At 68.3% G+C, this 57,671-nt stretch carries 47 protein-coding genes and 1 pseudogene (1 of these 48 running past the window's edge); 21 read left to right on the top strand and 27 right to left on the bottom strand.

What is annotated here, in order from left to right; all coding sequences use genetic code 11:
* Positions 1-1,998, top strand: partial view of an arabinosyltransferase domain-containing protein gene (locus A5744_RS17465; RefSeq protein WP_076063131.1) — the 3' portion only. The gene continues 1,269 nt to the left of window position 1, outside the view; 1,998 of the gene's 3,267 nt are visible here — the last part of the coding sequence; its start codon lies off the left edge, out of view; its stop codon occupies positions 1,996-1,998.
* Between the two features lie 10 nt (positions 1,999-2,008).
* Here A5744_RS17465 and A5744_RS17460 read toward each other — a convergent pair whose 3' ends face one another.
* A complete protein-coding gene (locus A5744_RS17460; protein WP_076063130.1) occupies positions 2,009-2,359 on the bottom strand; it encodes a hypothetical protein in 351 nt (116 codons plus the stop codon).
* An 84-nt stretch (positions 2,360-2,443) separates the two neighbouring features.
* Here A5744_RS17460 and A5744_RS17455 point away from each other — a divergent pair, with 84 nt between their 5' ends.
* The 7 genes from A5744_RS17455 (at position 2,444) to A5744_RS17425 (ending at position 12,025) form a co-directional block, all read left to right on the top strand.
* A complete protein-coding gene (locus tag A5744_RS17455; protein WP_076063128.1) occupies positions 2,444-2,767 on the top strand; it encodes a metalloregulator ArsR/SmtB family transcription factor in 324 nt (107 codons plus the stop codon).
* A complete protein-coding gene (locus A5744_RS17450) occupies positions 2,764-3,246 on the top strand; it encodes an SRPBCC family protein (RefSeq protein WP_076063126.1) in 483 nt (160 codons plus the stop codon). Before A5744_RS17455 ends, A5744_RS17450 begins: the two co-directional genes overlap by 4 nt.
* Positions 3,243-3,884 (top strand): maleylpyruvate isomerase family mycothiol-dependent enzyme, encoded by a 642-nt coding sequence (locus A5744_RS17445; RefSeq protein ID WP_076063124.1) that lies wholly within the window; start codon positions 3,243-3,245, stop codon positions 3,882-3,884. The genes A5744_RS17450 and A5744_RS17445 overlap by 4 nt, the downstream gene beginning before the upstream one ends.
* Positions 3,885-3,954: 70 nt before the next feature.
* Entirely contained in the window at positions 3,955-7,278 is a 3,324-nt protein-coding gene (locus A5744_RS17440; protein WP_076063122.1) for an arabinosyltransferase domain-containing protein, read from the top strand.
* Positions 7,275-10,481 carry an arabinosyltransferase EmbB gene (embB, locus tag A5744_RS17435; protein WP_076063121.1) on the top strand — a complete coding sequence of 1,069 codons (3,207 nt, stop codon included), beginning with the start codon at positions 7,275-7,277 and terminating at the stop codon, positions 10,479-10,481. Before A5744_RS17440 ends, embB begins: the two co-directional genes overlap by 4 nt.
* A 103-nt stretch (positions 10,482-10,584) precedes the next feature.
* On the top strand, positions 10,585-11,091 hold the full coding sequence (locus A5744_RS17430; protein WP_076063119.1) for a hypothetical protein: 507 nt from the start codon (positions 10,585-10,587) through the stop codon (positions 11,089-11,091).
* Positions 11,092-11,152: 61 nt separating this feature from the next.
* Positions 11,153-12,025 (top strand): SGNH/GDSL hydrolase family protein, encoded by an 873-nt coding sequence (locus A5744_RS17425; RefSeq protein WP_083662651.1) that lies wholly within the window; start codon positions 11,153-11,155, stop codon positions 12,023-12,025.
* Here A5744_RS17425 and A5744_RS17420 read toward each other — a convergent pair.
* On the bottom strand, positions 11,997-12,575 hold the full coding sequence (locus A5744_RS17420) for a dihydrofolate reductase family protein (protein WP_076063117.1): 579 nt from the start codon (positions 12,573-12,575) through the stop codon (positions 11,997-11,999). The two genes, A5744_RS17425 and A5744_RS17420, sit on opposite strands and share 29 nt — an antisense overlap.
* Before the next feature lie 95 nt (positions 12,576-12,670).
* Between A5744_RS17420 and A5744_RS17415 the strand changes: the two genes are divergently transcribed.
* Complete coding sequence (locus tag A5744_RS17415; protein ID WP_076063115.1) at positions 12,671-13,615, top strand: sigma-70 family RNA polymerase sigma factor; 945 nt, start codon at positions 12,671-12,673, stop codon at positions 13,613-13,615.
* Here A5744_RS17415 and A5744_RS17410 read toward each other — a convergent pair.
* The 11 genes from A5744_RS17410 to glf all read right to left on the bottom strand — a co-directional run bounded on the left by A5744_RS17410 (position 13,612) and on the right by glf (position 32,634).
* Positions 13,612-15,177, bottom strand: coding sequence for an acyl-CoA carboxylase subunit beta (locus A5744_RS17410; RefSeq protein ID WP_139331396.1), 1,566 nt, complete (start codon positions 15,175-15,177; stop codon positions 13,612-13,614). The genes A5744_RS17415 and A5744_RS17410 overlap by 4 nt on opposite strands.
* An 8-nt stretch (positions 15,178-15,185) precedes the next feature.
* Positions 15,186-20,489, bottom strand: coding sequence for a polyketide synthase Pks13 (gene pks13 / locus A5744_RS17405; protein WP_076063112.1), 5,304 nt, complete (start codon positions 20,487-20,489; stop codon positions 15,186-15,188).
* Positions 20,490-20,499: 10 nt separating this feature from the next.
* Positions 20,500-22,398, bottom strand: a complete 1,899-nt coding sequence (gene fadD32 / locus A5744_RS17400; protein ID WP_076063110.1) for a long-chain-fatty-acid--AMP ligase FadD32 — start codon at positions 22,396-22,398, stop codon at positions 20,500-20,502.
* Between the two features lie 237 nt (positions 22,399-22,635).
* Entirely contained in the window at positions 22,636-23,643 is a 1,008-nt protein-coding gene (locus A5744_RS17395) for a cutinase family protein (protein WP_076063108.1), read from the bottom strand.
* A 109-nt stretch (positions 23,644-23,752) separates the two neighbouring features.
* On the bottom strand, positions 23,753-24,661 hold the full coding sequence (locus A5744_RS17390; RefSeq protein ID WP_076063106.1) for an alpha/beta hydrolase family protein: 909 nt from the start codon (positions 24,659-24,661) through the stop codon (positions 23,753-23,755).
* A gap of 124 nt (positions 24,662-24,785) precedes the next feature.
* Entirely contained in the window at positions 24,786-25,832 is a 1,047-nt protein-coding gene (gene ag85A / locus A5744_RS17385) for a diacylglycerol acyltransferase/mycolyltransferase Ag85A (protein WP_076063105.1), read from the bottom strand.
* Between the two features lie 325 nt (positions 25,833-26,157).
* Complete coding sequence (gene aftB / locus A5744_RS17380; RefSeq protein ID WP_276206969.1) at positions 26,158-28,128, bottom strand: terminal beta-(1->2)-arabinofuranosyltransferase; 1,971 nt, start codon at positions 28,126-28,128, stop codon at positions 26,158-26,160.
* Entirely contained in the window at positions 28,115-29,023 is a 909-nt protein-coding gene (locus A5744_RS17375) for a decaprenyl-phosphate phosphoribosyltransferase (RefSeq protein ID WP_076063101.1), read from the bottom strand. The genes aftB and A5744_RS17375 overlap by 14 nt, the downstream gene beginning before the upstream one ends.
* Positions 29,020-29,565 carry a phosphatase PAP2 family protein gene (locus A5744_RS17370; protein ID WP_076063100.1) on the bottom strand — a complete coding sequence of 182 codons (546 nt, stop codon included), beginning with the start codon at positions 29,563-29,565 and terminating at the stop codon, positions 29,020-29,022. The genes A5744_RS17375 and A5744_RS17370 overlap by 4 nt, the downstream gene beginning before the upstream one ends.
* Positions 29,558-31,444 carry a glycosyltransferase gene (locus tag A5744_RS17365; protein WP_076063098.1) on the bottom strand — a complete coding sequence of 629 codons (1,887 nt, stop codon included), beginning with the start codon at positions 31,442-31,444 and terminating at the stop codon, positions 29,558-29,560. The genes A5744_RS17370 and A5744_RS17365 overlap by 8 nt, the downstream gene beginning before the upstream one ends.
* Positions 31,444-32,634: a UDP-galactopyranose mutase gene (glf, locus tag A5744_RS17360; protein ID WP_076063096.1), complete on the bottom strand. Its 1,191-nt coding sequence runs from the start codon at positions 32,632-32,634 to the stop codon at positions 31,444-31,446. The genes A5744_RS17365 and glf overlap by 1 nt, the downstream gene beginning before the upstream one ends.
* Before the next feature lie 219 nt (positions 32,635-32,853).
* Between glf and A5744_RS24440 the strand changes: the two genes are divergently transcribed.
* From A5744_RS24440 to A5744_RS25105, 3 genes are all read left to right on the top strand, one after another.
* Positions 32,854-33,930 (top strand): PirG, encoded by a 1,077-nt coding sequence (locus A5744_RS24440; protein ID WP_205866322.1) that lies wholly within the window; start codon positions 32,854-32,856, stop codon positions 33,928-33,930.
* 177 nt (positions 33,931-34,107) lie between these two features.
* A complete protein-coding gene (locus A5744_RS17350; RefSeq protein WP_205866321.1) occupies positions 34,108-35,778 on the top strand; it encodes an LGFP repeat-containing protein in 1,671 nt (556 codons plus the stop codon).
* Positions 35,779-35,821: 43 nt separating this feature from the next.
* The gene (locus A5744_RS25105; RefSeq protein WP_240563082.1) at positions 35,822-37,756 is read left to right on the top strand and encodes an alanine racemase; all 1,935 of its coding nucleotides are present in this window, start codon (positions 35,822-35,824) and stop codon (positions 37,754-37,756) included.
* Positions 37,757-37,758: 2 nt separating this feature from the next.
* Here A5744_RS25105 and A5744_RS17330 read toward each other — a convergent pair whose 3' ends face one another.
* The 7 genes from A5744_RS17330 to A5744_RS17300 form a co-directional block, all read right to left on the bottom strand.
* Positions 37,759-38,226, bottom strand: a complete 468-nt coding sequence (locus A5744_RS17330) for a DUF350 domain-containing protein (protein ID WP_076063090.1) — start codon at positions 38,224-38,226, stop codon at positions 37,759-37,761.
* 16 nt (positions 38,227-38,242) lie between these two features.
* A complete protein-coding gene (locus tag A5744_RS17325) occupies positions 38,243-39,409 on the bottom strand; it encodes a glutathionylspermidine synthase family protein (protein ID WP_076063089.1) in 1,167 nt (388 codons plus the stop codon).
* Positions 39,406-40,041, bottom strand: a complete 636-nt coding sequence (locus tag A5744_RS17320) for a hypothetical protein (RefSeq protein ID WP_240563081.1) — start codon at positions 40,039-40,041, stop codon at positions 39,406-39,408. Before A5744_RS17320 ends, A5744_RS17325 begins: the two co-directional genes overlap by 4 nt.
* A gap of 61 nt (positions 40,042-40,102) precedes the next feature.
* Positions 40,103-40,927 (bottom strand): HAD family hydrolase, encoded by an 825-nt coding sequence (locus tag A5744_RS17315; protein ID WP_170874516.1) that lies wholly within the window; start codon positions 40,925-40,927, stop codon positions 40,103-40,105.
* Positions 40,924-41,709: a lysophospholipid acyltransferase family protein gene (locus tag A5744_RS17310; RefSeq protein ID WP_076063087.1), complete on the bottom strand. Its 786-nt coding sequence runs from the start codon at positions 41,707-41,709 to the stop codon at positions 40,924-40,926. Before A5744_RS17310 ends, A5744_RS17315 begins: the two co-directional genes overlap by 4 nt.
* A gap of 16 nt (positions 41,710-41,725) precedes the next feature.
* Positions 41,726-42,493 (bottom strand): lysophospholipid acyltransferase family protein, encoded by a 768-nt coding sequence (locus tag A5744_RS17305; RefSeq protein ID WP_076063086.1) that lies wholly within the window; start codon positions 42,491-42,493, stop codon positions 41,726-41,728.
* 3 nt (positions 42,494-42,496) lie between these two features.
* Positions 42,497-43,267, bottom strand: coding sequence for a 1-acyl-sn-glycerol-3-phosphate acyltransferase (locus A5744_RS17300; protein WP_139329480.1), 771 nt, complete (start codon positions 43,265-43,267; stop codon positions 42,497-42,499).
* A 96-nt stretch (positions 43,268-43,363) separates the two neighbouring features.
* Between A5744_RS17300 and A5744_RS17295 the strand changes: the two genes are divergently transcribed.
* Together A5744_RS17295 and A5744_RS17290 are read left to right on the top strand one after the other, a co-directional pair.
* On the top strand, positions 43,364-44,914 hold the full coding sequence (locus A5744_RS17295; protein WP_076063083.1) for an MBL fold metallo-hydrolase: 1,551 nt from the start codon (positions 43,364-43,366) through the stop codon (positions 44,912-44,914).
* A complete protein-coding gene (locus A5744_RS17290; RefSeq protein WP_076063081.1) occupies positions 44,911-45,243 on the top strand; it encodes a hypothetical protein in 333 nt (110 codons plus the stop codon). The genes A5744_RS17295 and A5744_RS17290 overlap by 4 nt, the downstream gene beginning before the upstream one ends.
* A 72-nt stretch (positions 45,244-45,315) precedes the next feature.
* Here A5744_RS17290 and A5744_RS17285 read toward each other — a convergent pair whose 3' ends face one another.
* Both A5744_RS17285 and A5744_RS17280 read right to left on the bottom strand, forming a co-directional pair.
* Positions 45,316-46,872 (bottom strand): NAD(P)/FAD-dependent oxidoreductase, encoded by a 1,557-nt coding sequence (locus A5744_RS17285; protein WP_076063079.1) that lies wholly within the window; start codon positions 46,870-46,872, stop codon positions 45,316-45,318.
* A gap of 47 nt (positions 46,873-46,919) precedes the next feature.
* Positions 46,920-47,546, bottom strand: a complete 627-nt coding sequence (locus A5744_RS17280; protein ID WP_076063077.1) for a TetR/AcrR family transcriptional regulator — start codon at positions 47,544-47,546, stop codon at positions 46,920-46,922.
* 69 nt (positions 47,547-47,615) lie between these two features.
* Here A5744_RS17280 and A5744_RS17275 point away from each other — a divergent pair, with 69 nt between their 5' ends.
* Positions 47,616-48,104 (top strand): DUF2834 domain-containing protein, encoded by a 489-nt coding sequence (locus A5744_RS17275; RefSeq protein ID WP_076063076.1) that lies wholly within the window; start codon positions 47,616-47,618, stop codon positions 48,102-48,104.
* A 7-nt stretch (positions 48,105-48,111) separates the two neighbouring features.
* Here A5744_RS17275 and A5744_RS17270 read toward each other — a convergent pair whose 3' ends face one another.
* Positions 48,112-48,687 carry a class I SAM-dependent methyltransferase gene (locus tag A5744_RS17270; RefSeq protein WP_076063074.1) on the bottom strand — a complete coding sequence of 192 codons (576 nt, stop codon included), beginning with the start codon at positions 48,685-48,687 and terminating at the stop codon, positions 48,112-48,114.
* Positions 48,688-48,742: 55 nt separating this feature from the next.
* Between A5744_RS17270 and A5744_RS17265 the strand changes: the two genes are divergently transcribed.
* The gene (locus tag A5744_RS17265) at positions 48,743-49,483 is read left to right on the top strand and encodes a helix-turn-helix transcriptional regulator (RefSeq protein ID WP_076063073.1); all 741 of its coding nucleotides are present in this window, start codon (positions 48,743-48,745) and stop codon (positions 49,481-49,483) included.
* A gap of 20 nt (positions 49,484-49,503) precedes the next feature.
* On the opposite strand, the gene serS is transcribed toward A5744_RS17265, so the two are convergent.
* Positions 49,504-50,763: a serine--tRNA ligase gene (serS, locus tag A5744_RS17260; protein WP_076063152.1), complete on the bottom strand. Its 1,260-nt coding sequence runs from the start codon at positions 50,761-50,763 to the stop codon at positions 49,504-49,506.
* Positions 50,764-50,883: 120 nt separating this feature from the next.
* Between serS and A5744_RS17255 the strand changes: the two genes are divergently transcribed.
* From A5744_RS17255 to A5744_RS17245, 3 genes and pseudogenes are all read left to right on the top strand, one after another.
* On the top strand, positions 50,884-52,197 hold the full coding sequence (locus A5744_RS17255) for a septum formation family protein (RefSeq protein ID WP_170874515.1): 1,314 nt from the start codon (positions 50,884-50,886) through the stop codon (positions 52,195-52,197).
* Positions 52,198-52,200: 3 nt separating this feature from the next.
* Positions 52,201-52,594, top strand: a pseudogene (locus A5744_RS17250) (metallopeptidase family protein); the annotation flags it as partial.
* Positions 52,595-52,600: 6 nt separating this feature from the next.
* Positions 52,601-52,795, top strand: coding sequence for a hypothetical protein (locus tag A5744_RS17245; RefSeq protein ID WP_076063067.1), 195 nt, complete (start codon positions 52,601-52,603; stop codon positions 52,793-52,795).
* Positions 52,796-52,803: 8 nt separating this feature from the next.
* Here the strand turns inward: A5744_RS17245 and A5744_RS17240 are convergent, their stop codons facing one another.
* Positions 52,804-53,490 (bottom strand): histidine phosphatase family protein, encoded by a 687-nt coding sequence (locus A5744_RS17240; RefSeq protein ID WP_076063062.1) that lies wholly within the window; start codon positions 53,488-53,490, stop codon positions 52,804-52,806.
* Positions 53,487-54,446, bottom strand: coding sequence for a prephenate dehydratase (gene pheA, locus A5744_RS17235; protein WP_076063060.1), 960 nt, complete (start codon positions 54,444-54,446; stop codon positions 53,487-53,489). Before pheA ends, A5744_RS17240 begins: the two co-directional genes overlap by 4 nt.
* A gap of 92 nt (positions 54,447-54,538) precedes the next feature.
* Between pheA and A5744_RS17230 the strand changes: the two genes are divergently transcribed.
* Entirely contained in the window at positions 54,539-55,339 is an 801-nt protein-coding gene (locus tag A5744_RS17230) for a DUF2470 domain-containing protein (protein WP_076063059.1), read from the top strand.
* A gap of 9 nt (positions 55,340-55,348) precedes the next feature.
* A complete protein-coding gene (locus tag A5744_RS17225) occupies positions 55,349-56,560 on the top strand; it encodes an LCP family protein (protein ID WP_076063057.1) in 1,212 nt (403 codons plus the stop codon).
* An 18-nt stretch (positions 56,561-56,578) separates the two neighbouring features.
* Here the strand turns inward: A5744_RS17225 and A5744_RS17220 are convergent, their stop codons facing one another.
* Positions 56,579-57,403 carry a glycerophosphodiester phosphodiesterase gene (locus tag A5744_RS17220; RefSeq protein ID WP_076063055.1) on the bottom strand — a complete coding sequence of 275 codons (825 nt, stop codon included), beginning with the start codon at positions 57,401-57,403 and terminating at the stop codon, positions 56,579-56,581.
* Between the last annotated feature and the right edge of the window lie 268 nt (positions 57,404-57,671).

The raw sequence follows: 57,671 nt of genomic DNA, 5'->3' as shown, positions 1-57,671 counted from the left end.
GTGGCGATCGCCTGCATCATCGGTGCCTTGACACTCTTCTCCGGGCCCACCGGCATCGCGTCCATCGGCGCCCTGCTGGTCGCGATCGGACCGTTGCGCACCATCGTGCACCGCCGATCCAAACGCTTCGGCGCGCTGCCATTGCTGGCGCCGATAGTCGCCGCGGTCACCGTCACCGTGATCCTGATCTTCCGCGATCAGACCCTGGCCGGCGAGATGCAGGCCACCGCCCTCAAGCGGGCCCTGGGGCCCAGCCTGAGCTGGTTCGACGAACACATCCGCTACGAGCGGCTGTTCATGGCCAGTCCCGACGGATCGGTCGCGCGCCGCTTCGCCGTGCTGGCGCTGGTCCTCGCGCTCGGCATCACGGTGGCAATGTCGTTGCGCAAGGGGCGAATCCCGGGCACGGCCGCCGGACCGAGCCGGCGCATCGTCGGTATCACCATCATCTCGTTCGTGGCGATCATGTTCACTCCCACCAAGTGGACGCACCACTTCGGGGTGTTCGCCGGGCTGGCCGGGTCCCTCGGGGCGCTGGCCGCGGTCGCGGTGACGTCCGTCGCGATGCGTTCGCGCCGCAACCGAACCGTGTTCGCCTCCGTGGTGCTGTTCTTGGTGGCGTTGTCGTTCGCCAGCGTCAACGGCTGGTGGTATGTGTCCAATTTCGGTGTGCCATGGTCGAATTCGTTCCCGCAATGGCACTACGCCTTCGCCACCACCCTGCTCGGACTGACCCTGCTGGTGCTGCTGCTGGCCGCGTGGTTCCACTTCGTCGCCCCGGACACCTTGAGGACCCAACGGCCCCCCGGCAACCGGGTAGCCGCAATCATTCAGTCCCCCTTGGCAATTGCCGCGTGGGTGCTGGTGGTCTTCGAGGTGGCATCGCTGACCCTGGCGATGACCGCTCAGTATCCGGCCTGGTCGGTGGGGCGGTCCAATCTCGAGGCCCTGACCGGGAAGTCCTGCGGCCTGGCCGAGGACGTACTGGTCGAGCAGGATCCCAACGCCGGCATGCTGGCACCGGTGGCCGCCCCGGTGGCCGACGCCCTGGGGGCCGGATTGTCGGAAGCGTTCACGCCCAACGGCATTCCCGCCGACGTCCGCGCCGACCCGGTGATGGAACGCCAGGCCGACCGCAGTTTCGTCACCGACGAAGAGAAGGGCACCACCAACCAGGCCGGCACCGAGGGCGGCACCAGCGCCGCACCGGGAATCAACGGCTCCCGCGCCCAGCTGCCCTACAACTTGGATCCGGCCCGCACACCGGTGCTGGGCAGCTGGCAGTCCGGCATCCAGGTGCCCGCCCGACTGCGCTCGGCGTGGTACCGACTTCCCGCGCGGGACCAGGCGGGACCGCTGCTGGTGGTGTCGGCGGCGGGCCGGTTCGACGCGCGCGAGGTGCAATTGCAATGGGCCACCGACGACGGGGCGGCGGGCGGACACCCGGGCGGCTCATTCCAGTTCTTCGACGTCGGGGCGTCGCCGGCCTGGCGTAACTTGCGGCTGCCGATGTCGTGGATTCCGCGCAACGCCACCCAGATTCGCCTGGTCGCCGACGACGAGGATCTGGCGCCGCAGCACTGGATCGCGGTCACGCCGCCGCGGATTCCACAGCTGCGCACGCTGCAGGAAGTGGTGGGCTCGCACGACCCGGTGTTCCTGGACTGGCTGGTCGGTCTCGCGTTCCCGTGCCAGCGGCCGTTCGGCCATCAAAACGGTGTCGACGAGACCCCGAAATGGCGGATCCTGCCGGACCGGTTCGGCGCCGAGGCGAACTCACCGGTCATGGACAACAACGGGGGCGGGCCGCTTGGTGTCACCGAGCTGTTGGTCAAGGCGACGACGGTGGGCAGTTATCTGAAGGACGACTGGTCGCGGGACTGGGGCAGTTTGCAGCGGCTGACGCCCTATTACCCCAACGCCCAGGCCGCCCGCCTGCAGTTGGGCACGGCGGCGCGCGGCGGCCTGTGGAGCCCGGCGCCGCTGCGCAGGGGTTAGCCCTCTCGCCTCACAGCCCGGGCAGGCAATTGATGAACGGTATGCACGGCGGCGACGGCGGCCGCGGCGACGGAAACCCTTCGATGATCGTCGAATTGGTTACCGGGCTGTTCTGATCGAAATACCAAGGGTGACAGGCGTTTCTGTCCCAGTCCGGCATGTTCTTCATCACCGGCGAACCTGGGCACCATTGGTAGGTGCAGCTGTTCGTCGGGCTAGGTACCGTGCCGCCGTCCTGGCACACCATCGGGGCGGGCTGGGCGTGGCCGGTTCCCGCCGTCAGGCCCAACCCGACGACGGCGAAGCCACCCGAGAGCAACGCCCCCGCGAGCATGCGGTTCATGTTGTGAGAAATGTTCATGCCGCGAGTGCAAACGGTCAAGGTTGCTACCGATCCCAAATCGGGTATTGATGCCCTGATTCGGTAAGCCTACACTTACGGTTCGTGGTCACTTACCAAGCCGATGGCGATGCCTGGCTGGCCCTCGCGGATCGAACGCGACGGGCCATCGTGGAGCGCCTCGCGCATGGCCCCGCGGCCGTCGGTGAACTCGCCCGCGACCTCCCGGTCAGCAGGCCGGCCGTTTCGCAGCACCTCAAAGTGCTCAAGTGCGCCGGGCTGGTGCGCGACCGCGCAGCGGGAACCCGGCGCGTCTACCAGCTCGACCCGACCGGCCTCGAGGCGTTGCGCGCCGACCTGGACCGGTTCTGGACGCGGGCGCTGGCCAACTACGCGAAGGCCGTTGACATAGAAGGAGATGGATCATGACCCGAACCCCGAGCATCCAGCACCGCGTCGTGGTCAACGCCGGGATCGAACGCGCGTTCGCCGTCTTCACCGAGCGCTTCGGCGACTTCAAGCCGCGCGAGCACAACCTGCTGACCGTCCCGATCGCCGAGACGGTATTCGAGCCCCGCGTCGGCGGACACATCTATGACCGCGGGGTCGACGGCAGCGTCTGCCAATGGGCGCGCGTACTGGTCTACGAGCCTCCCACCCGCCTGGTGTTCAGCTGGGACATCGGTCCGACCTGGCAGATCGAACCCGATCAGTCGAAGACCAGCGAGGTCGAGGTGCGCTTCACCGCAGAGTCCGACGGCCGCACCCGCGTCGACCTCGAGCACCGCCACCTGGACCGGCACGGCGCCGGCTGGCAGTCGCTCGCCGAGGGCGTCGACGGCGACGCCGGCTGGCCGCTGTATCTGGCCCGCTACACCGGCCTCTTCGCCGCCGGGGTCCGGCCATGACCGCACGGGGGACCCAATCGCTGATGAGCATGGCCCGCGCCGAACGGGCCGATCTCGCGGAATTCCTGGCCACCCTGACCCCGTCGGACTGGGAGGCGCCCAGCCTGTGTTCCAAGTGGACCGTCAAAGACGTTGTCGCGCATGTGATCAGCTATGAAGAGCTCGGTACCCTGGGCCTGCTGAAGCGCTTCGCGAAGGGCTGGATCGTGCGGGCCAACCAGGTGGGTGTCGACGAATTCACGGCGCTGAGCCCGCAACAGCTGCTGGAGTTTCTGCGCGATCACCTCGAACCACGTGGATTGACAGCAGGTTTCGGCGGCATGATCGCGCTCGTCGACGGCACGATCCATCATCAAGACATCCGGCGCGCGCTGGGGCGGCCGCGCACCATCCCGGCGGATCGGCTCGAGCGGGTTCTCGGCCTGGTGCCCGGCAATCCCCGACTGGGCGCCGGACGCCGGATCAGGGGATTGCGACTACGCGCCACCGACGTCGACTGGGCACATGGCCGCGGCCCCGAGGTGACCGGCATCGGCGAAGCCTTGCTGATGGCGATGTCGGGCCGCCGCGCGGCCCTGGCGGACCTCGACGGTCCCGGCCGCGCCACGCTGGCCGCTCGACTGCCGGCGCCGGCGTAGCGCTTTTTCAAGCGGCCATCGCCGCGTCCGTCGCCGGGGTCCATAGCGCCGTCCCCTACGATCGAGCCTCGTGCCCCACGACGGTAGTCAGCGATCGCAGCGGACCCCGCGCTTGATCGCCACCGTCGCGGGCCTCGTGGGTCTGCTGTTGTGCGTCATCGTCCCGTTGCTGCCGGTCAAGCAGACGACGGCGACCGTGCTGTGGCCCCAGGGCAGCGCGGACGGGCACGTCACCCAGATCACCGCGCCGCTGGTGTCCGGCGCGCCGCGGGCCCTGGACATATCCATCCCCTGCCCGGCGATCACCACGTTGCCCGCCGACGGCGGCCTGGTGCTGTCGACCCTGCCGGCCGGCGGGGTGGACGCCGGCAAAAACGGGCTCTTCGTGCGGGCCAACAAGGACACCGTCGTCGTCGCCTTCCGGGACACCGTGGCCGCGGTCGCACAGCGGTCGGCGATCGCCGCCGGCGCCTGCAGCGTGCTGCACATCTGGGCCGACGCCGGGGTTGCCGGCGCGGATTTCGTGGGCATCCCCGGCGCCTCGGGACTGCTGCCGTCGGAAAAGAAGCCGCAGGTCGGCGGGATCTTCACCGACATGAAGGTGCCCGCGCAGCCGGGGTTGTCCGCCCGCATCGACATCGACACCCGCTTCATCACCGCGCCCACCCTTACGAAAAAGGTGGCGATGATCGCGGGCGCGCTCGCGGTGCTCGTCGCCATCCTGGCGATGGCGACCCTGGACCGGCGCAGCCGCGGCGACACGCTGATCAACTGGCGCTCGCCGATCGTGTGGCTGTCGCGGTACCGTCCGCGCGCGCACTGGGCGACGTGGTGGCGGGTGGGCGCCGCGACGTGGCTCGCTGACCTCGGGGTCATCGGGACCCTGCTGCTGTGGCATGTCATCGGCGCCACCTCGTCCGACGACGGCTACAACCTGACCATCGCCCGGGTCGCGCCGCAGGCCGGCTACGTCGCCAACTATTACCGCTACTTTGGCACGACGGACGCGCCGTTCGACTGGTATCTCGCGGTGCTGTCCAAACTGGCGTCGGTCAGCACCGCCGGCGTGTGGATGCGGCTGCCGGCCCTGCTGGCCGGGATCGCCTGCTGGCTGATCATCGGTCACTGGGTGCTGCGACGGCTGGGCCCCGCGCGGGGCGGCCTGGCCGCCAACCGGGTGGCGGTGTTGACCGCGGGCGTGGTGTTTCTGGCCGCGTGGCTGCCGTTCAACAACGGCCTGCGGCCCGAGCCGCTGATCGCGCTCGGCGTGCTGGTCACCTGGATGCTGGTGGAGCGCGCCATCGCGCTGGGGCGGCTGGCCCCCGCCGCGGTCGCCATCATCGTCGCGATGCTGACCGTGACGCTGGCGCCGCAGGGACTGATCGCCGTCGCCGCGCTGCTCACCGGGGCCCGGGCCATCGCCCGCACGATCCGTCGCCGCCGGGCGACCGACGGCCTGCTCGCGCCGCTGCTGGTGCTGGGCGCGTCGCTGTCGCTGATCACCTTGGTGGTGTTCCGCAGCGAAACGCTGGCCACCGTCGCCGAGTCGGCTCGCATCAAATACAAGGTCGGTCCGACGATCGCCTGGTATCAGGACTTCCTGCGCTACTACTTCCTGACCGTGGAATCCAATCCCGACGGATCGATGTCGCGGCGATTCGCGGTCCTGGTGATGCTGCTCTGCCTGTTCGGCGGGCTGGTGGTGCTGCTGCGGCGCGGCGGGGTGCCCGGTCTTGCCAGCGGCCCTGCGTGGCGACTGATCGGCACCACCGCGGTCGGCCTGCTGCTGCTGCATTTCACGCCGACGAAGTGGGCCGTGCAGTTCGGTGCGTTCGCCGGGCTGGCTGGCGCGCTCGGCGCGCTCGCCGCGTTCACCTTCATGCGGATCGGCCTGCACAGCCGGCGCAACCTGACGCTGTACGTCACCGCGCTGCTGTTCGTGCTGGCGTGGGCGACATCGGGCATCAACGGCTGGTTCTACGTCGGCAACTACGGGGTGCCGTGGTTCGACATCCAGCCGGTCATCGCGAGCCATCCGGTCACGTCGATGTTCTTGACGTTGTCGATCTTCACCGGGTTGCTGGCCGCTTGGTACCACTTCCGCATGGACTACGCCGGGCACACCGAGGTCAAGGACAACCGGCGAAACCGCGTGCTGGCCTCCACCCCGCTGCTGGTAGTCGCGACGATCATGGTCGTCGGCGAGGTCGCCTCGCTCGCCAAGGGGGCGGCGGTCCGCTACCCGCTCTACACCACCGGCAAGGCCAACCTGGCCGCGATCACCTCGGGCCTGTCGCCGACCAGCTGCGCCATGGCCGACGACGTCCTGACCGAGCCCGACCCCAACGCCGGTCTACTGCAACCGGTTCCGGGACAGAGCTTCGGACCCGACGGTCCGCTCGGGGGCGTCAAACCGGTCGGCTTCAAGCCCGAGGGTGTGGGCGACGACCTGCAGTCCGACCCGGTGGTGAGCAAGCCCGGGGTGGTGAACTCCGACGCGTCGCCCAACAAGCCCAACGTCGCCTACAGCGACTCCGCGGGCACCGCGGGCGGCAAGGGTCCCGTCGGGGTGAACGGCTCGCACGCGGCGCTGCCGTTCGGCCTGGACCCGGCCCGCACCCCGGTGATGGGCAGCTACGGCGAGAACACGCTCGCCGCCACCGCCACGTCGTCGTGGTACCAATTGCCGCCGCGCACCGCGGACCGGCCGCTGGTGGCGGTCTCGGCCGCGGGAGCTATCTGGTCCTACAAAGAGGACGGCACCTTTACCTACGGGCAGTCGCTGAAATTGCAGTGGGGCGTCAGCCGTCCCGACGGCACCACCCAGCCGCTCGGTGAGGTGTATCCGATCGACTTCGGTCCGCAACCGGCGTGGCGCAACCTGCGCTTCCCGTTGACGTGGGCGCCGCCGGAGGCCAACGTGGCGCGCATCGTCGCCTACGACCCGAACCTGAGTTCCGAGCAGTGGTTCGCGTTCACGCCGCCGCGGGTGCCGGTGCTGGAAACCCTGCAGCAGTTGATCGGGTCGCAGACGCCGGTGCTGATGGACATCGCCACCGCCGCCAACTTCCCGTGCCAGCGGCCCTTCTCGGAACACCTTGGGGTTGCGGAACTTCCGCGCTACCGCATCCTGCCCGAGCGCAAGCAGACGGCGGTGTCGTCGAACCTGTGGCAGTCCAGCGAGGCCGGCGGTCCGTTCCTGTTCCTGCAGGCGATGCTGCGCACCTCGACGATCTCGACCTACCTGCGCGGCGACTGGTACCGGGACTGGGGATCGGTCGAGCAGTACTACCCGCTGGTGCCAACGCAGCAGGCGCCGGACGCCGTCGTCGAACAGGGTGTGATCACAGTGCACGGCTGGAGCCGGCAAGGACCGATTAGGGCCCTCCCATGAGCGCGACCGCCGTTGCGGGCAACGTACGGGTGACGCGCTGGGTGGCGACGATCGCCGGGCTGGTCGGATTCATCCTGTCGGTCGCGACACCGCTGCTGCCCGTAGTGCAGACCACCGCGACGCTGAACTGGCCGCAAAACGGCCAGCTGAATAACGTTACGGCGCCGTTGATTTCGCTGAACCCGGTCGATGTGACGGCAACCGCGCCGTGCTCGGTGGTGCGCGACCTGCCGCCCGAGGGCGGGGTCGTGCTGAGCACTGCACCCAAGAAGGGCAAGGACGCCGCGCTCAATGCGTTGTTCGTCGTCGTCAACGGCCAGCGTGTCGACGTCACCGACCGCAACGTGGTGATCGCCAGCGTGTCCCGGGATCAGGCCGCATCGCCGCAATGCCAGCGCATCGAAGTTACCTCCACGCGCGCGGGCACCTTCGCGACCTTTGTCGGGTTGACCGACGCCGCGGGCAAGCCGGCGGGCGGCGGTTTCGCCGATCCGAACCTGCGCCCGCAGATCGTCGGGGTGTTCACCGATCTGAGCGGTCCCGCCCCGCCCGGGCTGCGGCTGTCGGCGACGATCGACACCCGTTTTTCCACCACGCCGACGACGCTCAAGTTGCTTGCGATGGTGCTGGCGATCGTGTCGACGATCGTGGCGCTGATCGCGCTGTGGCGCCTGGACCAGCTGGACGGCCGCCGGATGCAGCGCTGGATCCCGACCCGATGGCGCAAGTTCACGCTCGTGGACGCCGCGGTGATATTCGGGTTCCTGCTGTGGCACATCATCGGCGCGAACTCCTCCGACGACGGCTACATCCTGGGCATGGCCCGGGTCGCCGACCACGCCGGCTACATGTCCAACTACTTCCGTTGGTTCGGCAGCCCGGAGGATCCGTTCGGCTGGTACTACAACCTGCTGGCGTTGATGACCCACGTCAGCGACGGCAGCCTGTGGATGCGCTTGCCGGACCTGATCGCGGGGCTGGTGTGTTGGCTGCTGCTGTCGCGTGAGGTGCTGCCCCGATTGGGGCCGGCGGTGACGTCCAGCACGGCCGCGAACTGGGCGGCGGGCATGGTGCTGCTGACCGCGTGGATGCCGTTCAACAACGGTCTGCGCCCCGAGCCGATCATCGCGCTCGGTTCGCTGCTCACCTGGGTGCTGATCGAGCGGTCGATGTGCGCCTCCCGGTTGACGCCGGCGGCGCTGGCGGTGGTGACCGCCGCGTTCACGCTGGGGGTGCAGCCCACCGGGCTGATCGCGGTGGCCGCGCTGGTCGCCGGTGGCCGCCCGATCCTGCGCATCCTGGTCCACCGCCATCGGGTGGTCGGCACCTGGCCGCTGGTGGCCCCGATGCTCGCGGCCGGGTTCGTGATCCTGACCGTGGTGTTCGCCGACCAAACCCTGGCAACGGTGTTGGAGGCCACCAGAATTCGCACCGCGATCGGCCCGAGCCAGGCCTGGTACACCGAGAACCTGCGCTACTACTACCTCATCCTGCCGACCGTCGACGGTTCGTTGTCGCGCCGCTTCGGTTTTCTGATCACCGCACTGAGCCTGTTCACGGCGGTGTTCATCATGTTGCGGCGCAAGCGGATTCCCGGTGTCGCCCGCGGGCCGGCGTGGCGGCTGATGGGCGTCATCTTCGCCACCATGTTCTTCCTGATGTTCACCCCGACCAAGTGGGTGCACCACTTCGGGCTGTTCGCCGCGGTGGGCGCCGCGATGGCGGCGCTGACCACCGTGCTGGTGTCACCGTCGGTGTTGCGCTGGTCGCGCAACCGGATGGCCTTCCTGGCCGCCGTGCTGTTCCTGATGGCGTTGTGCTTCGCCACCACCAACGGTTGGTGGTACGTCTCCAGCTACGGCGTTCCGTTCAACAGCATCATGCCGAAGATCGCTGGAATCAGCATCAGCACAATCTTTTTCATCCTGTTCGCCGTCGCCGCGCTCTACGCGGTCTGGTTGCACTTCGCGTCCAGGAGCCACGGCGAGGGCCGGCTGGCCCGGGCGTTGACGACCGCGCCGATCCCGATCGCGGCCGGCTTCATGGTGCTGGTGTTCATCGCGTCGATGGTCGCCGGGATCGTGCGTCAATACCCCACTTACTCCAACGGCTGGGACAACCTGCGGGAGTTCGCCGGCGGCTGCGGGCTGGCCGACGATGTGCTCGTCGAGCCGGACAGCAATGCGGGCTTCATGGCGCCCCTGCCGGGCAACTCGGGTTCTTGGGGCCCTTTGGGCCCCTTGGGCGGCGTCAACCCGGTCGGGTTTACGCCCGACGGGGTGCCGGAACACACTGTGGCCGAGGCGATTCGGATGACGCCCAACCAGCCCGGCACGGACTACGACTGGGATGCGCCGACGAAGCTGACCACGCCCGGCGTCAACGGGTCGGTGGTACCGCTGCCCTACGGGCTGGACCCCGCGCGGGTTCCGCTGGCCGGCAGCTACACCACCGGTGCGCAACAGCAGAGCAGGCTGACATCGGCGTGGTACCAGCTGCCCAAGCCGGACGACGGGCATCCGCTGGTCGTGGTGACGGCCGCGGGCAAGATCGCCGGAAACAGTGTCCTGCACGGGCATACCAACGGGCAGACGGTGGTGCTGGAATACGGCATGCCCGGCCCCGGCGGCGACGTGGTGCCCGCCGGCAGGCTGGTTCCGTACGACCTCTACGGCGAGCAGCCGAAGGTGTGGCGCAACCTGCGCTTTGCCCGGTCCCAGATGCCCGCCGGCGCGGTTGCGGTCCGGGTGGTGGCCGAGGACCTGTCGCTGACGCCGGAGGACTGGATCGCGGTGACGCCGCCGCGGGTGCCCGAGTTGCGCTCGCTGCAGGAGTACGTCGGCTCGTCGCAACCGGTGTTGCTCGACTGGGCGGTCGGGCTTGCCTTCCCCTGCCAGCAGCCGATGCTGCACGTCAACGGCGTCACCGAAATCCCGAAATTCCGGATCACCCCGGACTACACGGCCAAGAAGATGGACACCGACACGTGGGAGGACGGCACCAACGGCGGCCTGCTGGGCATCACCGACTTGCTGCTGCGGGCCCACGTGATGTCCACCTATCTGTCCCGTGACTGGGGCCGCGACTGGGGTTCGTTGCGCAAGTTCGACACCATCGCCGACGCGCATCCCGCGCAACTCGACCTGGGCACCGCGACCCGCACGGGATGGTGGTCGCCCGGTGAGATCCGCATCAAGCCCTGATTGACCTTCCGGTAATTGCGGCCGGGGGTTTAATTTCGGCCCGCTCGGGTCAATACTTATTTCCCTTGTGAGCTGGCCAACATATGCGGGAAAAGGTGACCCAATGCACACACTGACTCGTCTGGGCGCATGCGCGGCAACGCTGGGTGTGGTGATCACTCCCGCGGCGACATTTGAAATGGTGAAGGCCGCCGCCGAGAGCGGCACCCGGGTCGGCCTGCTGGCCGATCTCCGCCGGTGCGATTTCAGCCTGGTGGTCAACGGGCCTCCCGTGCAGTTCCCGAGGCTCGGTAGCGGCTCGGTCCTGATAACGAGGGCCGGGTCAACAGCGATCGCCCAGGTGCAGCTGGCGGACCCCGCCCGGCCGGGCACGCATTTCGATGTCGGCCTGATTCAGGAACCCCTGCCGTCGACGGCTACGTGCGGGCCCGGGGATCCCGGCACCGCGTTTACCGGCATGGACACTGACGGAGCCGGCAATGCGACGGTGACGATTCAGGACACCATCCGGCAGGGCACGACTGGAGTCTGGGTGATTATCGAGCGTGGTGACCCGCACTCGCAGAACCCCGCCGAGTACTACACCTCCGAGTACCTAGTACCCGTATAGGCCGACGCAGCGGCCGCGGGGGTGCCGTGGCGGCCCAACGCGGGATGAAACACTGGGGCATATGCTCTCGACGCGCCTGTGCCTCGCATCGCTGGTCGGTGCCGCGGCGGTCGCTTGCGCCGGACCCCATGCAGCCACCCCGCCGCTTGGCCGGCTGAACTATGTGGCGCTGGGCGACTCGATGGCCGCCGCGCCGGGTGTGCCGGACCCGGCGCCCCCCACCGGCTGCCGCAAGTCGACCAACGATTACCCGTCGGTGCTCGCGCGGCGGCTCGGCGCGACCAGGTTCACCGACGTCACCTGCAGCGGCGCGATCACCGAGGACATCACCGATCACGCACAGGAGACGAAGGATGGGATGGTCGGACGTCAGATCGACGCGGTCCGGGCGGCCACCGACCTGATCACCATCACCGTCGGGGCCAATGACGTCGGACTGGCCGCCGACGCAGAGGGGTGCGAGGTCAAATCGCCCAACCCCGCGCCGTGCACCGCGGATTTCGTGTCCGGCGCCGTCGACCGGATTTCGGCGGCGATCGACGGGCACGTCCGCGGGTGGAGCATGCTGATCGACGAGGTTCGGGCGGAGGCGCCGAAGGCGCGGATCGTGTTGGTGGGCTACGGGACCCTGATCCGGCCCGGTGGCTGCTTTCCCGGGCAGCCGGTGCTGCCGCACGACTCCGACTACCTGCAGGCGAAATTCAACGAACTCGACGACCGGCAACGTCAACTGGCCGCCGACAAGGGGATCGAGTACTTCGACACCAGGCCGATGTTCCAGGGCCACGACATCTGCGCCTCGCCCGCCGATCGCTACGTTTCTGGCTACGAGGTGACCGACCCCGCGGTTCCCTTGCACCCCACCGCTTTTGGCGCGACGGCCGTGGGCGACGCGCTGGCCGGGTTCATCGGCCCGGCCGGCGCTCGTAGGTGAGCAGCGCCAGGCCGTCGCCGACCGTGCGGACGTCGACGAGGCGCAGGCGTTTCGTGCCACTGATCTCGCCGAACGGGCGCGCGCCGGGGCCGAGCACGAACGGGAAGACCATCACCCGCAACTCGTCGACGAGGTCGTGTTCCACCAGCGCGTGCACCAGCCGGAAGCTTCCGTAGACGACGATGTCCCCGTCGACGTTTCGGCGCAAAGCGTCGACCTCGCGCAGTGGGTCGCCCGCCAGCACCGTCGTGTTGTTCCACTTCGGGTCGTGCAGGGTCGCCGACACCACGTGCTTGGGCAAGCTGTTCAATCGGTCCGCCCACCGGCCGGTGCGCGACGGCCAGCGCGCGGCGAAGAACTCATACGTCCGCCGGCCCAGCAGCAGGGCCTCGGCGCCGAGCGCCTCGTCGAGCTCGGCCTCGGCCCACGCGTCGTGGTCGCGTTCGTCGATCCGGCCGAACCAGCCGCCGACCCTGAAACCCTCGTCGCCGGTCGGGTCCTGCCCGACTCCGTCGAGCGAGACGTTCTCGCTGACGATGATCTTTCCCATCCTTGCCCTCCCGTCGGTGTTGTCGGCTACCACTAATGGAGACACCGCCCCGTGCGCCGTCGGGTCGGTGTCTGTACGGATGGAGGTGACGCGAGGTGGTGGTCGGCGATCCGTACCGGGAGCTGATCGAGCCGTACCGCCGGGAACTGCAGGTGCACTGCTACCGGATGCTCGGATCCCTGCAGGACGCCGAGGACGCCCTGCAGGACACGCTGCTGGCGGCGTGGCAGGGACTGGCGGGGTTCGAGGGACGCGCCTCGCTGCGCACCTGGCTCTACCGGATCGCCACGAACCGCTGCCTCAACGCCCGTCGTGCGGCGAGCCGGCGCGCGGCCAAGGAGTGGGACGTGCCCGATGTCGAACCACCCGAGCCCACCCGTGTGGGTGAAGTCGTCTGGCTAGAGCCCTTTCCCGACGGGCCGGAGGCTCGCTACGAGCAGACCGAATCCATCTCACTGGCTTTCATTGCCGCCCTTCAGGTTCTGCCGCCTCGTCAGGTCGCGGTGCTGGTGCTGCGCGACGTCCTCGGATTCGACACGAACGAGGTGGCCGACATGCTCGACGCCAGTGTCGAATCGGTCAAGAGCGCACTCAAGCGGGCGCGTGCCGGGCTTCGAGGCAGGTTGACGACCGCCGGCGAACCGCCACCGGCCCGCGGATCGCCCGCCGAGGAGGCGGTCGTGGCGAAGTTTGTCCGCGCGTGGGAGTCTGCCGACCTCGATGCGCTGGTGGCCCTGTTGACCGACGACGTGTTCATGTCGATGCCGCCGATGCCGTTCGAATACGAGGGTCGCGACGTCGTGGCCCGCTTCTGCGCGGCCCTGTTCGATGCCGGCCGCAGGTTCGAGCTTGTGCCGACGCGCGCCAACGGTCAGCCGGCGTTCGGCGCCTACCTCCGCACGCCCACCGGAATCAGCCACGGGGTAGGCCTGTATGTCCTGGGTCTCGCCGGCGAGCGCATCTGCGCGATGACCCGCTTCGACAACAGCGTGCTCGCGAGGTTCGGGCTGCCGCGTTCGATCGTGCGCGAGGAAACCTAGATGGGGATCAGCCCGTGCTTACGTGCGGTTCGGAACCACAGTTGCTTGTCCCGCAACAGATGCAGCGACCGGCGCAGCAACAGCCTGGTCTGGTGCGGGTCGATGACCGCATCGATGAATCCCCGCTCGGCGGCGGTCCACGGGATAGCCATGTTGAGGTTGTAACCCTCGATGAAGTCCTTCTTGATCTGCTGCGCCTCGGGGATGGTCGGGTCCGGGAACCGCTTCATCAGCAGCTGCGCGGCCCCCTCGGCGCCGATCACCGCGATGCGCGCGGTCGGCCAGGCGAAGTTGAAGTCGGCGGTCAGCTGCCGCGATCCCATCACGGCGTAGGCGCCGCCGTAGGACTTGCGGACGGTGATGGTCACCTTCGGCACGTCGGCCTCGACCACCGAGTACAGGAACCGGCCGCCGCGTTTGATGATGCCGTTCTTCTCCTGCTCGGCGCCCGGCAGGAAGCCGGGGGTGTCCACCACGAAGACCAGCGGGATGTTGAACGCGTCGCAGAACCGGATGAATCGCGCGGCCTTGTCGGAGGCTTCGTTGTCGATCGAACCGGACAGGTGCATGGGCTGGTTGGCGATCACGCCCACCGGATGCCCGTCGACCCGCGCGTACCCGGTGATGATGGCCGGGCCGTGTTGCGCGGCGACTTCCAGGAAGTCGCCGTCGTCGAAGATGCGCAGCAGGATCTCGTGCATGTCGTAGGCCATGTTGTCCGAGTCCGGCACGATCGAGTCGAGCTCCAGATCGGTCGGGGTGGTCTCGGGCTCGAGGCCGGGGTTGATGATCGGCGGCTCGCTGACGGCGCTCGACGGCAGGAACGACAGGAAGTCGCGCACGTATTGGAACGCCTCGGCCTCGGAGTCGACCACCTGGTGGATGTTGCCGTAGCGGGCCTGCGCGTCGGAGCCGCCGAGCTCGTCGAGGGTGACCTCCTCGCCGGTGACTTCCTGGATCACGTCGGGCCCGGTGACGAAGAAGTAGCCCTGGTCGCGCACCGAGACCAGCAGGTCGTCCTGGATCGGCGAATACACCGCTCCCCCAGCGCATTTCCCGAAGATCAGGGAGATCTGAGGTACCAGCCCGGACAGCGCCTCGTGCCGGCGGCCCAGTTCGGCGTACCACGCCAACGAGGTGACCGCGTCCTGAATCCGCGCACCACCCGAGTCCTGGATGCCGATGATCGGGCAACCGACCATCGCGCACCATTCCATCAGCCGCGCGACCTTGCGGCCGAACATCTCCCCGACGGTGCCCTGGAACACGGTCTGGTCGTGGGAGAACACCCCGACCGGCCGGCCGTCGATCAGGGCGTGCCCGGTGACGCACCCGTCGCCGTAGAGCGCGTTCGGGTCGTTCGGCGTTTTGGCCAGCGCCCCGGTCTCCAGGAAGGTGCCCGGATCGACCAGCGCGTGCACGCGGGCGCGGGCGCTGGGGATGCCCTTTTTGTCGCGCTTGGCGACGGCCTTCTCACCGCCGGGCTCTTTGGCCAATTCCAGGCGACGGTGGAGCTCGGCCAGCTTCTCCGCGGTGGTGTGCTGGATGGGAGCTGGCGCCATCTCCGTCACTACTTGCCTACCTCACTTGTCTGACCGGCTTGCGCCTCCACCTTATTCAGCGCGTCGGTGAGGTGGGCACCGACCTTGCCGATGATCGGTTCGTCGATGGCCTGGATGTGCTCGCCGCCGATCGGGACCACTTCCAGGTCCGCCACGTACTCGCCCCAGCCGCCGTCGGGCTGACGGATCGCGTACCGCGGCTCGAATTCGATGACGTCATCGTGGTAGCGATCGGCCATGTAGAGGGTCACGTGGCCGTCGTACGGCTCGATCTCGACGGTCTCGAGCGCCCGGTTGTCCAGATAGGACGTCCGCTGGTGCTCGACGATGCCACCCGGAATCTGCACACCGCTCTGCTGGACGATGTCCAACACGAACTTGACCTGACCCTCGTCGTCGAGTTCCTCGAGCTGCTCGTAGGGGATCTCCGGAATTTCGACGTTGAAGGTGCGTTCGGCGAACTTCGCGTACCGGTCCCAGCGCTTGCGGGTTTCCTCCCGGGTCTGCGGGATCTCCTCGCCGGCGCGCACCGTGTCGATCAATCCGACGAACGCGACGTTGGCGCCCATCCGCTTGAGTCCGATGGCGCAGGCGTACGCCAATGCGCCGCCCAGCGACCAACCGACCAGGACGAACGGCTTGTCCCCGTTGAGTTCCAGGAGTTTAGGCACGTACTGGGCGGCCCTTTCCTGCACGGAACCTTCGACCCGCTCGAACCCGTACATCGGGGTACCCGCGGGCAGGCGGTTGAGCAGTGGCTCGTAGACCACGGTCGAACCGCCGGCCGGGTGGAACACGAACACCGGTATTTGCGAATCGTCCTGCGGCGCCCTGATGGTGCGGACGAAGCCGTCGATCTGCCCGGCCTCGAAGTAGCCGCGGATCTTCTCGGCCAGCGCCTCGATGGTCTCCGACGTCAACACGTCCTCGGCGGTGATCGGACCCTCGGCGCGCTCCGAAAGCCGCTGCGCCATCTTGGCGGCGGTGTCTTCGTCGAGCTTGGGCAGCGGGTTGAAGATGCCGCCCGCCGACTTGCCCGTGACGATCGCCCAGGTGGCGAACGTGACCCGCTCTGCGGCGTCGCGCGGGGGCACGTCGGAGTTCAGCGCCTTGGCCACCGCCTCCTGGCTGAGCGCTGCCGCCAGGTTCGGCTGCGCGCCGTTGCTCGAGGGCCCCGACGGATCCGTCGGCGGCGGGGGAATCGGCGTGTCCGACGACGGCGGTGCCGGCTGGGTCTCGGGCTCGGCCTGCGGGTCCGGATCCGGCGCGGCGACCGATGCCGGCGTTGCCCCGCTGAGCAGCTGGGCCTGCTCCTTGGCGATCTCCTCGGGCGTCAGCGTCTTCTGGTGCTCGTGTAGCTGCTCGACCTCGTCGCGGTGCTCGATCGCGTACTCGATGAGCTTCTCGACTGCGTAGAGATTGGCGTCCCGCACCGCCGTCAATTGGATTGGGGGAAGGTCGAAGTCGTATTCGACGCGGTTCTTGATCCGCACCGCCATCAGCGAATCCAGGCCGAGCTCGATCAGCGGCACCTCCCAGGGCAGGTCCTCGGGCTCGTAGCCCATGGCCGCCGAGACGATCAGGCCGAGCCGCTCCGCGATGGTCTCACCGGAATCCGGTGACCACCGACCCACGTTGGACGGCAGGTAGCGGTTGGTCAGGCTGTCCGACAGCGTTTCGGCGTCGGACTCCTCGACGGGCGCCGCGGGCGCCTCGGGCGCGGCGACCGTGCTGGGGGCGGCGGCGATCGTCGCTCCGGCGCCCACCGCGGTCGGCAACGCGGCGACACCCGAACCCGCCCGGGACACCAGCGCGTCGTAAACCAGAGTGAACGATTCGTCGATGCGGGCATGCACCTGGACCGAGGCCCCGCCCGGGTGCCGGGTCATCGTTGTCACCAGCCGGGCACCCGCGCCGGGCACCGCGCGCTGCTCCGACGCCACCAACTGCGCATCCGGAAGCACTTGTGTCGCAGCGGATTTCACCAGTGCGGCCAGGTCCGTATCGCCGTTGCGCGGCGCGTATTCCCAGACGTGCCGGCCGTCCGGCAACGCGACATGGGTTCCCGGCATGATCACCGAGCCGTCGCCGGAGAAGTGCACGTCCAGCCAGTGCTCTTTGCGCTTGAACCTCGTCGGCGGGATGTTCGCGTAATCCTCGGGACCCTGCGCCCGGCTGAACAGGGTGCGGATGTCCAAGTCGTGGCCGTGGACATAGAGCTGGGCCATGGCCGAGATCATCGACTCGACATCGTCCTGCTTTTTGGCCAGCGTCGGAATCAGTTGGGCGTCATGAAGACCCGCGGCAGCGGTGGTGAGGCCGATCTGCATCAGCGCCACCGGGTTGGGTGCGAGCTCCAGGAACGTGGTGTGGCCGGCGTCGACGGCGTTGCGGATGCCGTGGGTGAAGTAGACGGAGTGCCGCATGCCCTTGACCCAGTAGGCGACGTCGTGGATCGGCTCGCCGCCGGGCTTGATGTAGTTGCCCTCGTGCACAGTCGAGAAGATCCCGACGGTTGGGCTCATGGGCGCGATGCCCTGCAGCTCCGCGGAGAACTCGCCGAGCAGCGGGTCCATTTGCGAGGTGTGGCCGGCGCCCTTGGTCTGCAGCTTGCGGGCGAAGCGGCCCTCCGCCTCGGCCCGGGCGACGATCGCGTCGATCTGCTCGGGCGGCCCACCGATCACGGTCTGGCTGGGTGCGGCGTAGACGCACACCTCCAGGCCGGGGAAATCGCCGAACACGGTCTTCAACTCGTCGGCGGAGTACTCGACGAGGGCCATCAGCCGGATGTATTCGCCGAACAGCATCGCCTCGCCCTCGCCCATCAGGTGCGAGCGTGAGCAGATGACGCGGGTCGCGTCGGCCAATGACAGTCCGCCGGAGAAGTAGGCCGATGCGGGCTCACCGAGCGACTGGCCAACCACCGCAGCGGGTTTGGCGCCATGGTGCTTGAGCAGCTCACCCAGTGCGATCTGGATCGCGAAGATGACGACGTTGGAAGTCTCGATGCCGTATTCGTGCGAGTCGTCGAGGATCAGCTCGAGCACCGAGTAACCCCGCTCGTCCTGGATCAGCGCGTCGACCTTCTCGATCCATTCGGCAAAGACCTCGTTGCGCAGGTACAGGCTCTTGCCCATCTTGCGGTGCTGCGCACCGAAACCGGCCATCGCCCACACCGGGCCGCTGGTTACCGGGCCGTCGGTGCTGAACACGTTCGGCTTCTGTTTGCCCTCGGCGATCGCCCGCAGGCCCTTGATCGCCTCTTCGTGGTCGTGGGCCAGCACCACGGCGCGGGAGCGGCCGTGGTTGCGACGCGACAGCGCCCGGCCGATCGACTCCAGCGACGACGCCTGCCCTTCCGGGCTTTCCATCCAGTCGGCGAGCTCGGCGGCCGCGGCCCTCTTGCGCGACGTCAGAAACGCGGACACCGCGAGCGGGATCAGCGGCTTGGTCGGCTCCGACTCCTCTTGTGCGGCAAGCTCTTCCAGTGCGATCTCTTTGAGGCGCAGCGCCTCGTCGGTGACCCCGGGAAGCTCGTATTCTTCCTCCTGCGTCTCCGACGCGTCGGGAATGATGTTGCCGAAATCGTCGAACCGCAGCGAGTGGCTTTCCAGCGTGGGGGCTTCGGCCGTTTCGGTTTCGGGGCCCGACGCGACCTCGGGCTCCCGCTCGATGACGTCGCGGGGCAGCACCTCCCGCACCACCAGGTGCGCGTTGGCCCCGCCGAAGCCGAAGCTGGACACCCCGGCCAGCGCGTAACCCCCGTAGCGCGGCCAATCGGCCGGGGAGTCGATCACCTTCAAGCGCATGCCGTCGAAGTCGATGTAGGGGCTCGGCCCGGCGAAGTTGATCGACGGCGGCAGCTTGTCGTGCTGCAAGGCCAGCACCACCTTGGCCAGGCTCGCCGCGCCGGCGGCCGACTCCAGGTGTCCCACATTGGTTTTCACCGCGCCCAGCAATGCCGGGCGGTCCGCGGGTCGACCCCGCCCGACGACACGACCCAGCGCCTCGGCCTCGATCGGGTCACCCAGCACGGTGCCGGTACCGTGCGCCTCGATGTAGTCCACGGTGCGCGGATCGATGCCGGCGTCCTTGTAGGCGCGGCGCAGCACCTCGGCCTGCGCGTCCTGGTTGGGGGCGATCAGGCCGTTGGACCGGCCGTCGTGGTTGACCGCGCTGCCGGCGATCACGGCCAGGATCTGGTCGCCGTCGCGGCGCGCGTCGTCGACCCGCTTGAGCACGAACATGCCGCCGCCCTCGGAGCGGGTGTAGCCGTCGGCGTCCGACGAGAACGATTTGATCCGGCCGTCGGGAGAAAGCACCTGACCGATCTCGTCGAAACCGAGCGTCACCAACGGGGTGAGCAGCGCGTTGACACCGCCGGCGACCGCCACGTCGCACTCACCGTTGCGCAGCGCCTGCACCGCCTGATGCGTCGCCACCAGCGAGCTCGAGCACGCGGTGTCCAGCGCGACCGAGGGGCCGCGGAAGTCGTAGAAGTAGGACACCCGGTTGGCGATGATCGAGCTGGCGGTGCCGGTGATCGCGTACGGGTGCGCGACGGTGGGGTCGGAGACCGCCAGGAATTGGTAGTCGTTGTTGGAGAAGCCGACGTACACGCCGACGGCCTCGCCGCGCAGGCTCGATGCCGGGATCCGCGCGTGCTCGAGCGCCTCCCAGGTGAGCTCCAGCGCCATCCGCTGCTGCGGGTCGATGTTGTCGGCCTCGGTCTTGGCGACGGCGAAGAACTCCGAGTCGAAGCCCTTGATGTCCTTCAGGTAGCCGCCCCGGGTGCGGGCGGTGCCGACGCGCTGGGCGATGCGCGGTTCTTCGAGAAATTCCGACCAGCGGCCCTCGGGCAGATCGGTGATGGCGTCGCGGCCCTCCAGCAGGGCCTGCCAGGTTTCGTCGGGGCTGTTCATGTCGCCGGGCAGCCGGGTGGACAGGCCCACCACCGCGATGTCGACGCGCTCGGCCGGGCCGGGGCGCGACCAATCGGCGTCGTCCAGCTCGTCGGCCACCTCGGGCTCACCCTCGATGATGCGGGTCGCCAGCGATTCGATGGTCGGGTGCTGGAAGGCCACCGCGACGGACAGCGTGACACCGGTCATGTCCTCGATGTCGGCGGCCATCGCCACGGCGTCCCGCGACGCCAAACCCAGCTCGACCATCGGCACCGACTCGTCGATGTCGTCGGGCGATTTCCCGACGGCCCGGCCCACCCAGTTGCGCAGCCACTCGCGCATCTCGGGGACCGTCATGTCGGTCTTGTTGGCGGGCGGGTTCTCCTGAGGTTCGTCTGTGTCAGCCATGGTTCCTGATTCAGTCGTTGGCGCCGGCGAAGGCGGTCGGGGACCCGACGCCGCTGCGCAGACTGCCGTCGAGGTAGGCGGCGCGGCAGGCGCGGTGCCCGATCTTGCCGCTGGAGGTACGCGGGATCGTTCCCGACTGCACCAGCAGCAAGTCGCGGACCGTGACGCCGTGGCGCACGGCGATGGCCGCGCGGATGTCGTCGGCGATCGGCTGGTAGTCCAGCTTGTGCGAGCCGGCGGCGCGCTCGGCGACGATCACCAGCTGCTCGGAGCTGTCGTCGGGGTCGTACTTGATACCGGCGTGCGGGTTGTCGAAGACTTCCTGCGGCAGTTGGTTCGCCGGCACCGAGAAGGCCGCCACGTAACCGGTCCGCAGCGCCTTGCTGGCTTCCTGCGCCGAGTACTCGAGGTCCTGCGGGTAATGGTTGCGGCCGTCGATGATGACCAGGTCCTTGATGCGGCCCGCTATATAGAGGTGCCCCTTGTAGTAGGTGCCGTAGTCGCCGGTGCGCACCCACATGCCGTCGTCGGGGGCGCCCTCGGCGTGCGACTCGCTGATCCGCGACTTGAGGATGTTGCGGAAGATCTCGGTGGTTTCGGCTTCCTTGCCCCAGTAGCCGCTGCCCATGTTGTTGCCGTGCAGCCAGATCTCGCCGATCTGGCCGTCGGGCAGCTCGCTGGCCGTGTCGGGGTCGACGATGACGGCCCACTCGTCGACGCCGATGACGCCCGCGGAAACCTGCGCCACCGCGCTCGGCGAATCCGCGGATACCTCGACGAAGCGCTGGTTGTTCAGCTCGGCACGGTCGACGTGGATGACCCTGGGCGCCTCGTCCATCGGTGTGGTGGAAACGAACAGCGTCGCCTCGGCCAGACCGTAGGACGGCTTGATCGCCGTCTCGCGCAGACCGTAGGGCGCAAAGGCCTCGTAGAACTTGCGCATCGACGCGGGGGACACCGGCTCGCTGCCGTTGAGGATCGCTTTGACGTTGCTCAGGTCCAGCGGCGGTTCGCCTTCCTTGGGCACACCGCGCAACGCGGCATGCTCGAACGCGAAGTTCGGCGCGACGGTGATGACCTCGCAGTCCGGTGCGTCGTCGGGCTTGCGCGCCATCTCCCGGATCCACCGGCCGGGCCGGCGCACGAACGCGGCGGGCGTCATGAAGGTGAAGTTGTGACCGATCACCGGCGACAACAGCGCCGTGATCAGGCCCATGTCGTGGAAGAACGGCAGCCAGGACAGGCCGCGGTCAACTTCCTTACCTTCGAGCCCCTCCAGCACCTGCAGCACGTTGGTGGGCAGGTTCAGGTGGGTGATCTGCACGCCGGTCGGGGTGCGGGTGGAGCCCGAGGTGTACTGCAAGTAGGCGATGGTGTTCTCGTCGGCCACCGGCTCCTCCCAGGTGGATGCCACCTCGTTGGGCACCGCGTCGACGGCGACGACGCGGGGGCGCTCCTTGGCCGCGCGGGCGCGGATGAACTTGCGCACACCCTCGGCGGCCTCGGTGGTGGTCAGGATCGTCGATGGCGTGCAGTCATCGAGCACGGCGTGCAAACGCCCGACGTGCCCCGGCTCGGAGGGGTCGAACAACGGCACCGCGATCCTGCCGGCGTACAGCGCGCCGAACAACGCGACGAGATAGTCCAGGTTCTGCGGGCACAGGATCGCGATGCGGTCACCGGGCTGGGTGACCTGCTGCAGCCGGGCGGCCACCGCACGGTTGCGGGCGCTGAACTCCGCCCACGAGATGTCCTTGTATTCACCGTCGCGTTCGGTGGAGAAGTCGACGAACCGGTAGGCCAGCTTGTCGCCACGCACCCGCGCCCACTTCTCAACGTGCTTGACCAGGTTGGTGTTGTCCGGGAACCTGATCTTTCCGTTGACGATGAACGGGTTGTGGTACGCCATTCCGGTTTCTCCTGTCACAACACAATTTGGTCGGCTGCTCCGACGTTATAACCGCGCGCAAGCCGGCCCTGTCACGGCGCATGCTGAGGCGCGCGTCGATTGGGTGCCAGCTTCGACCCAAACGGGTCACGATCCAAATGCTCTTACTTTTCTCTTAATGTTAAGGGGCGGCACGCGGCAGACCAAATCACAAGGTACCGCCGATTCCGTCACGTATCGGCCTCACGCGCGGCCATATCAGCCGTGTTTGGGATGCGGCGCGTTGTCGAGGAGCCCGTGGGCCCAGTTCAACGTCCAATCCGTCGCAGGGACCCCGTCTAAGTTCCAGAACTGGGTGGTCGCGTACAGCGCGTGCACCGGCTGGCCGGCGCCGCCGGCGAGCGTGTTCAGCGTGGCCGGCAGGTTGGCGACGCTGAACGCCTCGTTCGGGGCTGCGCAGATGAGATCGCCCGGCGCGCAGATCTCGTTCGTCCTGTCGTTGAGCGCACCGAGGCCGCCCGGTCGTGCCCCGGTCATGGTCAACCCGAGGCCGGACAACATCGGCACCTCGGCCAAGGTGACCTCGGCGCCCTCCCCCGGCGGGTTGGGCCCGATGTCGTTGCCCACCCCCTGCTGGCGACGGCCGTCGGCGATCAATGTCACACCGAGCACCAGGTCGTCGTCGACGGGGCCGCGGCCGTTGCCGATGTCGCTGGCGATATCCCCCGCGATTACCGCACCCTGCGAAAAACCCATCAGCACGTAACTGGTCAAGGGGCACTTGTTGTTCATGTCGGTCATCGCCTGGACGGTGGCGCGGGTGCCCTCGGCGCGGCTGTCGTTGTAGGACATCTGCGTGTCCCCGCTCAGTGGGTTGTGGAACTGCGCCGTGTACGGGGTGGTGTACGACAGCACCCGGGCGGCCGGAAACTGCTGGCCGAGCTGGGCAGTCACTTTGTGCAGCAACGCATTCGGGAACTGCATCGGATTGCCCGGATCGTCCTGCACCGAGGACTCCCACGTGCCCGGGACGTTGACCAACTGCACGTCGGGACACGAGGCGTCCTGCGAGGCGGGTCGCGGTTTGTGGGGGTGGCTCGTCGTCGACGACGGCGGCAGGACGCCGGGCGGCACCGCGCTGGGCGGCGACGAGGGGCTGCGCAGCAGCATCACCACGCCCACGATCACCAGCAATACGACGGCGGCCATCGAAAGAGCGGCAACCCAGGCGAGGATTCGGCGTCTACGCCGGGCGGTGGTGGCCATGTTCTCCTGCTAGCAGAGTCGGAAGTCGCAGCTCATATAGAGATAGGCGGCCGTCCCGCCCTCTGCTGCACCCACCACCGTACCGGCTCGGCGCACCGGCACCGTCTGGCTAGCGAATGGCGCCGACGATGTCTCCCGACATCGCACCCAGCTGCCCCGACCACGAACCCCAGTCGTTGCCACCGCCGCCCAAGTCAAAGTGGCCGTTGTGCCCGCCGTTGCTGCGGTACTGCTGGTAGAACTCCCGGGCGCTGCCCATCGCCGCGCCCGCCTGGCCGGCCATCGCGGCGTCGTCACCGCCCATGTTCGTCGGGCTGTAAACCCATACCCGGGTGTTGTTCTGCGCCAGCAGCGTGGAGTGCACGTACGGGTCGTGCCACTTCCACCGGCCCAGCTGCGGGGCGCCCCACATGCCGTTGCCGTCCACGCCGCCGTACTGCTGCAGGCCGGCCAGGATCGCGCCGTTGGAGTTGGTGCTCGACGGGTAGAGGAAGCCGGACAGCGAACCCGCCATGCCGAAGCGGTCGGGGTGGAAGCAGGCCAGCGCCATCGCGGCATAGCCCCCCTGCGAGGCGCCCACCGCGGCGTGGCCGCCGGGGGCCAGGCCCTTGTTGGCGGCCAGCCAGTTGGGCAGTTCGCTGGACAGGAACGTGTCCCACTGCTTGCTGCCGTCGTTCTCCCAGTTGGTGTACATGCTCCAGGCGCCACCCGCGGGCGCTACCACCGAGATCCCCTTGCCGGCCAAGGTGTTCATCGCGTTACCCGCGGTCACCCAGTTGCTGACGTCCGGGGCGGCATTGAAGGCGTCGAGGAGGTAGACCGCGTGCGGCCCGCCGCCCAGGAAGGCCACGGGGATGTCGCGGCCCATGGCCGCCGACGGCACCATCAGGCTTTCGTAGCCCGCGGCCTTGGCTTTGCCGACGGTTCCGGGAGCCCCTAGCCCCAGAGCCGCCCCGCCGAACCCGACCGATAGTGCGGCAACGCAGAACACCCGCAGCAGCGCTGACAGACCCCTCATGTCCACCCTCCATCGTCTAGTCGCTGTGAGCACACTATCCACACCCGATGGGCGGCGTAAATCACTAAATGGCGGCGACCCCGAGGGATCGCCGCCATTTAGTGGTGTTGCTTTCGGCTGGCTGCTACGTGCCGGTGGTGCTGCTGCCGGCGTTGGTGGCGGCAGCGGTCGCGGGGCCGGCGCCGGGCGTGGCGCCGAGCACCTGCTGCAGGTCAGGCTTCATGGCCTGCAGCTGCGCTCCCCAGTACGGCCAGTCGTGGGTGCCGTTGGCGTCGAAGTTCCACACGGCGTTGTGACCGCCGGCGGCGTTGTACGCCTGCTGGAATTTCAGGTTGCTGGTCCGCACGAAGCCCTCCAGGAACTTCGCGGGCAGGTTGTCGCCACCGAGGTCCGACGGCTTGCCGTTACCGCAGTAGAGCCAGATGCGGGTGTTGTTGGCGACGAGCTTGCCGACCTGCAGCGACGGGTCGTTGCGCTGCCACGCCGGGTCACTGGACGGGCCCCACATGTCGTCTTTCTTGTAGCCGCCGGCGTCACCCATCGCCAGGCCGATCAGCGACGGGCCCATGCTCTGCGACGGGTCCAGCAGCGCCGAGAGCGAACCGGCGTAGACGAACTGGTCGGGGTGGTAGGCCGCCAGGATCAACGCCGACGATCCGGCCATCGACAGGCCGACCGCGGCGCTGCCGGTGGGCTTGACCTGCTTTTGCGCCGCCAGGTACTGCGGCAGCTCGCTGGTCAGGAAGGTTTCCCACTTGTAGGTGGTGCAGCCGGCCTTACCGCAGGCGGGCTTGTACCAGTCGGAGTAAAAGCTGGACTGACCGCCGACCGGCATGGCCACGGCAATGCCCGACTGGTTGTACCACTCGAAGGCGGGAGTGTTGATGTCCCAGCCGTTGAAGTCGTCCTGCGCGCGCATACCGTCCAGCAGGTACAGCGCCGGCGCGTTGGCGCCACCGCTCTGGAACTGAACCTTGATGTCGCGGCCCATCGCCGCGGAAGGAACCTGCAGGTACTCCACCGGCAGGCCCGGCCGAGAGAACGCCCCGGCGGTCGCCGGGCCCCCCACGACGCCGATCAGGCCCGACAGCAGGGCTGCCCCAACAGCACCCACCACGAGCCGGCGCGGCATAGCCGCTACGGCACCGCGAACTCTGTCAACAAGCTTCATCCTTGCTTCCTCATCCTTTCGGGCGCATCTTTCGTCCCCGCGCATGATCGATTGGGTCCGACTGCATGCGATTAGGCGCAGCAGTGCCCGTGTAGTCAATCACAACATCGGGCATCGGGTCGCATCGAGGAGCTCCCGCAAACGCTCCTCCGGCCGTCATTTCCGCTGATTTTCGCGCCGAACGAGGCGGCCGAGAAGGGCGTTTCCGCATGTGCCCACCCGGTGCCGCACGCTGGTGGCGCGATAGATGTGATTTTGCTGTCAATCCGCCGCGCCGGCGCGACGCGAGCGGTTTGAGACGCGGCGAAAAAATCTGCTCGGGAACTCACTCGCGGGGCGGCGGCGGGCCCGGCTCGGGCACCGGCAGCCCGCACCTGGCGAGCTCGTAGAGCGGCACGCGGTCGATCTGATACTGGGTGAATTTGAAGGAATGCAAGAAGTTTGAGACGAAGCGGTGTGGCGTCATCGGGGCGCGCACCGAGCTCAGCACCGCCTGGGTTTCGGGGCATTGCAGCGCCGCCGCCGCCTGGGCGACCCAATTCGCGTCCAGGTAGCCCGGAACGCCCGGATAGACCTTCACCCAGGGGCCGTCGGCGATAACCCAGTCGGGGAAGAGGTTCTTGTCATGCCCGATCCGGCCGTGCTGCAGTCGCCCCGTGTGTTGCGCGATGGGGTTGGCCAGCCCGATTTGGTCGATCACCCGCACGTCGAGCCCGACGTTCATGCCGACCATGCCCAGGTTGGTGAAAAACACCGTGTGTTGCGGCTTTTGGGGCGGCTTGCCGGCTGGTGGCTGACCCATCGGCACCAGGTCCCACTGCGTGTAGTTGCCCGACGGCAGCAGCAACGCCCCGTCCGGGGTGTTGTTGAGGGCGGTCAGAATGGCAGCCATCCGCGGGTAGTCCAGGTAGTCCGCGGCGGTCAGCGGATGGGCGCGCCCGGTGGCCTGCGCATAGAAGCGCCGCTCGTCGACGATGCCCGAATAGGTGACGTGAGTGGCGTCGTCACCCATCCCGGGTGAGTTTGCTGCCCATAGCGACCAGCCCGCGATTCCCAGCCACAGCACCCCGGCCGCACCGGCCAGCCACAGGCCGCTCTCGCGTAGGTACACCTTGCCGTCGGGGATGATCACCGGGATGACGGCGACCGGAGCCAGCAAACAAAAAAGCGGCGCCAGCAACACTCGGGCGTGCATGAAGTCGCCGCCCTGCCGGATCCAATACAGCGCCTGCAGCAGACCGCTCACCAGGACGAAAACCACCACCGCGGCCGGGCTTTGCACGGCGCGCGCGAACCGTCCGTAGTTGGGTGCCAGGGCGGGCCGCAGGAACGACGGCCGCCGCCGCGCGGCCATCAACAGCAGGCCCAGCGGCACCAGCAGCACGACGGGCGCCCATATTGCGTAGGGCGCGTTGAAGTTCGAGAGATATGTCATGCCCTGCGACCACTTGTCGCCGGCTGCGTCCTTCGCCAGGGCGGTGCCGGGCACCAGCAGGCCGTAGTAGCCCATCCGGAAGATCTCGTAGGCGACCGGCAGGAATCCGCCCGCCACCACGATCAGCACCCGACGCTGCCAGGTGCGGGCCGCGATCAGCATCATGATCAGGGCGAGGCCGCCCATGAGTGCGAAGTCGGGCCGCACCAGTACGCTGAATCCCGCGACGAAGGCCAGCGCGGCGAGGAAGAACCGGTTGTCCGGGCGGGTCCGCAGCGGCTGCCCCCAGCGGACCATCATCCACCACAGCAATCCCAAATAGGCCAGCGCCAAACCACTTTCGAGACCGGAGGTGGCGAAGTCACGCGCCGGCGGCAGCGCGATGTAGACCAACGCGCCGGCGGGCAGCATGATCGCCCGCGCGCCCCGCAGGCTGGGGGCGTAGAGGCGCCCGGTGCCCAGCATGAGCAGCGCCACGCCCAGCACGGACAGCCCGAGGGCCAGCGCGAGTGCCACGTATTCCATGCGCATCGGGCCGCCGACCCAGCTGCCCACGTACATCAGGTAGGTCCAGGCGGTGGAGGTGTTCGCCTCGACGCGCTCGCCCTGATTGAACACCGGTCCGTTGCCGGCCAGCAGGTTGCGCACCGTGCGCAGCACGATCAGCCCGTCGTCGGCGATCCAACGCCGCTGCCAGCTGCCCCAGCCGAACAGCACCGCGACCACCGCCACGCTGATCCACAGGCTGACCCGGACCATGGTGGCGTACGCGAACACCGGCCGGCCGACCCGCCTGACCGCCGCCCGGCGGCGCATCACTTCACGCTTGATGGCCTCCAGACCGGGGCTAGCCGAAGGCAACCGCGGCTCCGACCGTCGCGATCCAGGCCAGGGCCAACAGCTGCAGCACCCGGTCACGCAGCGCGATGTCTTCCGGCTCCCCGGCCAGCCCGCCGTCGACGTCGACCGCGTAGCGCAGGATCGCGATGGTGAACGGGACCATGGACACCGTGAACCAGCGCGCGGACCCGTGGTCGCGCTCGAACGCCCACAGCCCGTAGCACATCACCACCGCGGTGGCCGACATCGTCCAGACGAACCGCAGGTAGGTGCTGGTGTAGCTTTCCAGCGCCTTGCGGATCGACGCGCCGGTGCGCTCGGCCAGTTGCAGCTCGGCGTACCGCTTGCCGGCCACCATGAACAGCGACGCGAAGGCCGCCACCAGCAAGAACCATTGCGACAGCCGGGTGTCGGTGGCCGCCCCGCCCGCAATGGCCCGCAGCAGATACGCCGACGACACGATGCAAATGTCCATCACCGCTTGGTGTTTGAGGCCGAAGCAGTAGCCCAGCTGCATGGCGATGTACACCGCCATCACCACCGCGAGGTTCGGCGTCAGCCACCACGCAATAGCCAGGGAGGCCACACCCAGGAACGCGGCCAGGACGTAGGCCAGCCATTCGGGCACCACGCCGGCGGCGATCGGACGGAACCGCTTGGTGGGGTGTTCGCGGTCGGCCTCGACGTCGCGGACGTCGTTGATCAGGTATATCGACGAGGCCGCCAGACTGAACACCACGAAGGCCACCGCCACCTGGATGCCCAGCTGGCCGTACTCGTACCGGTGGCCGCGGCCGGCCGCGCTCAGCGGAGCGGCCAGCACCAGCACGTTCTTCACCCATTGCCGCGGGCGGATCGCCTTGACCACGCCGACGATCAGGTTTGCCGGCGGCCCGACCACCACGTCTTCACTCATTTGGCGACCCTCTTTCGCAACCTCTCGCCGCTGCTGCGTGCGATCTCCGCGACGCCGGCGCCGAGCGCGATGCCGAAGGCCACGTCGCTGGGATAGTGCACCCCCAGCAGTATCCGCGACAGGGCCATCGGCGGGACGAGCAACACGGGCAGGGGCAGCCCGGTCGTGCGGGCCATCAGGATCGCGGCGGCGGTGGTGGAGGTGGCGTGCGCCGACGGGAAGCTCAGCCGGCTCGGCGTGCCGACGTTCACCGCGACGGCCGGATGGTTCGGTCGCTGCCGCCGCACCACGCGCTTGATCAACACCGCGGCCGCGTGCGCGACGAACGCGCCGGCCCCGGCCACCAGCCAGTCTCGGCGCTGCCGCGGCACCAGCAGCGCACCGAGCAGCGACACGGCCACCCAGCCGATGCTGTGCTCGCCGAAGTGCGACAGCCCGCGCGCCGTGGTCAGCACCCCCGGGCGGTCGGCCAGCGCCGCCTGGACGGCGACCATCGCGGCGACTTCGCCGCGCGGCGGCCCCGGAAGAGGGATTTCAGCCATTGTCCGCTGCTGGCAGCAACGCCGTCTCCCACTTCTGCTTGCTGGACAGAACCGGAAGCGCGCCGCGGTACACCCGGCGCATCTCGTCGAACCGGCTCAACAGCAGCCGCTGGCGGCGCAGCGATTTGAACAGCAACGAAAACATCTTGCGTCGGTTGCGCTGTCGATAGACGACACCGCACCCGTCAGCCGTCGTGACGGTCACCCCGTCGACCGTGCACAGCCGGAACCAGCGCGCGTCCTGCGTTGGCACGTTGTACTCCGGACGCTGATGGGCCGCCGGGTCGGCCTTGGTCGCGTTGTGCAGGATCCCGCGGGCCAACCGGTAACCGATCGACAGCGGGTTCACCGGCGGATTCATCGCCTTGCTCTGGTGCATCGGCTGCGGCAGCTCGCTGGCCGCCGGCAGGACGACGGCATCCGGGAACTCCTTGCGCATCCGATGCACCTCGGGCAGCGCCGATTCCAGGATCGAGAAGATGTGCTCGGGGCCGGCCAGGAAGTCGTCGATCGCCTTGTTCTGGATTGCGACCGTCGAATATTCAAGGCAGGCAAGGTGTTTCAGCGTTGCCTTCAGGTGGCTGCGCACCAGGCCGGTGACGTCGCCGTCCCAGTGCATCGCCGCGACGACGAGCCGGTTGCGCAGATGGAAGTAGGCCTGCCAGTCGATGGCGTCGTCCTTGTCGCTCCAGGCCATGTGCCAGATCGCCGCCCCGGGCAGCGTCACCGTCGGGTATCCGTGCTCGGCGGCCCGCAGGCCGTAGTCGGCGTCGTCCCACTTGATGAACAGCGGCAGCGGCTGGCCCAGCTCCTCGGCGACCTGCCGCGGGATCATGCACGTCCACCAGCCGTTGTAGTCCACGTCGATGCGACGGTGCAGCAGCTTGCTGCGAGGGTTGTTGTCGTTCAACGGATTTTCGGCGAAATCGTGGTCGTATTCGGTGTGCGGCGCCGCGGTCCACATGAAGTTCGACGGGTCCACCACCTCGCCCATGATGTGCAGATGCGACGGCTCCTGCAGGTTGAGCATCTGGCCGCCCACCAGCATCGGGCTCTTGGCGAATCGGTGCATGGCCAACACTCGCAGGATCGAGTCTGGCTCGATGCGGATGTCGTCGTCCATGAACAGAATCTGTTGGCAGTCGGTGTTTTTCAGTGCCTCGTACATCACCCGGCTGTATCCACCGGACCCGCCGAGGTTGGGCTGGTCGTGGATCGACAGCCGATCGCCCAGCCGGGCGGCCGCGGCGGGGAAGTCCGGGTGATCTCGGACCTTGCGCACACCCTGATCCGGCACGATCACCGCGCCAATCACCTCGTCCACCAACGGATCCGCGGTGAGCGCGGCCAGCGCATTGGTGCAGTCGGCGGGGCGGTTGAACGTCGGGATGCCGACGGCGACGTTGGCCGTGCCCGGCGCGGGCTCGGTGGCATACCAGCCACCGCTGAGCAGGGTGACGTTGGTGTCGGTGGTGATGTCAAACCAGATCCAGCCGCCGTCCTCGAACGGCTTGAGCGGCACCTCGATCTCGACGACGGCGGGCTGCTCGGCGGTGCCGGCGAACTGGCGACCCTCCACCGAGATTCGCACGCCGGTGGCCTTCGTCCGGTACACGTCGACGCGCCCGGTTCCGGCCAGCTCGACGCGCAGCACCACCGACGTGCAGATCGACCAGCGGCGCCAGTAGCTGGCCGGGAACGCGTTGAAATACGTCGCGAACGACACCTCGGACTCTTTGGCGATCTCCAGCGAGGTGCGGCTCGTGGCGTGCGCGCGCCGCGAGTTGGTCTTCGACTCCTCCAGGTAGAGCTTCCGCACGTCGAGGGGCTCACCCGGACGCGGCAGGATGATTCGGGACAGCAGGCTCACGGCGGTCATCAGGCGCTCTCCCCCACTAGAGCTTTGCCATCTCGCAGGTGCGGCGCGAGGACGTTGTCGTACATGTTCAGTGCGCTGGCAATGGCCATGTGCATATCCAGATACTGATAGGTGCCCAGCCGGCCGCCGAACAACACCTTCGACGACGCGGTTTCGGATTTCGCCCGCTCCCGATAGGCGGCCAGCAAGGCGCGGTCGGACTCGGTATTGATCGGATAGTAGGGCTCGTCGTCGTCCTCGGCGAACCGGGAGTACTCCCGCATGATCACGGTCTTGTCGGACGGGTAGTCCCGCTCGGGGTGGAAGTGCCGGAACTCGTGGATGCGGGTGTACGGCACGTCGAGATCGTTGTAGTTCATCACCGACGTCCCCTGGAAATCGCCCGTGGGTAACACTTCCACTTCGAAGTCCAGTGTGCGCCAACCCAGCCGGCCTTCGGAGTAGTCGAAGTAGCGGTCCAGCGGGCCGGTGTAGACGACCGGGGCCGACGGGGATTCCCGGCGCAGTTGATCCCGGACGTCGAACCAGTCGGTGTCCAGCCTGACCTCGATGCGGTCGTCGGCGGCCATGTTCTGCAACCAGGCGGTGTAGCCGTCGACCGGCAGCCCCTCGTAGGTGTCGCTGAAGTAGCGGTTGTCGAAGGTGTAGCGGACCGGCAGCCGGGTGATGTTGGCCGCGGGCAACTCCTTGGGGTCGGTCTGCCACTGCTTGGCCGTGTATCCCTTGACGAACGCCTCGTAGAGGGGCCGGCCGATCAGCGAGATCGCCTTCTCCTCCAGGTTCTGCGCGTCCGCGGTGTCGATCTCGGCGGCTTGTTCGGCGATGAGCTGCCGCGCCTCGGCGGGCGTGAAGTACTTGCCGAAGAACTGCGACACCAGGCCCAGCCCCATCGGGAACTGGTATGCCTGCCCGTTGTGCATCGCGAACACGCGATGCCGGTAGTCGGTGAAGTCGGTGAACTGGCGCACGTAGTCCCAGACCCTCTTATTAGAGGTGTGGAACAGGTGCGCACCGTACTTGTGGACCTCGATACCCGTCTGGGGCTCGGCCTCGGAATACGCGTTGCCGCCGATGTGCGGACGCCGTTCTACGACCAGCACGCGCTTGCCGAGTTGGGTAGCCACGCGCTCGGCAACGGTCAGGCCGAAGAATCCAGAGCCGACGACGAAGAGGTCAAAGCGAGCTGTCATCGGTTGCCTAGGGTATCTGACCCCGCCGCGTATCCCGATTCGGCGACGCCCTGAAATCGCGGCGGGAGGTTACGGCCGAGGTCGCAATTGCCTCACGATTCAATATCACCACTCTAGTCACAGCAATCTCACTCGTACCATCGACTCTGTGTGGTTCATGCCGGATAGGACAGGCAGCACACGCCGAGGAAATACATAGTCCAGATTGAGGAGACTTCCGTGCCGAACCGACGCCGACGCAAGCTCTCGACAGCCATGAGCGCGGTCGCCGCCCTGGCAGTCGCGAGTCCTTGCGCATACTTCCTGGTTTACGAATCGACGGCGGGCAGCAAACCCGAACACCGCGAATTCAAGCAAGCGGCGGTCATGAGCGACCTGCCCAGCGAGCTGATGGGCGCGCTGTCGCAGGGCCTGTCGCAGTTCGGGATCAACCTGCCGCCGGTGCCCGCGTTGAGCGGTAACAGCGGCACCACCACCGGCCTGACCAGCCCGGGCCTCACCAGCCCTGGGCTGGGAACTCCGGGCCTGACCAGTCCCGGCCTGACCAGTCCTGGGCTGACCAGTCCTGCGCTGACCAGCCCGGGCGTTGGTACCCCGGGCCTGGGTACCCCGAGCCCGACCACGCCGGGCCTGGGCGCGCCGGGTTTTGGCACGCCGGGGCTGGCCAACCCGGGCACGACGCCGGGGACGCCTGGGACACCCGGGCTGACCGGGCCGGGCGCGCTGCCGACCACGCCGGGCGCGGGGATGAACCCCGCGCTGTCTAACCCCGGTCTGACCAGCCCGACTGGAGTCGCGCCGGGCCTGGGCGGCACCGGGACCACACCCAGCGAGGTGCCGATCGGCGCCGCGCCGGCCGGATTGGACCCGGGCGCCGACGGCACCTACCCGATCCTTGGTGACCCGTCGACACTGGGCGGCGCCTCGCCGATCGGGACGGGCGGCCTCGGTGGTGCCGGCACCAGCGGCGGCAGCAGCAGCGGCGGTGGCGGGCTCGTCAACGACGTGATGCAGGCCGCCAACCAGCTGGGCGCCGGCCAGGCCATCGACCTGCTCAAGGGCCTGGTGATGCCCGCGATCATGCAGGGTGTCCACGGTGGCGCGGGCGCGCCAGCGGCCGCCGCCGGCGCCCTGCCGGGTGCGGCCAGTGCCCTGCCGGGTGCGGCGGGTGCCCTGCCGGGAGCGGCGAGCGCCCTGCCGGGTGCCGCGGGTGCCCTGCCGGGTGCCGCGGCCGGTGCCCTGCCGGCGGCCGCCGGTGCCTTGCCGGCCGCCGCGCCGGCGTTGCCTCCGGTCTAGAGCTTCGGGGGACCTGTCACCTGACGGCACCGCAGAGTCACGCACGGATTCGGGAGCTAGCCACCCGCCCGGCGACAACACCTCTGCGGTGCCGTCGAACAGGTTTTCGTGAGGTTTCACACGCATACACTCGTGTCGCCTCACAAATAACAATAGACACACACGTAACATCAGCTGGTGTCGTCTCGTAGTCGCGCGCCAACGATGCTGCTCACCGCCATCGCGGCGACGGTCGTCATCGTCTCGGCGGTGGCGGACGCGACCCACGATCGCGGCGTCCACGCCACGCCCCCGCCCCACGATACCCAGCTGAGCGAGCAGCCACTGATCGGGCTCGGGGCCGGTGTCACGGTCCGCGAAGTCAGCCAGGACCAGCCCTTCTCGTTGGTCGCGCTGACCGGCGACCTGGCCGGCACCTCGACGCGGGTGCGGGCAAAGCGACCCGACGGGTCGTGGGGGCCTTGGTATCAGACCGAGTACGAGACCGCCGCGCCCGACGACGGCGGTGCCGCGGGATCCGCCGGGTCGCCGCCGCCGGCCGGCCCGACCGAAGGCCCCCGCAGCACGGATCCGGTGTTCGTCGGCACCACCACCACGGTGCAGATCGCGGTCACCCGCCCCCTCGATGCGGCGGTGACCCGGCCGCCGCCGCCGAACGACCCGCCGGCGTCAAACGACCTCGGATACAAGCCGGCGTCCAGGGAACAGCCGTTCGGCCAGAACATCTCCGCGATCCTCATCTCTCCGCCGCAGGCGCCGGCCCACACGCAGTGGACGCCGCCGTCCGGGGTCGTGATGCCGGGGCAGGCACCCCCCATCATCAGCCGGGCCGACTGGGGCGCAGACGAATCGCTGCGGTGCGGTAGTCCCCAGTACGACAACGGGATTCGCGCCGCTGTCATCCACCACACCGCGGGCAGCAACGACTACTCGCCGCTGGAATCGGCCGGGATCGTCAAGGCCATCTACACCTACCACAGCAAGACGCTGGGGTGGTGCGACATTGCCTACAACGCGTTGGTGGACAAATACGGCCAGGTGTTCGAGGGCAGCGCCGGCGGACTGACCAAGGCCGTCGAGGCCTTCCACACCGGCGGATTCAACCGCAACACCTGGGGTGTGGCCATGATCGGCAACTTCGACGACGTACCGCCGACGCCGGTGCAGCTGCGGACCGTGGGGCGGCTCCTGGGCTGGCGGCTGGGTCTGGACGACGTCGACCCCAAAGGCACCGTGGCGCTCGAGTCGGCGGGCAGCCACTACACCACCTATCCGGCCGGGGCCGTCGCGACGCTGCCCACCATCTTCACCCACCGCGACGTCGGCAACACCGACTGCCCGGGCAACGCCGCCTACGCGCTGATGGACGAAATCCGGGACATCGCATCGCATTTCAACGATCCGCCCGAGGAGTTGATCAAGGCGCTGCAGGGTGGCGCCATCTACGAGCACTGGCAGGCCATCGGCGGCATGAACAGCGTTCTCGGCGCGCCGACGTCGCCGGAAGACAGCGCCGAGGGTGACGCCCGCTACGCCACCTTCGCCAGGGGCGCAATGTACTGGTCACCCGAGACGGGTGCGCAGCCGGTCACCGGCGCGATCTACGAGGCGTGGGCCTCGCTGAGCTTCGAGCGCGGCCCGCTGGGATTGCCGACGAGCGCGGAAATCCAAGAGCCCCTGCGGGTTACACAGAACTTCCAGCATGGCACCTTGAACTTCGACCGCCTCACCGGAGACATCACCGAGGTCGCGGACGGCATCACCACGCCGCTGTCGACCGAGCCGCCGAGCGGCCCGACGGTGCCGCCGGAACACTTCTCGCTGCCGGCGCACCCGGCGTCCGCCTAGGCCAGGTTTTCCCCCGCGTGCGCGGAGCATTAGTCTGCGAGCTGTGCCCGAGACGCCGTATTTGACGATCGATCTCGACCGGGTGCGCAGGAACTTCCGGACGCTGCGGACGTTGTTGCCCGACGCGCGGATCCGCTACGCGGTGAAGGCGAACCCCGCCGAGCCGATCCTGCTTCTGCTCGCCGGCGAGGGCGCCGCGTTCGACGTCGCCTCCATCGGCGAGGTCGACGCGTGCGTCGACGCCGGCATCGACGGGAGCCTACTGAGCTTCGGCAACACCATCCAAAAACCCGCGGAGCTGGCTCGGGCCCACGCGCGCGGGGTTCGGCGGTTTGCGTTCGACACCGAGCACGGTCTGGCGACGATCGCCGCCCACGCCCCCGGGGCGGCGGTGGAATGCCGCATTGGGCCGGGCTTCCCGTCGTCGGTGACGCCGTTCGGCCACAAGTTCGGCTGCACACCCGCGCAGGCCGCGGAGTTGCTCGGTGGCGCCCGCCGCCTCGGGCTGCGCCCCGACGGCGTATCGTTCCACGTCGGCTCGCAACAGCTCGACCCGGCCGCATGGGAACTCGGAATACGCGCCGCCGCAACGGTATTCGATGCGGTGGGCGATCTCACGACGGTCAACGTGGGGGGCGGGTTCCCCCTCGCGTATGCCGCTGACGCGCCGCCCCTCGAGACGTTCGCCGAGGCCTTGATGTCGGCCCTGGCACGCCTCTTCGGCGCCGATCCGCCGCGGCTTGTGGTCGAACCGGGACGGGCGCTGGTGGGTTCCGCCGGCACGATCCGGTGCGAGGTGGCAACGGTCCGGACCGGTACCGACGACCGGCGCTGGGTCTACCTCGACGTCGGCCGTTACGGGGGTCTGGCCGAAACCGAGAACGAGTACATCCGGTATCGCCTGCGGACCGGCCGCGACGGCGATCCGCTCGATGACGCCGTGGTCGCGGGACCGACGTGCGACGGCGACGACGTGCTCTACCGGCACTACCCGCTTCCCGTCACGCTGCGGCCCGGCGACCGGGTCGAGATCGACGACGCCGGCGCGTATACCGCGAGCTACGCGTCGGTTGCCTTCAACGGATTCCCGCCGCTGCCAACCTATTTCGTGAATGCGCCCGAGGAAGGTTTACCCGGCCGCGAAATCATCGAGCCGCTGGCCCCGGGGCTCACCCGAAACTGGCGCCTGTCGGATGTCCGCTGCGACGTGCGCACCGAGTTTCAGCATCTGGTGATCGGACGCACGGAACAGGGCGTCACCCTATTCACCGACGGCGAGCGTCAGAGCACCGAGCTCAGTCAGCTCGTCTACCACGAGGCGCTGCTGGTGCCGGCGCTGCTGCTGGCGGCCCGCATCGAGCGGGTACTCGTCATCGGCTCCGGCGAGGGGGTGGTGAGCCAGCTGGCCGTCGCCGCCGGGGCGACGCACGTCGACCACGTCGACATCGATCGCGAAGCGGTCCGGCTATGCGCGGCGCATCTGCCCTACGGCTACACGGTGGACGAACTGCGCAGGGCGGAAAGCGGACTCGGCCCGGTCGCGATGCATTACGGCGACGGCTGGGACTTCGTCGCCCGGTGCGGTACGCCGTACGACATCGTGGTCGTCGACCTTCCCGACGAGCGAACGGCGCCCGCGCAGCACAACCGGCTGTATGACGCGGACTTCCTGGCACGATGCCGCAAGATCGGCCGCGTCGTCATCGGCCAGGCCGGCTGCCCGACGCTGTGGCGGAACCAATCGCTGCACGCGTCGTGGCGGCGCTTTCACGAAACATTCGACACCGTCGTCTATTTCGGTAGCGACGAGCACGAGTGGGCATTCCTATCGGGGCTGGACCACGTCTGCGAGGATCCCGTCGCCGTGATGTCTGCGAGATTGCCGTCGCTGGCCTACCGACCCCGCACCATCGACGCCGACGCGCTCGTCGGAGCCACGATCCCGCCGAAGTCGCTGCGCGACAAGCCAGCCCGCTAGCGTTAGAGAATCGCGACGGCAACCACGATGCCCAGGGCGAACTGAGCCGCGGCCACCATCAGCGCCTCGTAGTTGAACTCCTCGGAGGCGAACAATGCGTCCATGTCGATCCCGATCACCATCGCCGCGATCCGCATCATCACCACCTGCGCCACGATCCCCACGATCCCGAAGACCGCCGAGCCCACCAGCCCCTCGAGCAGCTTTCCCGACGACGAGTAGATGGCCAGCACGACGATGAGCGCCATGCTGACCATTCCGGCCGCCGCGACGATGATGGCGTTCGGTTTTCCCCCGTCCACCATCTTGCGCAGCGGTCCCGGTGTGGTGAGGTCGATCGCATAGAACCCGATCATCATCAGCACCAAGCCGACGATCGCGTACAAGAAGATCGCCCCGGCACCGCGGCCGAGCACGCTCATGTAGCCCGCATCCCAGTAGCTCGAATTCAGCGCGGCGATTGTTGTCATCGATGATCAACTCCGTTCATTTCTGCAGGATTCGATGCGGGACGAAGGCTGCGCCGTCGTCGGTGATCAGTCCGCCGGTCTCGCGGATGCCCAGTCCGGCCGCCGAGTCGCCGACGATCCAGGCACCCAGCGCGGGCCGCATGTCGTCGAACTCCGGCAGTGGGTCCAGCAGTTGGTAAACGAACCCCTCTTCGCCATAGACCCCGCCGGTGGCGGTCTCCAATCCCGCGCCTACGACGGTGACGTTCGCTCCCTCGCGGCCGAGCTTGGGCTTGCGGACGTACTCGGTGAGCTCATGCGGGTCGTCGATGTATGCGGGTAAAAGGTTCGGGTGGCCCGGATACATCTCCCACAGCATCGCCAGGATCGCCTTGTTCGACAGCAGCGTCTTCCACAGCGGCTCGATCCACATCGTCTGCGGCAGACTCGACACGACGTTGTGGCCAAACTCGTCGTCGAGCACCCATTCCCACGGGTAGAGCTTGAAGATCGCGTGGATCGGATCCTCTTCCAGGTCGACGAAACGCTGCAGGGCGGAGTCCCAACCCAGGTCCTCGATCATCAAGCCGACGGTCGAAAAGCCCGCCTCGGCCGCGGTTTCCTGCATGTAGGTGGTCGTGATCTGGTCTTCGCCGGTGGCCTCCACCCCGGACCAACTCAAGTGCAGCTCGTTGTTGGGTAGCAGGTCCCGCAACTGCTTCCAGCGGGCGACCAGCTGTTCGTGCAGCGAGTTCCACTGGTCGTCGCCGGGGAATTTGTCCTTGAGCCAATACCACTGCAGGATGGCGGCTTCCAGCAGCGTCGTGGGTGTATCGGCGTTGTACTCGAGCAGCACCGCCGGGCGTCTCCCGTCGTAGCGCAGGTCGAAGCGCCCGTACACATGGGGGTCGGAACGGCGCCACGATTCGGCGATCGGCTGCCAACTCCATTCCGGCAGGCCGAAATCCGCGTACCGCTCCATCAGCACCACCTGCTCGACGGCGTTCAGGCACATCGAGTGCAGCAGCTCGACGTCGGCTTCCAGCGCCAGGATCTCGTCCATGTCGAATTCGTAGTACACCGACTCGTCCCAATACGGGCGGTCCGCGCCGCGGGCGTCACGTGCCGGCGTTCCGTACACCAGCCCCTGCGATTCGACGATCGACCGCCAGTTCGGCCGCGGCTTTTCCCTGCCGCGCTTCACGAACCGCTGCCCTTGCCGCCGCCGAGCTTGCCGCCCAGCCCGCCACGGGAAATGGTGGAGCCCGACTTGGTCTTGATCGTTGCGCCCTTGGGCGCGCTCGTCGTCCCGCCGATCGGGCGCGAGCCCACCGGTCCCGAGCTGCCGTAGTAGTAGCGGTACTGGTGTCCGCCGTAGAAGAAGAATCCGTTGAGGCCCGCCGTGTGATCGGTGCAGTAACTGTCCGGCACGATCACCGGCTGGCCGTTCGGGTCGTCCCGGACGCATTGGGCGGTCACGGTGGGCGCCGACAACGCCCAATACCCCAGAGCCGCAACGACTCCCACCACGCCCACGGCGGCCGCGGAACCCATCAGCACCCGGCGCTGCCGGCGCCGCTTGGCTTCCGCTTCGAGTCGCGCCTCCTCGGCCTCCTGCTGTTTTTTGGCGAACTTCTCCCGCGCGCGCAGCTCGGCCGGCGTTGCGGGCCGCGGCTTGGTCGTGGCCGCGTCCTGGAACTCCATGCTGCCGCCGGACGGGAACTGCTCGGAGTCGTCTACCTCCGAGCCGGCGTCGTCGCCCTCGGGTGGCTCGACCGGCGCGGGCTTATCGCCGTCAGGCTCGCCGCCGTTCGGCGGCTTTTGATCCGCGGGCACGCGGGCAGTCTGCCACATTTGCTACCCGTGCGGGCAGTGAACTTCCCTGGCCCATCGGTCGCTAGTGCCACCAGCGTTCCAGCACCCGCGCAACCCCGTCGTCGTCGTTAGTCGCGGTGACCTCATCGGCGGCGGCTCGCACGTCCGGATGCGCATTCCCCATCGCCACGCCGCGGCCCGCCCACCGCAGCAGCGGCACGTCGTTGGGCATGTCGCCGAAGGCCACCACCTCGTGATCGGCGATGCCCAGCGGTTTGGCGACCTCCTCGACGCCGGTGGCCTTGCTGATCCCCAGCGGGACGACCTCCACCAGCCCGTTGTTGGTGGAGAAGGTGATGTCGCCCTCTATCCCGACGTGCTTGGTCAGTTCGGCGGCCATGTCCTCGCTGCGGGCACCGGCCTTGCGGATCAGCAGCTTGATCGCCGGTGCGCTGAGCAGGTCCTGGATCGACACCTCGGTGTTGTCCGGGTTCAGCCACGCATGCTCGTAGCCCGGCGAGCTGATGAACTGAGGCGTTGCGGTGTCATGCGCACGTTCGCCGATCCGCTCGACGGCCAGGCCCGCGCCCGGGATCGAGCGGGTCGCGATTTCGGCCAACTCGGCCAGGGTGTCGACCGACAGCGTGCGTGCGGACACCACCCGGTCGGACTCGGGGTCGTAGACGACGGCGCCGTTGGCACACACCGCCATTGGCGCGAACCCGAGGGCGTCGACGACCGGGCGTATCCAGCGCGGGGGGCGGCCGGTCGCGACGACGAACTGAGCGCCCGCGGCCACCGCGGCGCGGATCGCAGCGCGGGTGCGCGGGGAGATGGTTTCGTTTCCGTCGAACAAGGTGCCGTCGACGTCGCATGCGATGAGCGCCGGCAATATCGGGTCGGTCAATGCAATCCGCTTTGGGATTGCCCCGGACGGGTCACGCCATCAGTTCCGTGCCGCTTGATCCGCTCCTGCAATTCGGACAGCCGGATGGCCTGGGAATCTTCCCGGCTGGGCGCGCTGCCGCCGAGGCGCCGCGGAACCCAGTACTCGCCCTCGGGGTGCGGATACTCCTCCTGCACTTGATAGAGCAACTCGTTCATTGCGGTGCGCAGCGCGACGTTGATTTGCTCCGGGGTGCCGCGGGGCGGTAACGGCCGGCCGATCGCCACGGTGATCGGAACCTTGTTGCGCCACACCTTCTTTGGATGGTCCTTGGGCCAAATCCGATGCGCGCCCCAGACGACCACGGGAAGGATTGGCGCCTGGGCGTCCAGCGCCATCCGCGCGGCACCGGTCTTGAATTCCCTGAGCTCGAAGCTGCGGCTGATGGTCGCCTCGGGGTGCATACCGATGAGTTCGCCCTCGCGCAGCCGCTGCACGGCGACGTCGAAAGCGCCGTGTCCGCTCCGGCGGTCCACCGGGATGAGGCGGGCGTGCTTGATCACGTAGTTGACCGACTTCACCTCGCCCATCTCGGCCTTGATCATGAAGTACATGCGACGGCCGCGTTCCTTTACGGCCAGCATCGTCGGAAGCCAGTCCAGATAGCTGGTGTGGTTCTGGGCGAGTATCGCGCCGCCGCGCTGCGGAATGTTCTCCAGGCCGCGGTAGGTGAATTTGGTTCCCTGCATTGCGACCACCGGTGGGACGATCAACTCGCCGAACCGGTAAAAGGCGTTTGCCATGTCCTTCTCCTTCGCCCTACCGCGATCGATGCGGGGTATGGTTTGCGGCCTTGTCGGCCAGTCGGGCCGCGGCCTCGTCGGCTTCGATCTGAGCAGCCTCGGCCAACGTCGGTGCGCCGCCGCCCAGCCGGCGCGGCACCCAATAGGCACCCGGCGGACGCGGATATCCCGCCTGGGCCCGCTCCAGCAGCGCGCTCATCGACTCGCGTAGCGCGGCGTTGGTTCGCGCCATGTCGTCGGCGGCTCGCAGCGGCGGGCCCACCTGCACGATGACCGGCACCTTGTGACGGCCGATGTGTCGTGGGTGGTCCTTGGTCCAGATCCGCTGCGCGCCCCAGACGATCACGGGAACGATCGGGACATCGGCTTCGAGGGCCATGCGGGCGGCGCCGGTCTTGAATTCCTTGAGCTCGAAGCTTCGGCTGATGGTGGCCTCGGGGTAGACCCCGACCAGCTCCCCCTCACGGAGTCGCTGTACGGCCACCGCATAGGCGGCGGCGCCGGCGTCTCGATCCACCGGGATGGTCTTCGTGTGCTTGATCAGGAAGTTGACGACCTTCACCCGTTGCATTTCCGCCTTGATCATGAACCGCAGTCGACGGCCGCGGCGGTGCATGGCCAGCGCGGCCGGCAGAAAGTCGACGTAGCTGGTGTGATTGATGGCCACCACCGCGCCGCCGCGGGCGGGAATGTTCTCCTCGCCGCGGTAGGTGATCTGCGTGCCGGTCGCCATCACGACCAGCTGCGCCATGATCTCGAGCGTGCGGAAGGTCGGCTCCACCATCGATTACGACTCCGACGCTCCTGCGGCCTGGGCGCGACGGGCCGCGCGCGCGGCCGCCTCCTCGGCCTCGATGCGGGACGCCTCGGCCAACGACGGAGCGCCACCGCCCAGCCGGTGCGGCACCCAGAACTCCCCGGCGGGATGCGGCCCATATTGTTCCTGCGCCCGTTCCAGCAGGTGTTGCATGCGCGAGTGCAGCAGGCCCTTCAGGTCCTCGATCGCCAGTGTCGGTGCGATCGGCTCGCCGACCAGCACCGTGATCGGCACCTTCGGGCGAAGCAGTTTCTTGGGATGGCCCTTGGTCCAGATCCGTTGCGCACCCCAGACGATGTGCGGAACGATCGGCACGCCCGCCTCGACCGCCATCCGGGTGGCACCCGACTTGAACTCCTTGATCTCGAAACTGCGGCTGATCGTGGCCTCGGGGTACACCCCGACCAGCTCGCCGTCCTTCAGCATCCGGACGGCGGCTTCGTACGACGCTGCCCCGTCCAGCCGGTCCACCGAGATGTGCCGCAGGCTGCGCATGATCGGCCCGGTGATCTTGTGGTCGAAGACCTCCTGCTTGGCCATGAACCGCACTTTGCGGCCCAGGCCCTGCTTGTAGGCGGGCAAACCGGCGAAGGTGAAGTCGAGGTAGCCGGTGTGGTTGATCGCGACGACCGCCCCGCCGCTGGTCGGCAGATTCTCGACCCCGGACACGGTGATCTTCAGGCCCTGGATGCGCCAGACCAACCGGGCAAGCTGGATGACAGTCCCGTATACCGGTTCCACAGCCATTCAGCGTAATGCTCCCTGCTGTGCGCCGGGCTGCGGCAGCCGCCCCACGCTAAACTTGGGACGATCCCAAGAACCCTAAGAAAGGCATTTGTGCAGGTCACGAGCGTAGGTCACGCCGGATTTCTGATCCAGACCCATGCGGGCAGCATCCTGTGTGACCCCTGGGTGAATCCGGCCTACTTCGCATCCTGGTTCCCCTTCCCGGACAACAGCGCACTGGACTGGGACACGCTCGGCGACTGCGACTACCTCTACGTGTCACACCTGCACAAGGACCACTTCGACGCGAAACACCTCAGCGCACACGTCAACAAAGACGCCATGGTGCTGTTGCCCGACTACCCGGTGCCCGACCTTCGGAATGCGCTGCAGGAGTTGGGCTTTCACCGGTTCTTCGAGACCACCGACTCGGTCAAACATCGGATCAGCGGCCCCAAGGGTGACCTCGACGTCATGGTCATCGCCCTGCGCGCACCCGCGGACGGCCCGATCGGCGATTCGGCGCTGGTGGTTTCCGACGGCGCCACAACGGTTTTCAACATGAACGATGCGCGGCCGGTGGATTTGGATGTGCTGACCTCCGAGTTCGGCCACGTCGACGTGCACCTGCTGCAGTACTCGGGGGCGATCTGGTACCCGATGGTCTACGACATGCCGGCCCGCGCCAAGGAGTCGTTCGGCACCCAGAAACGGCAGCGCCAAATGGACCGCGCCCGCCAATACATCGCCCAGGTGGGGGCGACCTGGGTGGTGCCGTCGGCGGGGCCGCCGTGCTTTCTGGACCCCGAGCTGCGCCACCTCAACGACGATCACGGCGATCCGGCCAACATCTTCCCCGATCAAATGGTGTTCCTCGACCAGCTGCGCAGCCACGGGCACGAGGGCGGCCTGCTGATGATTCCCGGATCGACCGCGGACTTCACCGGCACGGAACTGAATTCGCTGCGCCACCCGCTACCCACCGCCGACGTGGAGGCCATCTTCACCACCGGCAAGGCGGCCTACATCGCCGACTACGCCGACCGGATGGCGCCGGTCCTGGCAGCCGAGCGGGCGAGCTGGGCCCCCGCCACCGGCGAGCCACTGCTGGAAGGGTTGCGCGCGCTGTTCGAGCCGATCATGCTGCAAAGCGACGAAATCTGCGACGGCATCGGCTACCCCGTCGAACTGGTGATAGGCCCGGAGACCGTGATCCTCGACTTTCCGAAACGAGCCGTGCGCGAACGGATTCCCGACGAAAAGGTCCGCTATGGTTTCGCGATCGCGCCCGAGCTGGTGCGCACCGTGCTGCGCGACCGCGAGCCGGACTGGGTCAACACGATCTTCCTGTCGACCCGTTTCACCGCGTGGCGGGTCGGCGGTTACAACGAATACCTGTACACGTTCTTCAAGTGCCTTACCGACGAACGGATCGCCTACGCCGACGGCTGGTTCGCCGAGACCCACGACGACTCCGCCTCGGTCACGCTGGACGGTTGGGAGATTCAGCGCCGCTGCCCGCACCTGAAGGCCGACCTATCGAAATTCGGTGTGGTGGAAGGCAACACGCTGACCTGCAACCTGCACGGATGGCAGTGGCGACTGGACGACGGCCGGTGCCTGACCTCGCGGGGTCATCAGCTGCGGAGCTCCCGGGCATGAGCGAAACGTACGACGACGGCTTGGTCCAGCTGGACCGCAGGGCGATCACGTTGCGCCGCTACCACTTTCCCTCCGGCACCTCCAAGGTGATCGCGTTGGACACGATCCGCGGATACAAAGCCGAATCGCTGGGTATGTTCATGCAGCGTTTCCGCATCTGGGGCAGCTCGGACTTTCGTCGCTGGCTGCCGCTGGACGTGCATCGGCCACTCAAGTCGACGTTGATCACCCTGGACGTCCCGGGGACCTGGCCGGCCCCCGCGTTCACCCCGGCGCGCCCGGACGAGTTCACCACCCTGCTCGACGTGTTGCTTGCCGACTTCGATTAGTCCCGCGCCGAGCGTGCACTCACGGCGAGATTTCCACGATTTTTTCGCACTGAGTACACGCTCGCCGAGCGTCTAGCGGTCGGCGAGCGCAGCGAGAGCGGCGTTGTAGCCGGGGATGAACGTGATTCCCGGTCCCCCATGGCAACCCGCGCTGCCCAGGTACAGTCCCTCGATCGGAATCGGCTGACCGAGAAAGCCTTTCGGGCCGGGCCGGTTCGGGCCGATCTGATTGGGATTCAGCAGCCCGTGGCAGAAGTCGCCGCCCGGGGCGCCGAACATCACGCCCATGTGCCTGGGCGTGAACGTGGTGTGCCGGATGATGCTGCGTTCGAAATTCGGTGCGAGCCGGGTGATCTTGTCTATCACCCGCTGACCCATTTCGACCTTTGCCTTGCCATAGTCGGCGCCGCCCTCGATGGGGAACCACATCGCGAACGCCGATGCAGCGTGCTTGCCCTCGGGCGCGAGGTCCGGATCGTTCTGCGACGGGATCTGCAACACCACCGTCGGGTCGGCCGGAACGATCCCGCGCCGGGCGTCCTCCCACTGCCGCTGGACTTCCTCCGGCGTGCAGAACAGACCGAGCGAGGCCTGCATGGCCGGGTCGTTGAGGGCGTCGTACGGCGCGCTGAACGCCGGGGCTTCGTCGAGCGCGAAGTGCATCTGCAGATAGCTGCCGCGGTGATCGATGCGCGCATAGCGTTCCCGGATGTCGGCCGGCAGCGCGGCCGGATCGATCAGTTCGTTGATCGTGACGTCGGGCGCGATGCCGGAGACGACGATCGGAGCCGTGAGCGTCTCCCCGGCCTCGGTTCGCACCCCGCTCACGCGGCCGTCGGCGACGACGATCTCGGTCACCTTGGTGCGCAGCCGGACTTCGCCGCCGTGGCTCTCGAGCAGTGTGCACAGGTGCGCGGTGAGCGCACCGATGCCGCCGCGGAGCTTCTTCATCTGCATCGTGTTCCCGTCGGGAACGCCCAGCCCGAAGGCCAGCGCGGCCGCGCTGCCCGGTGTCGACGGCCCCCGGTAGAGGGTGTTGACGGCCAGCACCGTCATCGAGCCGCGCAGGGCGCCGTGCTTCTCGCGATCGGGGAGATAGCGGTCCAAGATGTCGGTAACCGAACCGAACAGCATGTCATCGATCGCCGAACGTTCGAATTCGTTTGTGGCGCAGGCATACATCTCGTCGAGGGTCTTGGGCGGCGCACCCGCGTCGAAGCGGCCCAGTGCCCGCGTCGGCGCCTGGCTCCAGGCCATCAGCCCCGCCATGCCGTTGACCGCGTCGGCCCCGTGCACCTCGTTGAGGTGAGTGAACAGCTTGACCGGGTCGCTGTACTGGACCAGCGGGTCGTCGCCCACTCCGCGCACCGCCACCGACATCACGTCCAGGTCGATGGTCGGCAGGGTGTCCAGGCCGAGTTCCTCGACGACCACCGAAGCCGTCGGGAATTGCACCGAGCCCGCGATCTCGAACTGATACCCGTCGAACAGCTCCACCGTCGAGGCCATCCCACCGGCGTACAGCTTGGGGTCCACGCACACGGTCCGCAGGCCCGCCTTCTGCAGCAACACCGCCGCGGCCAGGCCGTTGTGCCCCGCGCCGATAACTATCGCGTCATATCCAGTCATGTCCGTCCCTCCGCACGCAGGCTGGCACGGACGCAATGTTTTGTCAATTATGACGAAACTTTGTCGGGCGCCCAGGCGTCGGTGATGCCGGCGCGCAGCGACTCCAGCGCCGCGTGGGAGACCCGCGCCAGTTCCCCCAGGGACCGGTCGTCGCCGAGCATCCAGACCTCCATCGCACCGAAGACGGCGGCCGCGATGCAGCGCGCGGTCACCGCGATGCGCAGCCGCTCGTCCGTCGTCCCGCGCCCCGTCCGGCCACGGCGCTGCAGCTGCGCCTGGATGGCGTCGGCGAAATCGGCCTGGACTTCCTGGATGTGCCGGACGATGCGGCCCGGGTCCAGCTCGCCGCCCCGCAGCGCGGCGATTTTGGTAACCGCTTCAACGTCATACGGGAACGCGAAGATAGCGGCCTGCACCGAATCGATGATCGGTTCGCCGGCCGGCCTGTCGTTGAGCGCGGCGCGAAACCAGTGCAGCCCGGTGAAGTCGGCAAACAGCAGATCGTGCTTGGAGCGGAAGTGGCGATAGAACGTCCGCAGCGACACCCCGGCATCCGCCGCGATCTGTTCGGCCGACGTTTCCTCGACCCCCTGGGCCAGGAATCTGACCACGGCGGCCTGGCGCAGCGCTTCGCGCGTGCGCTCGCTGCGCGCCGTCTGAGCGGGCCGGACCATGCCAGTAAGGTACCCCTTCACGTTGTGTCAATATTGACAAAACTTCGGAACACGAGCGAGACTTCGCCCATGGTCTCGCTACTCTCGCACGCGGTACTTGGACTGGCGGTCATCGTCTGGATCGTCAGGGCCAACTCAAAGGTTTTCGCCCGCCCCGCCACCGGCCCGGTCTTTTCGCCGATGGAAATCGTGTACTACGTCGTCGGCATCGCGTCGGTCGGGCTCGGTTGGTATTTCAACATCACCTACGTGGAGGAATACTCGCACGGGGGATCGACCAATCCGCTGTGGGGCGAACACGGCAGTTGGGTCGAATACATGAAGTTGATGTTCACCAACCCCGCCGCCAGCTCGGCCAGCCAGGACTACACGATCGCGAATGTCATTCTGCTGCCGCTTTTTACCATTGTCGACGGCTATCGCCGGGGCCTGCGGCACCCGTGGCTGTACTTCGTGTCCAGCCTGTTCACCAGCTTCGCGTTCGCGTTCGCCTTCTACTTCGCGACCATCGAGCGCCAGCGCCGCCATGAGCAGGCGCGCGAGCCGGTGAGCGCTTAGGCCCCCGTTACACGGCGAGCGGTTTGATCGCCCGCCATCTCTGTCGGCCACCCTTGGCGTCGACCCGGATGTCGGTGAATCCCGCCGCTCGAAGCCGCCGGCGGAGATCTGGCGGCGCGATCGGGTTGTAGGTGTCGGCGATGTGGATCAGCCGGAAGGTCAGTGACGGCACGCCGTCGCTGCCGGCGAAGATGCCCCCGGGTTGCAGCACCCGGAACGCCTCGGCGAACAGCTGATCTTGCAGCTTTGCGCTGGGCACGTGGTGCAGCATCGTGAAGCACACCACCGACGAGAAGTGGTCATCGGGCAGCCCGGTGCTGCTGCCGTCGCCGTGGATGATGCGTGCCCGTTCGCCATAGCGGCGGTTCAGGTCATCGGCCATCGAACCGTCGACTTCGACGGCGGTCAGCGAGTCGGTCCGGTCCAGGAGGGCGCGTGTCGTCGCGCCGTAGCCTGGGCCGATTTCCAGTGTGCGCGAGCCTAATTCGACGTCGCCGAGCGACCAGGGCAGCAACTTGTCGGCCACCATCTTCGCCCAGTCCGCCGAGCTACACCGGCGCCGGTGAAGGAGATTCATTGCCATACACAGAACGCTAGGCGGACGCCGGGGTTGCGGGCTTCCGATATTCTGTCGAGTTATGTCGGAAAACCGCCATCACGGGAGGGCCACGTCGTCGCAGTCGCTCGCGCCCGGCGCGCGAATCGAGCGCCACCGTCATCCCCTGCACCAGATCGTCTACCCGTCCTCCGGTGCGGTCTCGGTAACCACCCCCGCGGGAACGTGGATCACGCCGGTGAATCGCGCCATCTGGATACCGGCGGGCTGCTGGCACGAGCACAAGTTTCATGGCCAGACGCAATTCCACGGCGTCGCCCTCGACCCGCAGCGCTACCGCGGCGGTCCGGCAACACCGACCGTGCTCGCCGTCAACCCGTTGATGCGAGAACTCATCATCGCGTGTTCGCAGACCGACGGCACCGACACCGATGCGCACCACCGGATGTTGGCTGTGCTGCACGATCAAGTGCAGGACTCGAACATCTATGAGCCACTGTGGATTCCGACAACGGTCGACGGCCGCCTGCGCCAAGCGTGCGCGCTGATCACCGCCAACCTGACCGAGCCGCTGACGTTGCAGCAAATCGGCCGTCGGATCGGCGTCAGTCAGCGCACGCTGAGCCGCCTGTTCAGGGACGAGCTGGGCATGACGTTCCCGCAGTGGCGCACGCAACTACGCCTGCAACACGCGCTGATGCTGCTCGCCGACCGCCACGACGTGACCTCGGTGGCCCTGCGATGCGGCTGGGCCACACCGAGCGCCTTCATCGACACCTACCGGCGCGCCTTCGGACACACCCCGGGCGCGCGCCGCGCTTGATCAGTGGTGGCGACCCGCCACTAGCCGACGGGCTCCAACACCTCGGTGCCGACGAAGGGAACCAGCGCGTCGGGGACGCGGACGCTGCCGTCGGGCTGCTGGTGGTTCTCCAGGATCGCGACCAGCCACCGGGTGGTGCCCAGCGTGCCGTTGAGGGTCGCCGCGATCTGCGGCTTGCCGTTGTCGTCGCGGTAGCGGGTGGCCAGCCGGCGCGCCTGAAACGTGGTGCAGTTCGACGTCGACGTCAGCTCGCGGTAGGTCCCCTGCGTGGGAACCCACGCCTCGCAGTCGAATTTGCGCGCGGCCGACGAGCCGAGATCGCCCGCGGCGACATCGATTACCCGATACGGCACGTCGATGAGCGCCAGCAGCTCGCGCTGCCAGCCCAGCAGCCGTTCATGCTCCGCCTCGGCGTCGGCGGGTGCGCAGTAGACGAAGCCCTCCACCTTGTCGAACTGATGCACCCGGATGATGCCGCGGGTGTCCTTGCCGTAGCTGCCGGCCTCGCGGCGGAAGCACGACGACCAGCCCGCGTAGCGCAGCGGCCCGCCGGACAGATCCAGGATCTCGTCGGCGTGGTAGCCGGCCAGCGGCACCTCGGAGGTGCCGACCAGGTAGAGGTCGTCGGCCTCCACCCGATACACCTCCTCGGCATGGGCGCCCAGAAATCCGGTGCCTGCCATCACTTCTGGGCGCACCAGCACCGGAGGGATCATCGGGATGAACCCGTTGTCGACGGCCAGCCGCAGCGCCAGCTGCAGCACGCCCAGCTGTAACAGCGCCCCCCGACCGGTCAGGAAGTAGAACCGCGAGCCGGACACCTTGGCGCCGCGTTGCATGTCGATGAGGCCCAGTGCCTCACCGAGTTCCAGGTGGTCCCTGGGGTTTTCGATCGCCCGGGGTTCGCCGACGACGTCGAGGGTCGCGAAGTCGTCCTCCCCGCCCGCCGGGACGCCATCGATGATGACGTTGGAGATCGCCATGTGTGCCGCCGTGAACTCCGCCTCGGCTTCGCTCTGGGCGGTTTCGGCGGCCTTCACCTGTTCGGCGAGTTCTTTCGCGCGCGCGAGCTTGGCCGGCCGCTCCTCGGCCGACGCCCTGCCCACCTCCTTGCTGACGGCCTTCTGGTCGGCGCGCAGGGCGTCGCCCTTCGAAATCGCGGCCCGGCGATTCGCGTCGGCCGTCAGCAGGGCATCCACCAGCGCCGGGTCTTCGCCACGGCTGAGTTGGGAACGGCGTACGGCGTCGGGGTCTTCGCGAAGCAGCTTCAGGTCGATCACGGCCTGAAGACTACTTTTGGCCCGCGCGGCAGCGTCGCGCAGCACCGCCGCAGGCGATAACACGACGCACATGCGCCACATCCGTCACGCGGCTCCGCGGCTCCTGTCAGAATGGAGCCGATGTTGGATACCCCCGAAGCGGAAGTTTCCCCGCCCGGCCCCGCAGCCGGGGAGGCGGGACGGCCGCCGGCCGCGTTCCCGTGGCCGCGCGGCTTGCAGGCGACCGCGACCAGGCGGGCATTGCTCCTCTTCGCCCTCGGCGGCCTGCTGATCGCCGGGCTGGTGACCGCGATCCCGGTCGGCGGCGGACAGGGGCGGCTGGCCGGCTACCTCGACAGCGGTCCGGTGCCAAGCACCGGGGCCAAGAGCGACGCCGCCTTCAACCGCGCCAAGAGCGGCGACTGCCTGATGTGGCCCGACATCACGCCGGAGTCGGCGAGCATCGTCAACTGCGCGGACGACCACAAGTTCGAGGTCGCCGAGTCCGTCGACATGCGGACGTTCCCGGGCTCGGAGTACGGGCCCAACGCGGCCCCGCCGTCGCCCGCGCGTATTCAGCAGATCAGCCAGGAACAGTGCGAGGCCGCCGCGCGTCGCTACCTCGGGCCCAAGTTCGATCCCAACGGCAAGTTCATCGTCAGCATGCTGTGGTCGGGTGACCGGGCGTGGCGTCAGGCCGGCGAGCGCCGCATGCTGTGCGGTCTGCAGCTGCCCGGGCTGAACAACCAACAGGCCGCGTTCAAGGGCAAGGTCGCCGACATCGACCAGTCCAAGGTCTGGCCCGCCGGCACCTGCCTGAGCATCGACCCGGCGACCAACCAACCCATCGACGTTCCCGTCGACTGCGCGGCGCCGCACGCGATGGAGATCACCGGCACGGTCAACCTCGGTGAGCGGTTCCGCGGTCCCCTGCCCGCCGAGCCCGAGCAGGACGGCTTCATCAAAGACTCCTGCACCAAGATGACCGACGCCTTCCTCGCGCCCGTCAAGTTGCGCACCACCACCCTCACGCTGATCTACCCCACTGTGTCGCTGCCCAGCTGGCAGGCGGGCAGCCGTGAGGTCGCCTGCAGCATCGGCGCCAGCCTGGGCAACGGGGGCTGGGCCACGCTGGTGAACCACGCCAAGGGGCAGCTGCTGATCAACGGTCAGCCCCCGATCCCACCGCCGGACATCCCCGAGGAGCGGCTCACGATGCCGCCGATTCCGGTTCAAGCCCCGGAGCCCAGCTCGCCGCCGGACGCCATCCCGCCGAACAATCAGCACCTTCCGCAGCAACAGCCGGTCGTGACCCCACCCCGCGAGCCGGCGTCACAGGCTCCGGCCACGCAACCGCCTCCAGAAGGGCCGCCGCCCCCAGCGGACGGCGGAGCACCGCCACCGGCGCCCGCACCGGAACCGCCGCCCGCGCCGGCCGCACCACCCGCGGGGTAACCGGTGGCCGTGCGGATGGATCCGCAGCGGTTCGACGAGTTGGTCTCCGACGCGCTCGACCTCATCCCGCCCGAGTTGACGGCAGCGATGGACAACGTCGTCGTGCTCGTCGAAGACCGCCATCCCGAAGACACCGAACTGCTCGGCCTCTACGAAGGCGTGGCGTTGACCGAGCGGGACTCCGACTACGGCGGAGCGCTGCCGGACGCCATCACGATCTACCGCGATGCGTTGCTGGACGTCTGCGAATCCGACGAGGAGGTCGTCGAGGAGGTGGCGATCACGGTCATCCACGAAATCGCCCACCACTTCGGCATCGACGACGACCGATTGCACGAACTGGGCTGGGCCTGACGGGCGCGGCATCCCGGATTTGTCCGCGCCGGGTGCTATGAACTCACTCATGAACACGGACTGCCGCGACTGCCGGGCAGGACTAGATCACTGCCACGGCACCATCATTCGCCATTGGCTGCACCGGTCGGAGTGCACCGAGCCGGACTGCGCCAGTCCCGAGCTGTTGCCGCACGCGTTCGTCATCGACTGCGACGCCGTGGGCTGCGGCTGCACCGCCGACTCGGTCGCGCTGGCCGTTTGATCGCCCCGTCAGCCCATCGGGTCGGTGCCTGACCGCACCGCGTCCGCAACGGGCGTGGCAGCGGGTTGTGGGTAGAACGGCGGCGTCAGCGTTCCCCACCGCAAACAACTCCACCGCCCATCGGTGATCGGGGCCAACACCACCGACTCGGCGTTGCCCAGGTGGTTGTCCAGCGCGAAGTTTCCGTCCACTCCCGCCAGTACCGCGGAGGCCAGCCGGATCGCCGCGCCGTGGCTGACGACGACGATGTCGCCGTCCCACTCGTCGTCGTCGAGGTAGCGCATCCGCAGGTCGGTGAGCACCGGCACGTAGCGGTCCAACACCTCGTTGCCGGACTCGCCGCCGGGCAGGGGTATGTCGAGCTCGCCGTGGTGCCACCGGTCGTAGATGGCGTTGAATTCCGCGACGGCGTCGTCATCGCTGCGGTCTTCCAGTTCCCCCACCTGCACCTCGTGAATGCCGACGACCTCGTGGGCGGCGACGTCGAGCGCGGCACCGATCACCGCGGCCGTCTGCGACGCCCGGGTGGCGATCGAGTGCGTGAGCATCGCCGGCCGGCCGGAGCCGCGGGCGAACGCCCGGGCCTGGTCACGACCCTTCGGCGTCAGCTCGGCGCCGGGCGGCCGGGTGTCCAGCCGGCGCTCGACGTTGCCGTAGGACTGGCCGTGCCGCACCAGCACCAGACGACCGCTCATTGCGCAAACCCCGACGCCGCATCCTGGGCCGGCTCCGATTTGCCCGCCCGCAGCCGCGCCAGCCAGCGTGACGCCTCGTCCGCCGGCGGCGGCAGCACCCCGGCGGCCACGCCCGTCGGCCACGAACCCAGGTATCGCACGTTGGCACAACGACGGTGCAGCGCCTTGAGTGCCTCGGCGACGGCGTCGTCGTCGACGTGGCCGACGCAGTCGGCGAAGAACAGGTAGGTGCCCAACTCGGTGCGGGTCGGCCGGGATTCGATCCGGGTGAGGTCGATGCCGCGGATGCCGAATTCGGCGAGCGCGCCCAACAGCGCCCCGGGTTGGTTGTCGACGCGCAGCACCACCGACGTCCGGTCGGCGCCGGTGCGGGCCGGCGGCGGCCCCGGCAGTCCGGCCAGCACGAAGCGGGTGCGGGCGTTGGGCTCGTCGACCACACCATCGGCCAGGGCCGCGAGCCCCCAATGCGCGGCGGCCAGCGGCGAGGTCACCCCGGCGTCGGCGTTGCCCTCGGCCACCTGCCGCGCGGCATCGGCGTTGGAGTAGGCGGGTCGCAGTTCGGTGTTGGGCAGGTGCGCGGTGAGCCATTGCCGCACCTGGGCCGCGGCCACCGGGAACGCGGCCACCGTCCGCACGTCGGCGGCGCTGCGCCCGGGTTTGACGACGATGCTGAACGCGACGTCCAGCGTGGTCTCGGCGAAAATCTGCAGCGGCGAACCGATGGCGAGGCTGTCCAGGGTGGCCATCACCGACCCGTCGATCGAGTTCTCGATCGGCACGCACGCGTAGTCGGCGTCGCCGTTGCGGACGGCGTCCAGCGCCGTCGGCGTGCTCTCGATCGGCAACCGGCGCAAGGCATCCGGCCCCTGGTCGGGAACCAGCCCCGCCGACGTCATCTGGAGCAGCGCCGCCTCGGTGAAGGTCCCTTCGGGACCCAGATAGGCAATGCGGACCACGCTCCAACCCTAACGGCGGCCACCGCCAAACAAGGCTTGCGGCGCCCCGTGATCTAAGTTAACTTAGGCTTGCCTAATTCGATTGGAGAACGATGTTACCGCTGACCAGCGCCGCGCCGACGACTGCCGAACGCATCCGCAGCGCCTGCACCCGCGCCGGCGGCGCGCTCCTGGCCATCGAAAACGAGAACGCGCGCGAGGAACCGGTCGCCACGCCGGTGCACCACCTCATGCACGACGGGTCCTTCGCCGTGGCGCTGCCGGCGGACCGAGACGGCGGGGCCGCCGGCGTCGATGGTGCGCAGGCGCTGCTCGAGCTGACCGACTACGCGCCGCTACCGCTGCGCGAACCCGTCCGCTCCCTGGTGTGGGTCCGCGGCCGCCTGCAGCAGGTCCCGCCGGGCGCGGTGACGAAGACGCTCGATCTGATCGCCACCGAGTGTCCGGATCCGGCGTTGCTGCAAATCGACACCCCCCGGTCGATGCCTTCGGATGGCACGGAGCAGCGATACGCGCTGCTGCGACTCGAGATCGCGTCCGTGGTGGTGACCGACGCGACCGGCGCCGAGGCCATCAGCGTGGCGGACCTGCTGGCTGCTCGCCCCGACCCCTTCTGCGAGGTCGAGTCGAGCTTGCTGTGGCACCTGGACAAGGCCCACGGCGACGTGGTCGCGCGGCTGGTATCCCGGCTGCCGGCGCCGCTGCGCCGCGGCCGCGTCCGGCCGCTCGGGCTGGACCGCTACGGCATGCGGTTTCGCATCGAAGGCAACGACGGCGACCATGACGTCCGGCTGCCCTTCCACAAACCGGTGGACGACATGGTCGGGCTGAGACAGGCGATCCGGGTGCTGATGGGCTGCCCGTTCATCAACGGGCTGCGCGCCCGCCGGTAAGTTATTTGGGTGATCGGCGACCGCTCCCCGAAACGTCGACGGCCTGAAAACCCGGTCCCGCCGCGCCCGCCGCGTCCCGAGCCACCGCAGCTAATCCACCGCGGTCCGCCGCTCGCGAGCGCCGAGACGGTGCCACAGCGCCGGGTATCGGCGCCGGTCTCCCGTGTCAATGTCCCCGTACCGCAACGCGTCTCGCCGCACCCATCCCAGCCCCCACCGCGTCCCGTCGCGCCGCGGACCCGCCGCAAGCGCGGCAAGCGCCGCTGGGGCCGGAGGGTGGCACTGGGTCTGCTGATCGCCGCGCTGATGGCCGGCGCGGGCCTCGTCGGCGGGGCCATCTGGTTCGACAAAACTCTGCACCGCGCGGCGGTGCTCGCGGACTACACCGACCGGCCCGCGGCCGGGCGCGGGACGAACTGGCTGCTCGTCGGCTCGGACAGCCGCGAGGGCCTTACCGCCGATCAGCAACAGGACCTGTCCACCGGCGGCGACGTCGGCGCCGGTCGCACCGACACCATCCTGCTGGTGCATGTGCCGTCGTTCGGCTCGAGCACCCCGCCGACGATGGTCTCGATACCGCGCGATTCGTATGTGCCGATCCCCGGCCACGGCAAGGACAAAATCAACTCCGCGTTCGCGACGGGCGGGGCGGCCCTGCTGACTCAAACCGTGGAGCAAGCCACCGGCCTGCGCCTGAACCACTACGTCGAGATCGGGTTCGGCGGCTTCGCCGCGCTGGTCGACGCGCTCGGCGGCATCACCGTGTGCCCCGTCGCGCCGATCACCGACCCGCTGTCCGGCATCGACCTGCCGGCCGGCTGTCAGAAGCTGGAGGGTCGCAACGCGCTGGGGTACGTCAGGTCGCGCGCCACACCGCGGGCGGACCTGGACCGGATGGTCAACCAACGGCAGTTCATGTCGGCGCTGTTGCGCCGCGCGTCCAGCCCCGCGGTGTGGCTGAATCCGGTGCGCTGGTACTCGGTGCCGCGCGCGGCCGCCGACGCCCTGACCGTTGATCAGGGGGATCAAGTGTGGGACCTTGCCCGGCTCGGGTGGGCGCTGCACGGGACCATCACCTCGGTGACCGTCCCGATCGGTCAGTTCAGCAGCGGCGACGCCGGGGCGGTGGTGGTGTGGAACCACGACGTGGCCGCCAAGTTGTTCGACGCGCTGGCCGCCGACCGTCCGGTGCCCGACGAGGCGCTGCAGGGACAGCAGTAGCGACCGTCGCCGGTCGGACTAGTCGCCGACTCGGTCGGTGCGGGCGTTCTGCAACCAGGCCTTCGTGCGGCCCGGGTGGTGCGTGGCCAGCCACGCCACCCCGACCTCCCGGCAGAAGTCGATGTCCTCGTAGTCGTCGACATTCCAGCAGTAGACCGCGCGGCCCTGGGCGATGGAGCGGTCGACGAGTTGCGGATACTCCTTCAACGCCGCCAGCGACGGGCCGACGGCGGTGGCCCCGACCGCGGTGGCCGCGCTGCTGGCGAGGTACCGGGCGGTCTTTCCCAACAGCACCGTGGGCAGCATCGGCGCGGCCCGCCGGATCCGCCAGACCGCAGCCGCCGAAAACGACATCACCACCGCGCGGGACCGGTCGGCCGAGGCGGGTGCGGCGATGCCGAAGCGGTGCAGCAGCGCCAACAACTTGCTTTCCACCAGCGAGCCATAACGAACCGGATGCTTGGTCTCGACGAACAACTTCACCGGCCGGTGCCAGTCCAGAACCAAGCCGACGAGCGTGTCCAACGTCAGCAGGCTGGTGTCGCCGTGCGTGCCGTCCGGACGCCAGCTGTCGTGCCACGCACCGTATTCGAGCTCGCGTAACTGGGCCAGGGTCATCGTGCTGACCAGACCCGCTCCGGTCGAGGTCCGATCCAGCCGACGGTCGTGCACGCAAACAAGATGCCCGTCGCGGGTCAGCCGCACATCGCATTCGACGCCGTCGGCGCCTTCCTTGAGCGCGAGATCGTATGCGGCCAGCGTGTGTTCGGGACGAGCGGCCGACGCCCCCCTATGGGCTACGACAAAGGGATGCCCGTCGAGCACCTCGTCGGCCCACGTCATACCCCTATGCTGCCGGTTCCTGCCCCTGCAACTCAACCTGACCGGACGACCCGGCGCCCGCGGGCCGATCGGGCTCCACCACGACCCAGCGATGCGCGGGCCGCTCGACCGGTTTGCGGACGAAGCCCTCGAAGACCCGGCCGGGGGGGGGGGGGGGGGGGGGGGCGCCCCCCGGCCCCCCCCCCCCCCCCACCCCCGGGGGGGGGGGGGCGGCGGGGGCGCGGGCGGCGGGGGCGAAAAAAAAAAAAAAGAAAAAAAAGAGGAGATA

It is taken from the genome of Mycobacterium sp. IS-1264 (assembly GCF_001954195.1).
GTDB lineage: Bacteria > Actinomycetota > Actinomycetes > Mycobacteriales > Mycobacteriaceae > Mycobacterium.
The sequence above is the reverse complement of the archived record's forward strand: the minus strand, read 5'-3'. Positions and strand labels throughout refer to the sequence as shown.

Bases quoted from the DNA above. Each gene is read 5' to 3' on its own strand.
- pks13 (WP_076063112.1), bottom strand. From the start codon at position 20,489: ATGGCTGACACAGACGAACCTCAGGAGAACCCGCCCGCCAACAAGACC.
- fadD32 (WP_076063110.1), bottom strand. From the start codon at position 22,398: ATGGCGTACCACAACCCGTTCATCGTCAACGGAAAGATCAGGTTCCCG.
- A5744_RS17420 (WP_076063117.1), bottom strand. From the start codon at position 12,575: ATGGGAAAGATCATCGTCAGCGAGAACGTCTCGCTCGACGGAGTCGGG.
- A5744_RS17395 (WP_076063108.1), bottom strand. From the start codon at position 23,643: ATGGCCACCACCGCCCGGCGTAGACGCCGAATCCTCGCCTGGGTTGCC.
- A5744_RS17430 (WP_076063119.1), top strand. From the start codon at position 10,585: ATGCACACACTGACTCGTCTGGGCGCATGCGCGGCAACGCTGGGTGTG.
- A5744_RS17390 (WP_076063106.1), bottom strand. From the start codon at position 24,661: ATGAGGGGTCTGTCAGCGCTGCTGCGGGTGTTCTGCGTTGCCGCACTA.
- A5744_RS17370 (WP_076063100.1), bottom strand. From the start codon at position 29,565: ATGGCTGAAATCCCTCTTCCGGGGCCGCCGCGCGGCGAAGTCGCCGCG.
- embB (WP_076063121.1), top strand. From the start codon at position 7,275: ATGAGCGCGACCGCCGTTGCGGGCAACGTACGGGTGACGCGCTGGGTG.
- glf (WP_076063096.1), bottom strand. From the start codon at position 32,634: ATGACAGCTCGCTTTGACCTCTTCGTCGTCGGCTCTGGATTCTTCGGC.
- A5744_RS17365 (WP_076063098.1), bottom strand. From the start codon at position 31,444: ATGACCGCCGTGAGCCTGCTGTCCCGAATCATCCTGCCGCGTCCGGGT.
- ag85A (WP_076063105.1), bottom strand. From the start codon at position 25,832: ATGAAGCTTGTTGACAGAGTTCGCGGTGCCGTAGCGGCTATGCCGCGC.
- A5744_RS17245 (WP_076063067.1), top strand. From the start codon at position 52,601: ATGAACACGGACTGCCGCGACTGCCGGGCAGGACTAGATCACTGCCAC.
- A5744_RS17445 (WP_076063124.1), top strand. From the start codon at position 3,243: ATGACCGCACGGGGGACCCAATCGCTGATGAGCATGGCCCGCGCCGAA.
- A5744_RS17285 (WP_076063079.1), bottom strand. From the start codon at position 46,872: ATGACTGGATATGACGCGATAGTTATCGGCGCGGGGCACAACGGCCTG.
- A5744_RS17255 (WP_170874515.1), top strand. From the start codon at position 50,884: ATGTTGGATACCCCCGAAGCGGAAGTTTCCCCGCCCGGCCCCGCAGCC.
- A5744_RS17330 (WP_076063090.1), bottom strand. From the start codon at position 38,226: ATGACAACAATCGCCGCGCTGAATTCGAGCTACTGGGATGCGGGCTAC.
- A5744_RS17220 (WP_076063055.1), bottom strand. From the start codon at position 57,403: ATGACGTGGGCCGACGAGGTGCTCGACGGGCATCCCTTTGTCGTAGCC.
- A5744_RS17270 (WP_076063074.1), bottom strand. From the start codon at position 48,687: ATGGCAATGAATCTCCTTCACCGGCGCCGGTGTAGCTCGGCGGACTGG.
- A5744_RS17305 (WP_076063086.1), bottom strand. From the start codon at position 42,493: ATGGTGGAGCCGACCTTCCGCACGCTCGAGATCATGGCGCAGCTGGTC.
- A5744_RS17275 (WP_076063076.1), top strand. From the start codon at position 47,616: ATGGTCTCGCTACTCTCGCACGCGGTACTTGGACTGGCGGTCATCGTC.
- A5744_RS17310 (WP_076063087.1), bottom strand. From the start codon at position 41,709: ATGGCAAACGCCTTTTACCGGTTCGGCGAGTTGATCGTCCCACCGGTG.
- A5744_RS17290 (WP_076063081.1), top strand. From the start codon at position 44,911: ATGAGCGAAACGTACGACGACGGCTTGGTCCAGCTGGACCGCAGGGCG.
- A5744_RS17410 (WP_139331396.1), bottom strand. From the start codon at position 15,177: ATGGCGCCAGCTCCCATCCAGCACACCACCGCGGAGAAGCTGGCCGAG.
- A5744_RS17230 (WP_076063059.1), top strand. From the start codon at position 54,539: ATGTTACCGCTGACCAGCGCCGCGCCGACGACTGCCGAACGCATCCGC.
- A5744_RS17375 (WP_076063101.1), bottom strand. From the start codon at position 29,023: ATGAGTGAAGACGTGGTGGTCGGGCCGCCGGCAAACCTGATCGTCGGC.
- A5744_RS17280 (WP_076063077.1), bottom strand. From the start codon at position 47,546: ATGGTCCGGCCCGCTCAGACGGCGCGCAGCGAGCGCACGCGCGAAGCG.
- A5744_RS17450 (WP_076063126.1), top strand. From the start codon at position 2,764: ATGACCCGAACCCCGAGCATCCAGCACCGCGTCGTGGTCAACGCCGGG.
- A5744_RS17240 (WP_076063062.1), bottom strand. From the start codon at position 53,490: ATGAGCGGTCGTCTGGTGCTGGTGCGGCACGGCCAGTCCTACGGCAAC.
- A5744_RS17460 (WP_076063130.1), bottom strand. From the start codon at position 2,359: ATGAACATTTCTCACAACATGAACCGCATGCTCGCGGGGGCGTTGCTC.
- A5744_RS17265 (WP_076063073.1), top strand. From the start codon at position 48,743: ATGTCGGAAAACCGCCATCACGGGAGGGCCACGTCGTCGCAGTCGCTC.
- A5744_RS17425 (WP_083662651.1), top strand. From the start codon at position 11,153: ATGCTCTCGACGCGCCTGTGCCTCGCATCGCTGGTCGGTGCCGCGGCG.